Here is a 53901-nt window from a genome sequence, read left to right on the forward strand (position 1 = left end):
CACCGTAGGCGACGCCCACCCCCGACTCAGGTCGCCACCATCCCCCGACCGACGCGGTACGCGAACTCGGCACCACCCGCGCCCACAAGGTCGCCGACAAGGTCGACCACAAGGTCGGCTGAGCCGTGACGGCCGGGTCGAAAGCAGGCCCGCACCGTCCCGAACGCGTGTGTCACCGGTTCGGATCGCTCGCCAGGCGGTGGGGGCGGCCAGGAGGGATGCTGGAATTCGCCCGCGATCAGATCGGACCGGGCACGGATTCCGAGGAGGCACCGGGATGCCGACGCTCCCCTGGACCGCCACAGAGGCGGGCTCCGGCACGGCAGGTCCGCTGCCCGACGAGGTGCTGGTCCTCGGATCCCGCCTCGTTCTGCGCAAGGCCTGGGACATTCCCCGCTTCTTCGCGGCGGCTCAGCCCATTCGGCGGCAGGTCCTGGCGGCCGACGGGTGTCTCGGCATGTCGCTGAGGGTCGATCCGTTTGCCAAGACCTTCTGGACGCTGTCCGCCTGGCGTGACCAGGCCGCGTTGGACGCGTTCGTACGAGCCCAGCCGCACGAGCGGACCATGCGGGACTTCAGCGCACGGCTACGTGACCCGGTCATCATCAGCTGGACCGTGCCCGGCAGCGCCCTGCCGTTCGACTGGTCCGATGCGGTCGACCGGATCACCGGACACGCCTCCCGGTGACTCTCGGAAGACCCACCGAGGGTGACCAGCTGCACCACCGCAAGGGACTTGAGGGCCTTCGGTGATCGACGACGCCCCCGCCGCTTCAGAATGTCGCGCCGGACCTGTCACACCGGTGCGGTGCGCTCCGTCAGGGGAGTAGGCGCGCGGGAAGAGCACCCGCAGCCACCCGAGCCGAGGAGCCTCCGATGTCCACCTCATACATCGTCGTCACCGCCGTCGCCGCGTTCATGGTCGGCTTCTCCGCCGTCTCGGTCTTCGCCAAGGCCGCGTTCGTCGTCGAGCCGCTGGCCGAGTACGGCGTCCCCCGCTCCTGGTGGACCTGGCTCGGAGTGGCCAAGGCGGCCGGCGCGGTGGGCCTCGTGGTCGGCCTGTGGGTCCCGGCGATCGGCCTGACGGCGGGGATCGGTACGGTCCTCTACTTCGCCGGAGCCGTCATCACCGTGATCCGCGCCCGCCGGTACCCGCACGTCGCGGCGCCGCTGATGTACGCCGCCCCGGTGGTCGCCGCCCTGGTCCTCGCCTGAGCGCGGTCGGTCACCGCACCAGCAGGTCGATCACGCCCGTCAGGTCCTCCTCGCCGCTGCCCTCGGCCAGGCGGCGGCGCATCAACTCGAAGTAGGGGCTGAGCAGTTCCGGGCTGACACCCTGCTGCTCGGCGGTGCTCAGGAAGGTCGGCGTGCCGGCCACCTGCATGGCGAGGTTGGAGACGACACCCTTGGTGTAGTCGCCGCTCCGCAGCTGGTCGGCGGTCTGGTGAACCGCCGGGGCCATCGCGACGAGCCAGTCGGCGAGCAGCGGGGCGAGCGACGCGGGGTCGATGTCCTCCTTGCGGATCAGGGCGAAGGCGTGCGCGGCCCCTGCGAACATCCCGTACATGGCACTGAGCAGGGCCACGTCGTGCAGGGCCGCGAAGCCCGCGTCCTCGCCGACGTAGGTGGTGCCGGCCGGGACGCCCAGGGTCCCCTGGTGTCGCTCGAACAGCTTTCGCGAGCCGCTGTAGAAGACGTAGCCGCCGGCTTCCGGTACGCCGATCATGGGAGGGACGGCCATGATCCCGCCGTCCAGGTAGCGCGCGCCGCGCTCGCGGGCCCACTCGGCGCGGACACGGGCCTGGGCAGGGGTGCTGGTGGTCAGGTTGACCAGGTCTCTGCCGGCCAGGTCGGTGCCGGTCAGCACCTCGTCGATCGACGCGTCGTCCAGCAGACAGACGACGATCAGGGTGCTTGCCGCCACCGCGTCAGCGGCGCTGTCCGCGACCTTCGCGCCCTCGGCGGCGAGGGCGGCGGCGCGGGCCGGAGTGCGGTTCCAGACGGTGAGCGGGTGGCCGGCGGCAAGCCAGGTACGGGCCAGCGCGGCGCCCATCGCGCCGAGGCCGAGGAGCGTGACGGGGGTCTTCTCAACAGTGTTCTGTGTCATGCCGATCAGGCTGGTCCCAGGCCCGGAAGTGATCAAGTACGCACTTCGGAGTGGGTGGTTACCCTGAGGTGAGCGAGCACGTCAGAGGGGTGGGGCATGACGACGCTGAACCGGCCGGGCACACCAGACGGACACGTCTGCGGGATCGACACCGCGATGGAGGTGATCGGCGGCAAGTGGAAGGTACTGATCCTCTGGGCGCTCCACGAGCACCCGTGCCGCCGCTTCGGCGAGCTGCGCCGACTGCTTCCGGGGGTCACGGAGAAGGTGCTGGCCTCTCACCTGCGCGAGATGGAAGCGGACGGCGTCGTCCACCGCGTCTCCTACGACGAAGTGCCGCCCCGCGTCGAGTACTCGCTGACCGAGGACGGCACGCGCCTCAACGACGCACTCCAGCCCCTGGCCGCCTGGGGACGCGAACGGCCGATCACCTCGCGGACCAGATGATGATGCCCGATCACCTGTCGGTGATTCCGCCACCGTCCACCCCGCCCTTTCGGAGAGCGAGAACGACAAGCAGCGTGAAGGCGGCGACGGCGCTGATCGTACGGGCGTCGTTGAAGAGCTCCCAACGTTGCAGGAGCTTCGCGGTGTCGGGGTCGGGCCCGTTGACCGCCCACTGCTTGATCCTGCCGTTGATCGGCACGTTGCCGAAGCGGGTGATCAGGAAGGACGCGAAGGTGAGCGCGCTTGCCGTCGCGGCCAGGGCGCGGGTCCGGCCGTGGGTGAGGATGGCAAGGGTGAGTGAGCCGAGGGTGGAGACGACCATCGCGCCCTGCACGGTGATCCCGTTGATCTTCATCAGCTCGGCGTGGAAGTCGAACCGCATGTCCTGCGGTACGGCGTCGAAGGTGGGGACGAGGTTGGCGGCGCCGTAGCCGAAGGCGCCGGCGAGCAGGCCGGTGGCGAGCAGGGCGATCCCGTGGACGAGTCGGACGCGCATGCGTCAGGCCTCCTTGGATGGGCGGGTGGCGGGCGGGCACGGTGCGGGACGGGGTCGGGTCACAGGGCCTCGTCCCCGTCGCCGGGCGCGGGAAGGGCGCGTGTGAGCTGGTGCGCGCGGCGCATGCGGCCGTCGTTCGTGAACTCACCGAAGAGGTGCACGTCGGTGGCGGTGGCGCCGCCCTTGCGGGTTCGGGCGTGGATGGTGAGGCGGGCGGCGACGTGGGTGCCGTGGGCGACGGCTTCGTGCACGTCGAACCGCCAGTCGGTCACGTTCCTGCGGACCGGTCGCAGGTGGGCGAGGAGCCGGCCGTGGTCGAGCCGGATGCCGTCGCTGATCTGGACGATGTCCGGTGTGAAGTGGCGCTCCATCACCTCTTCGGGTGGGTCGCCGCGGACCGTGGACGCGGTGAGGGAATCGAAGAACGCGGCGATGAACGCCACGGGGGCGGTGTCGGCGAAGGGCGGCATGGCTCCCCCAGGGGACTCGGGCCGGATGGCGGCTCGGAAGGGGCCGGACCCGGCTAGGATCTCTTACACACCTGTAAGGTATGCGCGTCCATTAATTCTGACAATGGTGTAAGAGATGATGTCCTCAGGGGAAAGCGGTCGCCGGCGCCGGGCGGATGCCGAGCGCAGCAGGGCACTCGTCCTCGACGCCGCGGTCCGCTTGCTGCGACAGCGTCCCGACGCGGGCATGGAGGCCATTGCGAAGGCCGCAGGGGTGACCCGCCAGACCGTTTACGCCCACTTCGCCTCGCGTGACCGCCTCTTGGCAGCCGCCGTCGACCGGATCACCGCGGATGCCGTCGCCGTCCTGGACGCCGCTGTGCTCGACGAAGGGTCGGCCACAGCCGCATTGCTGAGGTTCCTCGACGCGTCGTGGCGGTCGTTCGAGGACAACGCATCGCTCCTCCAAACCGCCGCCGGCACCCCGCCGCCGCAGGCCCGCGACCGCGACGGCGGGGCCCCGGACCCCCACGGACCCGTCACCGAACGCCTCACCCGGCTCGTCGAACGGGGCTGTCGAACGGGCGAGTTCACCACCGACCTCTCGCCGCACTGGCTGGTGTCCGCGATGGTCGCCCTCGGCCACGCCGCAGGCGAAGAGGCGGCATCCGGCCGCATGACGCTCGCCGACGCAGAGGCCGCCGCCCGCCTCAGCATCCTCCGCCTCCTCGGCGCCCGACCGGACCCGGAAGAAACGCCCTAGCTGAGCCGGCCGCACGTGCCCGTGCCGGGCTGTGTGGTGTGCGGGGAGCTCGCGGTTCAGCGTCCTGTTGCGCCGGCACCGTACCGAGCATCACCCCTCGGTCACTTCCACACCGCCGTGACCTTCTGGGTATCGATGTGCATGCCCAGCGGGACCCGCCAGGAGTCCACGCAGACCGTGTACGTCTTGCTCCGCGCCGTTCTTGCCGCGATGGGGGCGGGCAGAGGCTGGGCCGATTCGATCGTCGCCCAGTCGATGCCGAGCGCGCCGATGATGTGCGTGGCGAAGGTGACCGTTCCCGAAGTGGCCGCCGTGCCCCCGGTGTTCCGGAAGGTCAGGGTCACCTGCTCGCACCATCGTGTGTCCGCGTCCGTGAGTACGGGAGCGGAGAGGGTGAGCGTGGCGGGGCCGGCCGGGGAGGTGGTGGGCGGCGGGGCTGGTGTCGTCGTGCCGGGGGGCGGCGCGGTCGCCGTGTGGGGCGGGTTCGTGCCGGGCGTGGCGGGCGGGGTGGTCGTCGTCCCGGGGTGTGGGGCTACCGGGGCCGTGCTCGTACCCGTACCTGTATCCGTACCCGTTTCCGGATCCGTACCGCCACCGGGCGGTGCCGGGGTCGTACCCGGTGGGCGTGGTGAGGGCGACGACGTGCTGGAGGTCGTGCCGCTCGCGGACGCGCTTGGGCCGTCGAGCGGGACCAGCGTGACCGATCCCGTTGGCGCCACCGCGTCCTTCGGGGAGGAGCCCGCGCCGACCGCCGCGTAACCCTCGCCGTCGTTACCGCTGCCGCACGCGGTCAGCGCTCCGCCCAGGCAGAGCGCGACCACCGTCAGAAGGGACCTCTGTCGTCGCCGCATGGCGTCAGTCTGGCTGACGGACCGTCAGCAGGGAAGCCTCAGTCGGCGATCAGGCCCTGTCGCAGCTGCGCCAGCGTCCGCGTGAGGAGACGCGAGACGTGCATCTGCGAGATGCCGACCTCCTCGCCGATCTGCGACTGCGTCATGTTGGCGAAGAACCGCAGCATGATGATCTGCCGTTCCCGGGGCGCGAGTTTGGCGAGCAGCGGCTTCAGCGACTCGCGGTACTCGACGCCTTCCAGCGCCGTGTCCTCGTACCCGAGCCGGTCCGCGAGGGAGCCCTCGCCGCCGTCGTCCTCCGGGGAGGGGGAGTCGAGCGAGGAGGCGGTGTACGCGTTGCCGACCGCGAGGCCGTCGACGACGTCCTCCTCCGACACCCCCAGCACGGCGGCGAGTTCGGGGACGGTGGGCGAGCGGTCGAGCTTCTGGGCGAGCTCGTCGCTGGCCTTGGTGAGGGCCAGGCGCAGCTCCTGGAGGCGGCGCGGGACGCGCACCGACCAGCTCGTGTCGCGGAAGAAGCGCTTGATCTCGCCGACGACCGTCGGCATCGCGAACGTCGGGAACTCCACGCCGCGTTCGCAGTCGAAACGGTCGATGGCCTTGATCAGACCGATCGTCCCGACCTGGACGATGTCCTCCATCGGCTCGTTCCGGGAGCGGAAGCGGGCCGCCGCGTACCGCACGAGCGGCAGGTTGAGCTCGATGAGGGTGTCACGGACGTAGGTCCGCTCCGGGCTGTCCGCGGCGGCTCCGGCGTCGTCCAGGGCGCGCAGCCGGAGGAAGAGGGAGCGGGAGAGCGTACGGGTGTCGAGCGCTTCCGGCGTGACGACAACCGGCGCGGGGGCCTCGACGGTCTCCGCCGACGGCTGGACCGGCATCGGTGCCTGCATCGGTACCGGCGTCGCCGCGGGCGTGAGCGTGAGCACCTTCGAGCTGCCCTGTTCTGCGGACATGCCACCCCCTTGAGGTCGCGGACGGTCGCGGCGGCCACGACCATCGGAGGAACGCAGCCTCCACCTGAATACCGGAGGCGGGGCTGCGGCAAACGCGGTTCCAGCAGAATGTCACATGTCGGCAACACGCTGTAGTGACTTGTCGACACAGCACGCTGTGATATCCGCAGGAAACAAGGGGTGTACGGCATTTGGGGAGCCCGAAACCCGCTCAGAACTACTCCGAACCGGTCTACCCGTTTCAGCTACGCCTCGATCCTGTTTGCGGATCTCAATCGGGCGAAGCTGCGGGCGAGGAGCCTTGACACATGCATCTGCGAGACGCCCAGCTCCTGGCTGATCTGAGACTGCGTCAGATTGCTGTAGTAACGGAGCATCAGGATCCGCTGCTCGCGCTCGGGCAGCTGGACGAGCAGATGCCGTACGAGATCCCGGTGTTCGACGCCGGCCAGCGCCGGGTCCTCGTAGCCGAGCCGGTCGAGCAGTCCGGGCAGCCCGTCGCCCTCCTGGGCGGCCTCCAGGGAGGTGGCGTGGTACGAGCGTCCCGCCTCGATGCAGGCCAGTACCTCGTCCTCGCCGATCTTCAGGCGCTCGGCGATCTCGGCGGTCGTGGGGGAGCGGCCGTGGGCCGTGGTGAGGTCCTCGGTGGCGCCGTTGACCTGGACCCAGAGCTCGTGGAGCCGACGGGGCACGTGGACGGTGCGGACGTTGTCGCGGAAGTACCGCTTGATCTCGCCGACGACAGTGGGCATCGCGAAGGTCGGGAACTGCACGCCGCGGTCCGGGTCGAAGCGATCGATGGCGTTGATCAGGCCGATGGTGCCGACCTGGACGACGTCCTCCATCGGCTCGTTCCGGGAGCGGAAGCGGGCCGCCGCGTACCGCACGAGGGGGAGGTTGGCCTCGATCAGCGCCCCGCGGACGCGGTCGTGTTCCTTCGTGCCCGGCTCGAGCCCCTTGAGCTGGCCGAAGAGCACCTGGGTCAGCGCGCGGGTGTCGGCGCCCCGGCTGGACTGCGGCCGGGTGGACTGCGGGCGATGGGGCTGGGGCTGGTGGTGGGCGCGCGCGGTGTCCGGGCCGCCGGCCTCGTTCTGGGGCGGGACCTGAGGCGCTGTACTGGCCGGCACGTTCACGCCACCCCTTAGCTGGTCAACTACGGTCAACTCATCCGTCAAAAGCGGTCATAGCATCACAAGACATGTCCACTGTGTGCAAGCACCGCATAGCGTCGTGTTGGCGACAAAAAGCCCCCCGCCGTAACGGCGGGGGGCTCGGAAGGCGGAGGGAAGGCGGAGAGGCTAGAACGCGTAGTCCGCGATCACCCACGTGGCGATCTCGCGCCACAGGGCGACACCCGCCTGGTGGGCGGGGTGGTCCAGATAGCGCTGGAGCGCATCGGCGTCCTCGACGGCCGAGTTGATGGCGAAGTCGTAGGCGATGGGGCGCTCGCTGATGTTCCAGCCGCACTCCCAGAAGCCGAGCTCCGGAATCTCCTTCTCCAGCCCGTCGAACGCCGCGGCGGCGGCCACGGCACGCGGGTCGTCCTTCGCGATGCCGTCGTTGAGCTTGAACAGGACCAGATGGCGGATCACAGCAGGACTCCTCGTCGGTGGTTCTAGTTGACGAGTTCGGTCATGAACTCGCCGACGCCCTGTGCGGCGGACGATATGCCCTCGAACCCTACCTGGACGAGATCGGCGGCCCTGTCCGGGGAATTGATGATCGTGTACAGCACAAAGACAACGAGCGCGTAGAGCGCGACCTTCTTCGCTTGCGCCATCTGCCGCGCCCTCCCCTGTCTGCACCCCTGCGTGGACGCGTGAGTCTAACCGAGGCACTTCGGCCGGCTCACGGGGACTTTATGGGCCAAGGGCCCGGAGAACGGGGCCTTTTGCCGCCCCCCGGAAGGGTGACGGTCCGGTTCTCGTCGCGGATACGCCGAAGGGCCCGGTGCGATGCACCGGGCCCTTCGATCGAAGCGGTAGCGGAGGGATTTGAACCCTCGGTGACTTGCGCCACACTCGCTTTCGAGGCGAGCTCCTTCGGCCGCTCGGACACGCTACCGAGAGAGAGCTTAGCCCAAACATGCCGCTGCGATGAAATCCGTATCGCTTCCCGGGTCAGCGCGTGCGGAAGAAGGCCGTGAGCTGCGCCGAGCACTCCTCTGCGAGGACGCCGTGGATCACCTCGGGGCGGTGGTTGAGCCGCCGGTCCCGTACGAGATCCCAGAGCGAACCGGCCGCGCCCGCCTTCTCGTCGAGCGCGCCGAACACCAGCCGGTCGACCCTGGACTGCACGAGCGCGCCGGCGCACATCACGCAGGGCTCCAGGGTCACGACGAGCGTGCAGCCGGTCAGCCGCCACTCCCCGGTCCTCGCCGCGGCCCGGCGCAGGGCCAGGACCTCGGCGTGCGCGGTCGGGTCGCCGGTCGCCTCGCGCTCGTTGTGCCCGACGGCGAGGACCGTGCCGTCCGGGGACAGCACGACCGCGCCGACCGGTACGTCACCGGCCAGCGCGGCCCGGTCGGCCTCGGCGAGAGCGAGCCGCATGGCCCCACGCCAGGGATCCCGTACGGGATCGGGCTCGGGTACGGGGTCTGCGTCTGGATCGGGTACGGGTACGGGATCTGGATCGGATACGGGATCGGGATCGGGATCAGGGACTGGTACTGCTCCGGTCACTAGCGGACGGTCTCCAGAACCTCCGCGGCGCCCAGCGCGTCCGCGATCTCCGCCAGCGCGTCGCTGTCGAGCTCCTGCAGCCGGCTCTCGGACATGCCGAGGTCCGCGAGGATCAGCCGGTCGCCGACCGGCGCGGCGGGGACGGTGTCGGCGGACACGCCCGCCCTGTCGTCCTCGTCGTCGTCCTCCCGGTCGAGAGGCTCGCCGTCCTCCGTGCCGTCGAGGTTGAGGGCTTCCAGGGTGTCGGCGTCGTCCAGGTCGTCCCCGAGGATCTCCTTGGTGAGGATCTCCCCGTACGAGGAGCGGGCGGCGGCCGCCCCGTCCGACACGTAGATGCGAGGGTCGTCCTCGCCCTCGATCCGGAGGATGCCGAACCAGGCGTCCTCCTGTTCGATGAAGACGATCACCGTGTCGTCGTCGACCGAGGCCTCGCGGGCCAGCTCGGTCAGATCCGACAGGGTCTCCACGTCGTCGAGCTCTGTGTCGCTCGCTTCCCACCCGTCTTCGGTGCGCGCGAGCAGTGCGGCGAAGTACACCGTGACTCTCCCACTGATCAGAGGTGTGACGATCCGGCGGCGCGCTTCTGATGCCCCGCCCAATCGGCATCGTGGCAGAAACAGCGGCTTCAGGAGAGGTCTTCGGCTCTTGCGTCGTGCATCAGTCTGATCGAGACGCCCAACGGGTGGGCGCGCGGACCCGGCGCACGGCCCGCGCACAGGCCTGGCGCGCGGGCGGCGCACGCGCCGTCGGCAGGCGCCGCCGCCGTCACCAGCGGAAGGTCCGCATCCGCATGGCCTGGCGCATCCGGGCCGCCCGCGCGCGCCGGGGCTGCACGCGGTCGCGCAGCGCCTTCGCCTCGTGCAGCTCGCGCAGGAACTGGGCGCGGCGCCTGCGGCGCTCCGCGTCCGTCTCCGGCGGTGTCTCAGCGCGCCGTACGTCGGCCGGGTCTTCCGGGTCGGGCATGGGCCACACCACCCCCAGACTGGGTCCTGTGCCCCCACTTTCCCTCCCCGGCATGGGTTGATGCCAGTGCGGGCTACTGTTGGGGCCATGCGTCTCCACGTCGTCGATCACCCGCTGGTCGCCCACAAGCTCACCACGCTGCGCGACAAGCGCACGGACTCCCCGACCTTCCGCCGGCTCGCCGACGAGCTGGTCACCCTGCTCGCCTACGAGGCCACCAGGGACGTGCGGACCGAGCAGGTCGACATCGAGACCCCCGTCACGCCGACGACCGGTGTGAAGCTCTCGTACCCGCGTCCGCTGGTGGTCCCGATCCTCCGCGCCGGCCTCGGCATGCTCGACGGCATGGTCCGGCTCCTGCCGACCGCCGAGGTGGGCTTCCTCGGCATGATCCGCAACGAGGAGACGCTGGAGGCGTCGACCTACGCGACGCGGATGCCGGAGGACCTCTCGGGCCGCCAGGTGTACGTCCTGGACCCGATGCTGGCGACCGGCGGCACGCTCGTCGCGGCGATCAGGGAGCTGATCAAGCGCGGCGCGGACGACGTCACCGCCGTCGTGCTGCTCGCCGCCCCGGAGGGCATCGAGATCATGGAGCGCGAGCTGGCGGGCACGCCGGTGACCGTCGTGACGGCCTCGGTCGACGAGCGCCTCAACGAGCAGGGCTACATCGTGCCGGGGCTCGGCGACGCGGGCGACCGCATGTACGGCACGGCCGGCTAGTACCGGCTAGTACCGGCTAGTACTGGCTAGTACCGGATCTTCAGCACTTCGCGGCGGGCGCGGGCTTGGGGTTGTTCAGAGCGAACAAGGCCGCGTCCGCCGTCGTTTTCGGGTCCAGGGCCTTGAAGGCCGTACCGATGATCAGGTCCACGTCCGCCGTCGCGCGCGCGTCCGTCTTCGTCGTGGCGCCCTTGAGCTGGGTGCCGAGGACCGGGAACGCGCCCTTGGTGGCCCCGGGGGCGCCGAGCAGTACCCCGGCGCCGGCGACCTTCTTGTCGTACGCGGCGGGGGCGTTGCCGACCTTGCCGATGACGAAGCCGCGCTTCTTGAGCTCGTCGGCGGTGGTCTTCGCCAGGCCGCTGCGCGGGGTCGCGTTGTAGACGTTCACCGTGATCTGCGCGGGCTTGGGCAGCGCGGCGACGGGTGCCGTGGTCGCCTTGGCGACCGGCTTGCAGTCGGTGCTCCGGCCGGCCGTCGTCTTCGTGTCGTCGCCGCTGCCGCCGGAGAACACGTCGACGAGCTGCAGCGTTCCCCACCCGGCCGCGCCGAGCACGACCACGGCGGCGCCGGCCGCCAGGATGATCCTGCGTCGGCGCCGAGGGCGTCGCATACGCGGGTAAGTGTCACCCGTGATGCGGTATTTTCCACCCATTCCGGGGGGAGTGAGCATGCTCATGGACGCAGCGTAATGCCGTCGCCCGGGGATGCCTACTGGATGATCATGTGATCGCGTCCGGATGGGCGGGAAGAGCCCCCGAAAGGATCAGTGGCAGGGGTACTGCCGTCAGTCCATCTCCAGGACGCGGGCGTGCAGCACCTGGCGTTGCTGGAGCGCCGCGCGCACCGCGCGGTGCAGCCCGTCCTCGAGGTAGAGGTCGCCCCGCCACTTCACGACGTGCGCGAAGAGGTCGCCGTAGAAGGTGGAGTCCTCGGCGAGCAGCGTCTCCAGGTCCAGCTGGCCCTTGGTGGTGACCAGCTGATCGAGGCGGACCGGGCGCGGCGCGACGTCCGCCCACTGCCGGGTGCTTTCCCGGCCGTGGTCGGGATACGGCCGGCCGTTTCCGATGCGCTTGAAGATCACACGGAAAGCCTACCGGGCAAGCGGCTCCCGGCGCAGCCACGCGGAGCCGGTGCGATGCCGGGGCAAACCGTCACAATTCAGGAACCAGGGGCCCTGTCATGAGCGTGAGCGAGCGGTCTCCGGCCGGTGAGAGCGCGGCGGGGTACGCCTTCTCCGGACCCGCGCTGGAGCTGGGCGCCCTGCTGTGGGACGGGGAATGTCACCCGGACGCGGGTATCCGCATCCCCCTCCCGATGCTCAACCGGCACGGTCTGGTCGGCGGCGCGACCGGCACCGGCCAGACGAAGATGCGCCGGAAGCGGTAAGGGGCGGGGCGGGGATTTCCCCCACCCCGCCCCTTCCCGAAACCCTGACGAGACCGGGGGCTCCGCCCCCGAAACCCCCGCAGCGCGGCAGCTGCGCGCCGCGGGGGAGGCACGGGCGGCCGGGGGTGTTGCCCCGAGCCCGCCGGCGCGGCAGCTGCGCGCCGCGAAGGAGGCACTGGGGGCCGGGGCCTCAGGCCCCCCGCCCCGCTGGTCTCCTTACTCCGTGACCTCGTGGTCGTGGCCGTCGTGGAGGCCGCCGCCGCTGCCTGCGTCGCCGTCCGTGGGGACGGAGACGACCGGGCGCCTGAGGGAGCTGATGTCGTGGGCGTAGGTGCCCACGGCGTTGGCGATGACGTCGATGTTGACGTCGAACGCCGTCATGTTGATGTTCGACAGGTTGTCACCGACCGCGTGGTAGTTCACGTCGTACGCGACACCCGCCTCGCCGCCGAACTTCTCCGCCTGCGCCGCCGTCTTGATGCCCTCGGCGCCCGTGAAGGTGCCGCCCGAGGGGATGCCGACCTCGATGAACGGGCCGTAGTCCGAGCGCCCCGTGAAGTCGGTGCCCGCGTGCGGGAGGCCGCGCTTGTCCATGAAGTCGGTGATGTCCCGCTCCAGTTGGGCGGAGCCCTCCGGGCCCGCGCCCGCGCCGACGTTGTCCGAGTTGTCGCCGTCGTACACGAACAGGCCGTAGTTCGGCGAGGCGATCATGTCGAAGTTGAGGTAGAGCTTGACTTCCTTCTTGTCCAGCTCGCTCATGTTCGCGACGTAGTGCTCGGAGCCGAGCAGGCCCACCTCCTCCGCCGACCACCACGCGAAGCGGACCTTGTTGCGGACCTTGGCCTTCGACTCGGCGAGCTCCAGGGCGGTCTGGAGCAGACCGGCGGAGCCGGAGCCGTTGTCGTTGATGCCGGGGCCGGCCGTCACCGAGTCGAGGTGCGCGCCGAGCATCACGGTGTTGGCGGCGTTGCCGCCCTTCGTCTCCGCGATGACGTTGTTGGTAGAGCGGGTCTCCTGGAGCTGGCGGATCTCGAAGGAGAGGTTCACCGGGCCCGCGGCCAGGTCGGCGGCGAGCTTCTCGCCCTCGGCCTGGGGGATGCCGCCCGTCGGGATCTTGCCGGCGGCCGGGTCACCGAGGGTGCCGGAGAGGGCCCCCGCGGTGTTGTTGTAGACGATCGCGCCCACGGCACCCGCCGCGGCCGCGTTCTCCTGCTTGGCGGCGAAGGTGCAGCCACCGCGCTTGATCAGGGCGATCTTGCCGGTGAACGCGCCCGCCGCGAAGTCGCCGGGCTGGCAGCCGTTGCTGCCGTCGGCGTCGACCGGGGCGGCCGCGAGGTCGGCCTTGATGCCGCCGACCGGGGTCGACTTGGTGTACGTCATGGCCGCGATCGAGAGGTCGCGGGGCGCGGGGGAGAGAACGGAGGCCTTCTGGGCCAGGGTCTCGGTGTAGACGAAGCTGAACTTCTGGTACGAGACGTTGTAGCCGGCCTTCTTCATCTGCTGGTACACGTACGCCGCCGAGGCGTCGTGACCGAGCGTGCCGGCCGCGCGGTTGCCGCCGGCCGAGTCTGCTATCGCCTGGAGCTTCTCCAGGTGCTTGTAGGCGCCCTGCGCCGAGGTCTCACGGACCAGCTTCTTCGCCAGTTGCGCGGCGTCCCGCGCGGGCTTGGCCGCGGGGTCCGTGGTGGCGGTGGCGGGGGAAGCGGAGGCCAGCAGGAGCGGGGTGGCAAGTGCGGCTGCGGCCAGTGTGGCCGCGGCTCTGCGAGAGGATGCGTTCACAGAGGTCCTTCCCGGGGTGAACGAGGTAGAGGGGAAGTTAGCGATCTCGGGTGCTCCCTGTGAACAGCTCCGGCACAATTCCTGTCACATTTAGCAGGATTGACATCCGGAGTGTTCAATTCCCTGATGATTTGGCCGCTTTTGCGGCGCGCTTGGCCTCCTGCTTGAAGGCCCGCACCTTGGCGAGGGACTCCGGGCCCGTGATGTCGGCCGCCGAACGGTACGAGCCCTGCTCGCCGTACGGCCCCGCCGCCTCCCGCCAGCCCTCGGGCCGTACGCCGTACTGCTTGCCCAGCAGCGCCAGGAAGATCTGCGCCTTCTGCACCCCGAAACCAGGCAGCGCCTTCAGTCGGGCGAGCAGCTCCTTGCCGGTCTCCACGTCCGCCCAGACGGCCTCGGCGTCACCGCCGTACTCGTCGACGAGGAACTGGCACAGCTGCTGGATCCGCTTGGCCATCGAGCCCGGGTAGCGGTGCACGGCCGGCTTGTCGGAGAGCAGCGCGCCGAAGGCCTCGGGGTCGTACGCGGCGATCTGCCCCGCGTCGAGATCGTCCGCGCCGAGCCGCCGCGCGATCGTGTACGGACCGGAGAAGGCCCACTCCATGGGCACCTGCTGGTCGAGCAGCATGCCGACGAGCGCGGCGAGCGGGGAACGGCCGAGCAACTCGTCGGCCTCGGGCTGCTGGGCGAGGTGGATCTTGGTGGTCATGACCTGATGATCGCGTCCACGTGTCCTCAGTGCACGGCCGGTCACCCTTTCGCGAACCGCGCCAGGGCCGAGAGGACCAGTGGACCCCGTTCCTACCGGGGGCCGAGCCTCGTCGCCGGGGCCTCGCACCATTCCAGGACCGACGGCCACTCCCCGTACCCGGAGTCCGGGGTGAGGTGCGCGCCGCCCGGGACGACGTCCATGTCGAGGCCCAGCGGGATCCCGTAGGGGACGTCGGCGCCCTCGGGGCAGTACGGGTCGCCCTCGGCGTACACGAGCCGGGCCGGGGCCTTGAGCCGTACGGCGGCGGGGTCGAGGCCTTCGGCGAACGCGGCGATCTCCGGGATCGAGGCCGTCACGGCGGGGGACGGCGGGGCGACGAGCAGGACCCGGTCGACATCGAGCCCCTCCGGGTCGAGGGCCGCGGCCCGCAGCCAGAGGAGGACGGAGAGGCTGTGGGCGACGACGACGAACTCGCCGTCGGCGGGGGGCTCCACGTGCTCGCGCAGCGCGGCCAGCCATTCCTCCAGGACCGGCGCGTCCGGCTCGGGCAGCTGCGGATAGCGGACCTCGTGGCCGCGCTCGCGCAGCTGTGTGGCGAGCCAGTGGTGCCAGTGGCCGGGCGGTCGGTGGTTCTGGAAGCCGTGGAGGAGGAGGAAGGTCGCCATGGGGGTGATGGTGCGATGTGGGGCCGCGTCCGGTCCAGACGGTTTCAGGGTGTGGACGGGGCCGGGCGCCGCCGCGGGGCCGTCAGGCGCCCATGTACGCGGGCGGATGACGTGCCGTCAGGGTGTCCCCCTTCTCCACCAGGTCGGACGGCGTGCCCTCGAAGTCGATCCGCGGCGCTCATCTCCCCAGGCTCAGCAGCGCGTTGACCCCGGCCTTCAGCTCGTCGGCGGAGAGCTCGCGCTCGACGGTGAGGTGGTGGACCAGGCTCGGCGAGAACGGGGCGAGCAGCAGGTGGGCGAGGAGCGCGCTGTTGGTCTCGGGCCGGCTCTGGGAGAGCAGCACGGTGACGTGCGTGTGCATAGCGAGGTACGCGCCGCTGGTGTAGGCCGCGCTGGGGGCGGCGGCCTGGGCGGCGAGCAGCAGCTCGCGCTGCTCGATGACCCGGTCGATCAGCGCGTCGAGGAAGGCGTGCAGCCGCTCGTCTGCGGGGGCGCCGGGGCCGAGCGGAGGCGGGCCGCTCATGTACGCCTCCTGGAACTGGCGTTCCCGGTCGTCGAGGAGCGCCCACAGGAGCTGGGCGACATCGCCGAAGCGGCGGTAGACCGTGCCGACGCCGATGCCGCTGGCGTGGGCGACCTGGTTCATGGTGACGCCACCGGGCCCCACCTCGGCGACGATCCGGGCGGCGGCGTCGAGGATCTTGCGCCGGTTCCGCGCGGCGTCGGCCCGCTCGGGCACGGCCCGCCCGGCGGTGGGGAGCAGCGGGATCTCGGGCCCGCCGGAGGGCCCGCCGGCGGGCGTGGTGGGGGGCGTGGCAGCGGGCATCGCGGCCAGACCGATGGGCTGGGGGCGATCGGTCGCCCGGGTTTCCTTCGCGCTCATCATCTCCGCCTGCCCCTTCGTTCCTGGCCCCCTCGGTCGGTCCCGGTCGGTCCCTGAGTCGAGCATAGCGGAGCACTATCCGGTTGTTCTTGGGATCCTCTTGCGAAGTGGAAGGCTATCCGTTTACGCTCGGACCCGTTGAACCGGAAGTGAATCCGCTTAAGGGGAGCTCGTCATGTCCGTCAAGGTCGCTGTCGTCTACTACTCGGCCACCGGGAGCGTGCACCAGCTCGCGCGGGCCGTCGCCGAAGGTGCCGAGAAGGCCGGCGCGGAGGTCCGGCTGCGGCGCGTGACCGAGCTCGCCCCCGACGCCGCCATCGACGGCAACCCGGCGTGGCGCGCCCATGTCGACGCCACCGGGGACGTCGAGGTCGCCACGCTCGACGACCTGGAGTGGGCCGACGCCTACGCGCTCGGCTCGCCGACCCGGTACGGCAACATCGCGGCCCAGCTGAAGCAGTACATCGACACGACCGGGGGCCTGTGGCAGCGCGGCGTCTTCGCGGACAAGCCCGCGACCGCCTTCACCAGCGCCCACAACGTGCACGGGGGCAACGAGTCGACGCTGCTCGCGCTCTACAACACCTTCCACCACTGGGGCTCGGTCATCGTCTCCCCCGGCTTCACCGACCCGGCCGTCTACGCGGCGGGCGGCAACCCCTACGGCACGTCCCACCCCGGCGCGAACGGCGCCCCGGAGGAGGCCGTCCTCGAAGCCGCGCGTTACCAGGGCGCGCGGCTCACGAAGATCGCCAAGCGTCTGAAGGGCCTCGCGGTCGACTGACCTCGGCCGACGCGCCGGCTTCAGGGCCGGGACTCCGCACTGCGGAGTCCCGGCCCTTTGCCGTTCCGGCAAGCGGCGTGGATACCCCCCGGGGTAATTCTGTTAGGGTCACGGAGTCGCTCGGATATACCCCTGGGGGTAATGGAGGAAGGAGTGCGGCCGTGTTCTTCGTGGACACCGTCGAGGTGCCGGGTCTCGGCAACCGCGGCTATCTCGCGGGTGGGACCGCCCACGCCGTCGTGATCGACCCGCCGCGTGACATCGACCGGGTGCTCACCGCCGCCGCTCTGCGCGGTGTGCGGATCACCCATGTGGTCGAGACCCATGTGCACAACGACTATGTGAGCGGCGGCCGGGAGCTGGCCCGGATCACCGGGGCCGCCTATGTGGTCCCGGCCGCGGCCTCCGTCGCGTACGGCCGGATCCCGGTCTCCGACGGGGACAGGCTCGCCGTCGACGACGGGCTCGTCCTGCGGGCGATGGCCACCCCTGGGCACACCCCGCACCACACCTCGTACGTCCTGGAGGAGGCCGGCCGCCCGGCCGCCGTCTTCACCGGCGGCTCGCTGCTCATCGGCACCGTCGGCCGCCCCGATCTCGTCGAGCCCCGGCTGACCGAGCGGCTCGCCCGCGACCAGCACGCCTCCGCGCACCGCCTCGCCGCCGAACTCCCCGCGGACACCGCGGTCCTGCCCACCCACGGCTTCGGCAGCTTCTGCTCCTCAGGCTCCTCCGGCCCCGCCTCGCCCGTTGCCGGGCCCACCACCATCGGTGAGCAGGCGGTGGTGAACGAGGCCCTGGTCAAGGACGCCGAGACCTTCGTCGCCGACCTGCTCTCCGGGCTCGACGACATCCCCGCGTACTACGTCCACATGGGGCCGCTCAACACCATGGGTCCGGCCCCCGTGGACCTCACCCCGCCTCCCGTCGCCGACGCCGAGGGGATCGCGGCGCGACTGGCCGCGGGCGAGTGGGTGGTCGATCTGCGCGGCCGGGTGGCGTTCGCCGAGGGGCATGTGGCCGGCTCGTTCAACATCGAGGCGGGCGGGCAGCTCGCGACCTACCTGGCCTGGCTCATCCCGTGGGGCAAGCCGGTGACCCTGCTCGCGGAGTCGCCCGCCCAACTGGCGGAGGCCCAGCGGGAGCTGGTGCGCGTCGGCATCGACCGCCCGGCCGCCGCCGCGACCGGCGGTCCCGAGGAGTGGGTACGGGAGGGGGAGCGGCCGGAGTCGTACCGCCGCGCGGTCTTCGCGGACCTGGGCGCGGCGGATCACGTACTCGACGTCCGGCGGGACTCCGAGCGCTCCTCGGCAGGCCACATCCCGGGGTCACTCCACGTCCCGCTGCATCAACTCCGTGCCCGGATGGGGGAGATACCCGCCGGCGTGACCGTCTGGGTGCACTGCGCGGGCGGACTGCGGGCGGCGATCGCCGCGTCGATGCTGGCGGCGGCGGGCCATGACGTGGTGGCGGTCGACGACTCGTTCGCGAACGCGCCGGTCCCGCACCGATGCTGATCGCCCTCGCCGCCGGGGCCGTCGTCGGGCTCGCGCTCGGGGCGCTCGGTGGCGGCGGCAGCGTGCTCGCCGTACCCGTACTGATCTATCTGCTCGGTTTCGCACCGCCCGCGGCCGCGACCGCGAGCCTGCTCATCGTCCTTGCGACCTCGGCGACCGCGCTGTACGCGCACGCCCGCGACGGCCATGTGCGGTGGGGGACGGGCGCGTTGTTCGCGGCGGCGGGCCTGGTGCCCGCCGCGCTCGGCGGACTGCTGTCGGCCCGGCTGCCGGAGTGGCTGCTGACCACCGGGTTCGCGCTGGTGGCGGGGGTGGCGGCGGTACGGATGGTGCGGCGGGCTCCCGGGGACGGGGCCGGTGATGCGGACTGCGCGGTACGGCGTGGCTTCCCGGCCGTCGCGGGCGCGGGCGCCGGGCTCGGGGCGGTGACCGGTGTTCTCGGCGTGGGCGGCGGGTTCCTGACCGTACCCGCGCTCGTCCAGGTCGTCGGCCTGCGGATGCGGGCGGCGGTCGGGACCAGCCTGCTGGTGGTCTCCGTCAACGCGCTGGCGGCTCTGCTCGTACGAGGCGGCGCTGCCGGGTCCCTCGATTGGGCGGTGATCGCTCCCTTCGCGGGCGCGGCGATCCTCGGCGCGTGGGACGGCCGGCGGCTCGCGTCCCGGGTGCGGGGCGAGGTGCTGCGCCGCGCGTTCGGCGCCGTGCTGTTGGGGGTATCGACGCTGATGCTGCTCGATGTCGCCCTGTTCTGAGCGGCCCGTTCTGGCTCTAGGCGAGGGAGAGGAAGAGCTTCTCCAGGCGGGCCCGCATCTGCTCGCGGTCCTCGCCGTTCTTCTCCCCGTTCTCCCCGTCCCCGATATCCGTCAGACACTGCTGCAGACCGGTCGCGATGATCGCGAAACCGGCCCGGTCCAGGGCCCGGGAAGCGGCGGCGAGCTGGGTCACGACCTCCTCGCAGTCGCGTCCCTCCTCGATCATCCGGATCACGCCGGAGATCTGGCCCTGCGCCCGGCGCAGCCGGTTCAGTACGGCCTTCAGTTCCGCACCCGCGAGATCCAGTTCCACAAGCACTCCTCCAGAGATACCCCAGGGGGTAATTTACTCCCCCGAACGGGGTCCCGTCGAAGACCAAGGATGACACCGCCATGAACACACCTCCCTCCCTCGACGCCGACCAGGCCCGTGCCCGGCTCGACGAGCTGACGGTCGTCGACGTCCGTACGCCCGGCGAGTACGCCTCCGGCCATGTGCCCGGCGCCCTCAACGTCCCCCTCGACCAGCTCGGCCGCGCGATCCCCGCACTGAAGGAGGCCGCAGGCCGGGGCGAGCTGCTCGTGGTGTGCCAGTCGGGCAACCGTTCCGCCGGCGCCTGCGCCCAGCTCTCCGCGCAGGGCGTGCCCGCGCTGAACCTCACCGGCGGCACCGGCGGCTGGGCCGCGCGCGGCCATGAACTCGCCCGCCCCGAGGGGGTCCAGGGACGTGCCACGTGGGCGATGGAGCGCCAGGTCCGGCTTGCCGCCGGGTCGCTGGTCCTGATCGGCCTGGCGCTGGGCCTGCTCCTGCACCCGGCCTGGCAGCTCCTTTCGGCGGGCGTCGCCGGCGGGCTCGTCTTCTCGGCGCTCACGAACACCTGCGGCATGGCGGTGGTGCTCGGGAAACTCCCGTACAACCGGGGCTCGGCCGGCGGGATCGGGCTGGACGCGACGCTGGAGCGGCTGCGTCAGGGCCGTCAGGACCTGGGCGCGTAGCAGCGGAGGAACATGTCCACCCCGCCCGTGACCAGGCGTTCCGTCAGGTCGTCGCTGGGTTCGGTGCCGTACTGGTCGAAGACCATCTGGGGGAAGACCAGGAGCGAGTAGAGCTGGATGACCGCGACCTCCAGGTCGGGGATCTCCAGCCGGCCCCGGTCCGCGAGGGTGCGCAGGGCGTCGGCGACGGCCGGGTGGTGCCCGGCCGGGCCGTGCTCGCGCCAGGCACGGCCGAGTTCGGGGAAGCGGTGGATCTCGGCGGCGACCAGCGCGCGCAGGGCACGGACCTCGTCGTTGGCGCGGACGGCCCGGACCCAGGCGCGCGCGGCCGTGAGGAACGCGGCGCGCAGGTCCTCGGCGTCGGCGAGGCCGGCGAGGTCCGGGGCGGTGTCGTCGGCGCCCGCGCTCAGGGGCTCGTCGAGCGCGCCCGCGACGACGGCGGTGAAGAGGGCTTCCTTGCTGCCGAAGTGGTTGTAGACGGTCACCTTGGAGACGCCCGCCTCGGCGGCGATGGCGTCCATGCCGACCCCGAAGCCCTCACGGAGGAAGAGGCCGCGGGCGGCGCGCACGATGGCCTCCCGCTTGCGGGCGGCGCGAGGCCCGGTGGGGGTGGGCTTCGTGGTCCGGTCGCTCATGATCCGACCCTACCCGGAGAACTGTACTGTTGAGTTCATCTGAACTGAACAGTACAGTTCAGATATGACGCACACCGAGACGCACGACCACCACTACGCCCACGCCCATGCCCACCCACCGGCCGACCCCCGCCGCTGGAAGGCCCTCGCGCTGATCTGCGTGGCCCAGTTCATGCTGGTCCTCGACGTCACTGTCGTGAACGTCGCGCTCCCGAGCATGGCCGCTGATCTGGACCTCGCCCGCACCTCGCTGACCTGGGTGGTCACCGCGTACACCCTCTGCTTCGGCGGGCTGATGCTTCTCGGCGGCCGGCTCGCGGACGCCCTCGGCGCCCGCCGCGTCCTCCTCACCGGCCTCGCCCTCTTCACGGCCGCGTCGCTGGTCTGCGGGCTCGCGACGAACGCGCCCCTGCTGATCGGCGGCCGGCTCGCCCAGGGCGTCGGCGCCGCGCTGCTCTCCCCGGCCGCGCTCGCCCTCGTCACAACGGGCTTCCACGGCGCCGAGCGCGCCAAGGCCCTCGGCGTCTGGGCGGCCATCGGCGGCACGGGCTCCGCCATCGGCGTCCTGCTCGGCGGGGCGCTGACCGACGGGCCGGGCTGGGCGTGGGTCTTCTACGTCAACGTTCCCGTCGGCCTCGCCCTGCTCGCCGCCCTCCCGAGGACCGTCCCGGCCTCCACCCCGGCCCGTACATCGGCCCGGCTCGACGTCCCCGGCGCGCTCCTGGTCACGGCGGCGACCGGCTCCCTCATCTACGGTCTGGTCCAGGCGGGCGACTCCGGCTGGACGTCCGCGGCGACGCTCCTGCCCCTGCTCGGCTCACTCCTCCTGTACGGGATCTTCGTCGCCGTCGAGCGGGCGAGCCGGGCGCCGCTGATGGACCTGCGGATGTTCACCCGGCGTCCGGTGCTCGCGGGCTCGTTCCTGATGCTGGTCGCGACCGCGCTGCTGATCTCGTTCTTCTTCCTCGGCTCGGTCCAGCTCCAGCGGCTGAACGGCTTCGGCGCGTTCCGCACGGGCCTCGTCTTCCTGCCGGTCGCGATCACCACGGCCGTCGGCGCCCACCTGGGCTCCCGCCTCGTCGGCTCGATCGGCCCGCGCGCCTGCGCGACCGGCGGCACCGCGCTCGCCGCCCTCGGCTGCCTCCCCTTGGCCCTGGTCACCCCGGGCGGCAACGCCTGGACCACCGTCATGCCGGCCCTCTCCGTCGCCGCCCTCGGCCTCGGCGCGGTCTTCGTGACCGCCACCACCACGGCCCTCGGCATGATCGACCACCACGAGGCCGGGCTCGCCTCCGGCATCGTCAACACCTTCCACGAGGTGGGTGGTTCGATCGGCGTCGCCCTGGTCTCCACGCTCGCCGCGAGCAGCATCCAGGGCCAGGGGACGAGCGGCTTCACGTCCGCCTTCGTCCTCTGCACCGCCCTGGCCACGGCGACAGCCCTGGCCGCCCCCGCCCTCGTACCGCGCGGGAAGCCGCAGATGACGGGCGGCCCGCACGTTCACTGAGCGGGCTCAGCGAGCCAGTCGGGCGGCCTTCATCCGCAGGTAGTGGCGTTCCGGGAGGCTGAGGGTGCGGCGGGCCGCCTCGTAGTAGGCCTCGCGGGCCGCGTCGCGGTCGCCGGTGCGTTCGAGGAGGTGGGCGCGGACGGCGGAGAGGCGGTGGTGGTCCTTCAGGCGGGGCTCCAGGGTGGCGAGTTCGGCGAGGCCCGCCGCCGGGCCGTGGACCATCGCGAGGGCGACCACGCGGCTCAGTTCGGCCATCGGGTCGGGCCAGTCGGCGATCAGGACGTCGTACAGGGCGAGGATCTGCGGCCAGTCCGTGTCCTCGGGCCTGCCGGCCTCGTCGTGGAGCGCGGCGATCGCCGCCTGGAGCGCGTACTTGCCCGGCGGGCCCTCGGTCAGGGCCTCCTCCACCAGGGCCGTTCCCTCGTCGATCGCGGCCCGGTCCCAGAGCGTCCGGTCCTGTTCGTCGAGCGGGATCAGCTCGCCGTGCGGACCCGTGCGGGCGGCGGCGCGGGCCTCCGTGAGCAGCATCAGGGCGAGGAGGCCGGTCACCGTGGCCTCGCGCGGCAGCAGTCTGCGCACGGCCCGGGTCAGGCGGATCGCCTCGCGGGCCAGGTCGGCGCGGTGGAGGGCGGGGCCGGAGGTGGCGGTGTAGCCCTCGTTGAAGATCAGGTACAGCACCTGGAGGACGGCGGGCAGCCGGGCGTCCCGGTCGGCAGGGCTCGGCGGCCGGAAGTGGTGGTGCCGCAGCTTCGCCTTCGCCCGGCTGATCCGCTGGGCGATCGTCGCCTCCGGTACGAGATGGGCCCGGGCGATCTCCGCCGTGGTGAGGCCGCCGACCGCGCGCAGCGTCAGTGCGACCCGGGCGGCGGGCGCGAGCTCCGGGTCGCAGCAGAGGAAGAGCAGCGTCAGGGTGTCGTCGTCCGACGGTGCGGCTCGGGTCTCGCGCGGTTCGAGGCGCGCGGCCGTCTCCTCGCGCCGGGCCCTCGCCTCGTCCGCCCGCAGCTGGTCCGTGAGCCTCCGCGAGGCCACCCGGATGAGCCAGCCGCGCGGATTGGCGGGCGTCCCGGTCCCGGGCCACTGCCGGGCGGCGGCCAGCAGGGCCTCCTGTACGGCGTCCTCGGCGGCGTCGAAGTGTCCGTACCGGCGTACGAGCGCGCCGAGGACCTGCGGCGCGTGGCGGCGCAGCAGGTCCTCGACGGTCTCGACGGTCTCCTCTCCGGCCATGTGCGGGCTCAGGCGAAGAGCTCGGACTCGGGGCGCTCGTCGATCTGCCGGATCACGACCGGGTACTCCGGTGCCCCGGCGGGCTGCGGGCAGCGGGCGACGCGCGCCGCGATCTCGGTGACCCGTTCCAGGCTCACGCAGTCGAGCACCCAGTAGCCGGCGAGCAGCTCCTTCGTCTCGCTGTACGGCCCGTCGGTGACCACCGGAAAGCCGTCCTTGTCGACGGACACGAACCGGGTCCGCGCCGGCTCGACGAGCCCCTGCGCGTCGACCAGCTCGCCCGACTCGGCGAGGTCGTTGTTGATCGCCCCCATGTGCTCGAACATCGCCTTCAGGTCCTGCTCGCTCCAGGCGGGGCTCTGCGCGGAACCCTTGCCGCCCATGGCGTCGTAGTCGGCCTGGGATCCCTGCACCATGACGAGGTACTTCATGAGCTGCTCCTCTTCGTTTCCTTGGCGTCTGCCTTTCACAGGGGACGTCGGAGCCGGGTACCGATTCTCGACACCTCGCCGGGAGCCAGCCCGGATTTCTCGTGGATTCCACCCGGGGGAAGCAGGAACGGGCCCGCCCTGGGCCACGTGCGTACGGTGTCAGCCGCCGGACAGCTCCCGCTCCAGAGGGGTACGGAAACGGGGCGTCACCCGGACGTCCCCGACCCAGCCGCGCAGCCGCGCCGCCTCCGCCTCGACGGCCGCCTTCGCCTCGGCGCCCAGGCCCTCCTCGCTCAGGTACCGGATCGCGATCTCGCCGTCGGGGCGCTGGGCCCAGCCGCCGACGACGCGGCCGTTCCACCACACCGTCGGGCCGATGTTGCCGCTGCGGTCGAAGAGCGCGGCCTTGTGCGCGGGGTCGGTGTACCAGTCGCGGTACTGCCAGCCCATCGCCGTCGGGTCCAGGCCGGGGAGCAGCGCCGCGAACGGCTCGGGGGCGGCCCCTACGGGTTCGAGGTCGTCCGGCAGGACATGGCCGGTGCCCTCCGCCAGGTCCACGGGCTCGGCGCCGATCGCCGCGAGCGCCTTGCGGACGTCGGTGACCTTCCATCCGGTCCACCACTTCAGGTCCGCCTCGGTCGCGGGACCACAGGCCGCCAGCCACTGCCGTACGAGGTCGGCGTGGGCGTCCTCGTCGGTCGGGTCGGGCCGCTGAGGGATGATCGCCCAGCGAAAGCGGCTGGAGGTCCACGCCCCCTGCGGGCGGCCGCGCGCGATCCGGCCCTCCATGCCGAGGACCCGCAGCAGCCGGCTGGAGAGCGCCTGCGGCCCCTCCTGGCGGGTGCCGACCCCGTACACGTACTGCGCGCGCAGCCGCGGGACCGCCTCGCCCAGCTCGGCCCCGGTGGCCTCGCCCCGTACCGTCAGCTCGGCCAGGACCTGCCGCTCGGTCTCGACGAGCCAGGCCTCGTCGTACGCGCTGCCCTTGCGCAGGTCCTTGAGCAGCATGGCGCGTTCGCGGGCGGCGACGTCCCGGGTGGTGGAGGCGTGGACGGCGGGGACGAGGGTGGTCGGGAAGACGAAGAGCGTGTGCCGCATGCCGTGCATCCGGGTCAGGGTCCGGTCCTCGTACATGGCCCGCTCAAGGCCGGCCACCGGGCCCTGGCCCCCGGCCAGCCGCGCCCCCACGGCGAGGAACACGCTCGCCGGGTCGGTCGCGTGCAGGGCCACCAGGGACCCGGCCACCTCTTCCGCGCTCGCTGCCCGCGCGGCCCCGGCCAGCCGGTGACGTACGGCCAGCCGGGCCCTGCGTTCGTCCGCCTCGATACGGCGCCGTGTGCTCTTCCCCATACGAGCAAGCATGGCGCAGGCGGGGGTAGGCGGCCCGGCGCCTCCGCCCGCACCCTGGCCGCGCGCGCGGCCGCCCGTCAGCCCGCCGCGCGGTCCCCGACCGGACGGCGGCGCAGCGACGGGTCCGTCATGACCGGCGGGCGCCAGGCCCCGTCCGCCTGGTAGAGGTTCGTCCCCGGCGGGATGATCTCGTCGATCCGGTCGAGGACCTCGTCGTCGAGGACGAGCGGCGCGCCCTTCAGGAGCCCCTCCAACTGCTCCCCGGTCCGCGGCCCGATGATCACGGACGTCACCGCCGGGTGCGCCGCCACGAAGGCGATCGCGAGCTCGGGCAACGAGCAGCCGATCTCCTCGGCCAGGGCGACGAGTTGCTCGACGGCGTCGAGCTTGGCGGCGTTGCCCGGGAGCGCCGGGTCGAAGCGGTGCGGGGTGATGGCCGGGCGCCCGCTGGTCAGATCGACCGGCCGGCCCTTGCGGTACTTCCCGTTGAGGAACCCGGACGCCAGCGGACTCCAGGTCAGCACCCCCATCCCGTACCGCTGCGCCACCGGCAGCACCGCGTTCTCCACGCCGCGCGCGAGCAGCGAGTACGGCGGCTGCTCGGTCCGGAAGCGGCGCAGCCCGCGCCGTTCCGCGACGGCGTGCGCCTCGACGATCTCCTCGGCAGGGAAGGTGGAGCAGCCGAACGCCCGGATCTTGCCCTGGGCCTGGAGGTCGCCGAGGACGGAGAGCGTCTCCTCGATGTCCGTACGGTGGTCGGGCCGATGGACCTGGTAGAGGTCGATCCAGTCGGTGCCGAGGCGCGTCAGGCTGTCCTCGACGGCCCGGGTGAGCCAGCGCCGCGAGAGCCCGCCGCGGGCCGGCCCGTCGCCCATGGGGAAGTACCCCTTGGTGGCGAGGACGGTCTCGGCGCGGCGCTTCGGGTCGCGCAGCGCCTTGCCGACGATCTCCTCGGACTCGCCCATGGAGTACATGTCGGCCGTGTCGACGAAGTTGACACCCTGGTCGAGGGCGGCATGGATGATCCGTACGGAGTCCGTGTGGTCGGGGTTGCCGACGGCGCCGAACATCATCGTGCCGAGGCAGTACGTGCTGACTTCTATCCCGGTCCCGCCGAGTACGCGATATCGCATGCGGCGCACTCTAGGAGTTGGAGCCGACTCCAGCGCAAGACCCCGAAACGAAGCCCAGGATCAGGCGATGGAGGACCTCGGGCCGCTCCCGATGCCGCGCGGCCTCGCCGACAGGGTTGCGCGCATGCGCCCTGCCTCTTCTCTCCGTCGTCGTGCCCTGGGCGGACCAGCTCTACGCCGAGTACGGCTCCTGGCAGCGGGTCATCGACGCGTCGATGCGCACCAGTTACGCCGTCGACCGCGAACTTCCGTTCCGTAGGCGAGCGTCTGGGAGCCGTACCAGTTCGCGGTGACCGACGCGGGCCGGGTCACCGTTTCCTCGGCGGGCCGCGTCCGGATCACACTGGACGTCTCCCCGACCGTCCTCGGGACGTTCCCGCAGTACAAGGTCGAGGCGGTGGAGTGCCTGCCCGGCTCCGCCGGGGGCGAGGGTCTCCTGGGCACGGACGACGAGAACCTCGGCGGATACGTACGAACGGTCTCGATCTGCTGATAAGGCCCGGCGGGATGTCAGCGGCATGGGGTTGAGTGGTGTCCGTGGATCACTCCCGCCTCCTGGCCACCGTGTGGAAGATGCTCGACGAGAGAGCGCCCGGCGACGCGGCGACCGTCCTCGATGTGCCCGACGGCACCACTCTCGCGGAGCTCGCCGCCGCGATCGGCGGGCGGGCGGGCCGGTCCCGGAACATGGTCTCCGGCGGTTTCACCGACCCCTCGCTCACCGAGCGCACCGGGCTGCCCCTCGTCGAGCCCTTCGGGGAGGAGCTGCTGGATCTGCGGGGGTGGGCCTACTGGTCCCACTGGATCGGCTGCGGCGAGGTCGTCGCCCCCGAGGGAGCCCGCCTGGTCGTCGTGGTCGCGTCCCGCGAGGACGCTGCGGTCTACGGGCTCCCGAAGGACGCGTCGTGGGCCGAAAAGCTGTGCATCGTCACCGGATGGGAGCCGATACCCCGGCCGGCCGTCGACTGGACGGCCGCCGAAGCCGCCTTGGGCACGGCGCTGCCGAGCGACTACAAGGAGGTCGTCGACCTGTTCGGCGTGGGCAGCTTCGACTGGTACCTGGACCTCCTCGTCCCCGGCGTCGTGGGCATGGACCTCGTGAAGTGGGCCGAGAACGACGCGAAGCTCGCCGTCGACCTGTCCCCCACGCCGCCCACCCGGCCCCCCACGGACTGCTGCGCTTCGGCACGTCGGAGCAGGAGACCGACTTCGTCTGGCAGACGGGCGCCGCCGACCCCGACGACTGGCCGGTGCTCGTACGGCACGACTTCGAGAGCTGGGAACGGTTCGACTGCGGCTTCGGCGAGTTCGTCCTGCGCATGCTCACGGACGTAGGGCTCGGCTTCCCTCCGAGCCGCCTCGCCGCCCACACGTTCCTGAGCTTCGACATGTCCTGAGGAAGGGCCCCACCGCGAACGGTGAGACCCTTCGAACACCTCGTCATCCGGACGCGACGTCGCCCGCCGGACGGCGGCCGCCGAGCCGGACCCGTGGTCGGCGAGCTCGCGGGTCTCGCCGTTGGTCAGTGAGACGGCCGGGACAGGCGTGGCGGCTCTACTTGTCGGTGGGTGCGTTGCTGACCGCGAACATGCTGCGTCCGGCGCACGGGTGGTCTGCGAACCGGGAGGATGAGCCCCCGCCCAAGCTCACCTCGTCGCCCTCTCTCGCGAAGACCTTTCCGCGCGCGTCGTAGACGACGGCCTTACCGTCCTCGACCCGGGCCGTCCATCCGTGCCCCCAGTTGAGGGCAACGGTTCCTCCGTCGGTTTCCGACTTCACGGCTATGCAGTTCTTGTCCGTGACCACCAGCGTTCCCGGAAGGAGCGCCAGCAGACCGGCCGTGGGGTCGTCCTTTCCGCGCAGGATCATCCGAGGCGGCGTCTCGGAGTTCTTGGCCATGCCGGTCGTCTCCCCCTTGGCGGGGACCGTCCTCGGTGTCTGGTCCGCCGGGGGTTCGTCGGCGAGCGACCCGCAGCCGGTGACCCCCGCCAGCAGCAGGACTCCCGCCACGGCCGCTACGCCACGGCGCACGGTCTTTCTCGTCCGCATGTCGAGCTGGGCTGTCATCGCATCCCGTCCGTTCGCCAGGCACACGACTGGTGTGCGCTCCACGATGGGACGGCGGTGCCGCGGCACGGGTTCCGTACGGCGGCACGGCCGCATATCAGCCGACTTCCAGCGACACGCCCCACGTGTTCAGGACGGTGCTGATCGGCAAGTAGTTGACCCACCGTGAGCACAGGATGCCCGAGGCGTCGGGGGCCACCGAACCGCACGAGTAGGTCATGGGGCCCGCCGTGGTGTCCGCGCTGATGAGGATTCCCCTGGCCTGCACGCCGCCGGACACTGTCTTGAACATCGGGCCGCCGCTGTCGCCCTGGCCGCCCATGATCTGACCGGCCGGGGCCGCGACCTGGATGACGCCGACCCTCACCCCGTTCTCGTCCACGTAGACGTCGGAGTCGTCGTAGACGGTGCCGCAGTGCTCGCCCGTGCTGGCACCCGAGGAGCACACCGGGTCGCCCGGCCAGTTGGAATACCAGCTCTTCACCAGCGATGTGGAGGTGGAGGAGTGGCCGCCACGGAAGATGCGCGGCGTGGTGGCGGGCGAGTCGGACGGGTCGATCAGCATCGAGTCGATGCTGTCGATCGTCGTGACGGACGCCCCGCCGGGGGCGATGGTCTGCCCGACCCCGTCCCGCACGGCCAGGTTTCCGGAGCGGTCGCAGTGGCTCGCGCTGAGGAGTTTGCCCGTGGACCCGGCCAGCACGGCGAAACCGGTGGAACACAGGCCGCTGTTGTTGGCGGTGCGGATGCCGCCCTTCCACGGCGGGGCGTCGTTGCCCCGGGAGAACAGGGCGTCGCCGGCGACCCTCTCGACGCCGAGTTTCAGCGCGACGTGCAGCCGGGTGCGGGCGGCTTCGGCTTCGGCGCGGGAGTACTTCGCCCCGGTGCGGATCGTGACCGTGACGCCGTAGGGGCGGGTGCCGGCGTAGGCGGTGACGTCGGCCGGGGGCGTGCCCTTCCACAGGACGGTGATCGCCCGGCCTGGGTAGTCGGTTTCCTGGCGGGCGAATCCGCGGGCCGCCCCCAGCTCGTGGAGGCGTTCCGCGACGACGGGTATGACGTCGTCGGCCGGGGCGGTGGCATCGAGCCCGGCGGGAAGCGGTCCGGGCTTCACGGTCCAGGCGGAGCGGTCGGGGGCCGTGTAGCGGTGGGCCGTCTTCTGCCCGGGCTGCGAGGGCGTGGGGCCGTCGGGCTGAGGCGCAGCAGCGCCAGGGGTGATCCCCAGCGCGAGCGTCAGCGCGGCCGCGCCGAGCGTTACGGGTAGGAGTCTGCGTTTCACGTGTCCTCCGTGTCAGCACGGACCGAGGAGAACGACGCCCCCCGGTGTGATCTTCGGCACCCCGCGTCGCCTGTTTTCGCGCCAACACGGCCGGCCGGTTACATCCCGGCTGACCGTCAGCGCGCACAGGGTCCATGGCTGTCCGCTCCGCGTAACTGAGACGGAGAACGTCGAAGGGCCCCACCGCAAGCGGTGGGGCCCTTCGACATCGTGCCCGGTGAGGCACTGGCGGAGGATACGAGATTCGAACTCGTGAGGGGTTGCCCCCAACACGCTTTCCAAGCGTGCGCCCTAGGCCACTAGGCGAATCCTCCGCCGCAAACAATACAAGACGCTGAGGGGTGCTCGCGAACGTGATCCAGAAGAGCCTCCCGCGACCGAGACCGGGGGCTCGAGCGGGTCCCGGGATCGGGTACCCTTGGCGGAGCCCCTCACGTGGCGCTATCTGACTGAACTCCCCCAGGGCCGGAAGGCAGCAAGGGTAGGTCGGCTCTGGCGGGTGCGTGGGGGGCGCTTGCGTTCCCGGGGGATTTCGCGGAGTGCCCGGGTTGTCGGTGGGCGCCTATAACCTCGTATACGTGTCGTCTCTCGCGCTGTACCGCCGCTACCGCCCCGAGTCCTTCGCCGAGGTCATCGGGCAGGAGCATGTCACCGACCCGTTGCAGCAGGCCCTGCGGAACAACCGGGTCAATCACGCGTACCTGTTCAGCGGGCCCCGCGGCTGCGGCAAGACGACCAGTGCGCGCATCCTTGCGCGCTGTCTGAACTGTGAGCAGGGGCCTACCCCGACGCCCTGTGGTGAGTGTCAGTCCTGTCGGGACCTTGCTCGTAACGGGCCCGGATCCATCGACGTCATCGAGATCGACGCCGCGTCCCACGGTGGCGTGGACGACGCCCGTGACCTGCGGGAGAAGGCCTTCTTCGGGCCCGCCGCCAGCCGGTACAAGATCTACATCATCGACGAAGCGCACATGGTCACCTCGGCGGGCTTCAATGCCCTGCTGAAGGTCGTCGAGGAGCCGCCGGAGCATCTGAAGTTCATCTTCGCCACGACCGAGCCCGAGAAGGTCATCGGGACCATTCGGTCGCGGACCCATCACTATCCGTTCCGGCTCGTGCCCCCGGGCACCCTGCGGGACTACCTGGGCGAGGTCTGCGGGCGCGAGGGCATTCCCGTCGAGGACGGCGTGCTGCCGCTCGTCGTGCGCGCCGGTGCCGGGTCCGTGCGTGACTCGATGTCCGTGATGGACCAGCTGCTCGCCGGGGCTGCTGATGATGGTGTGACATATGCCATGGCGACCTCTCTTCTCGGCTATACGGACGGCTCCCTGCTCGATTCTGTTGTCGACGCCTTCGTCGCCGGTGACGGCGCTGCCGCGTTCGAGGTCGTCGACCGGGTCGTCGAGGGCGGAAACGATCCTCGGCGGTTCGTCGCCGACCTCCTTGAGCGGCTGCGCGACCTCGTGATCCTCGCCGCTGTGCCGGACGCCGCCGAGAAGGGGCTCATCGACGCCCCGGTGGACGTCATCGAGCGCATGCAGGCGCAGGCGTCCGTGTTCGGTGCGGCCGAGCTCAGCCGGGCGGCCGACCTCGTCAACACCGGGCTGACCGAGATGCGCGGCGCCACCTCGCCGCGGCTCCAGCTGGAGCTGATCTGCGCGCGCGTGCTGCTGCCCGCCGCCTTCGACGACGAGCGGTCGCTCCAGGCCCGGATCGACCGGCTCGAGCGCGGCGCCGCCTCCGCGCCCGTACCCGCGCCCGTCTTCACGACCGGTTCGCCCGCGCCCGCCATGGGGTACGTCCCCGGGCCCGACGCCCATACGCCGATGGCCCCGCCCCCGCCCCCGGCCCCGCAGCCTCCCGTCCAGCAGGCCCCGGCCCCGCAGGCGCCTGCCGCGGAAGGCCCTCGGCCCGGCGCCTGGCCCGGTGCCGCGGCCCCCGGCGCTCCCGCCCCCGGCGCCTGGCCGGATGCCTCGACGCCGGCCCCCGCCCCCGCGCCCACCCCGGCCGCGCCCGCACCCACCCCCACTCCCGCCGCCCCCGTCGGCGACATGGCCCAGGGCGCCGCCCAAGTGCGGAACATGTGGCCGTCGATCCTCGACGCCGTCAAGAACCGGCGCCGCTTCACGTGGATCCTGCTCAGTCAGAACGCCCAGGTCGCCGGGTTCGACGGCACCACCCTCCAGCTCGGCTTCCTCAACGCCGGCGCCCGCGACAACTTCGCGAGCAGCGGCAGCGAGGACGTCCTGCGCCAGGTCCTGGCCGACCAGTTCAACGTGCAGTGGAAGATCGAGGCGATCATCGACCCCTCGGGCGGTGCCAACCCGCCGCCCGCCGCGACCGGCTTCGGCGGCGGACGCCCGCCCCAGGCCCCCGCTCCGGCCGCGCCCCAGCAGCAGTGGGCACCCTCGCAGCAGCAGGCACCGCAGACTCCGCAAGGCCACCAGGCACCGCCCGCCCCACCCGTCCAGCAGGCGCCCGCACCCGCCCCCGTACAGCAGACGCAGCACCACACCCCCGCGCCCGTCGCGCCCGAGGACGACGTGCCCGAGGAGGACGACCCGGACCTCGTCGACTCCGCGCTCTCCGGCCACGAGCTGATCGTGCGCGAGCTCGGAGCCACCGTTGTGGAGGAATACACGAACGAGTAGGGCGGTCTCGCTCAGCGGCCCGCACAAAGATCACGGCCGGTCGCGGGCTACCCTGGCTGGCGTGAAGGTCCTCGTCATCGGCGGCGGCGCCCGCGAACACGCCCTGTGCCGCTCTCTCTCCCTCGATCCCGACGTCACCGCTCTGCACTGCGCGCCCGGCAACGCCGGAATCGCGGAGGTCGCCGAGCTGCACCCCGTCGACCAGCTGGACGGCGACGCCGTCGCCCGCCTGGCCACCGGCCTGGAGGCCGATCTGGTCGTCGTCGGCCCGGAGGCCCCGCTCGTCGCGGGCGTCGCCGACGCCGTCCGCGCGGTCGGCATCCCCTGCTTCGGCCCGTCCGAGCAGGCGGCGCAGCTGGAGGGCTCCAAGGCGTTCGCCAAGGACGTCATGGCCGGGGCCGGCGTCCCGACCGCCCGCAGCTACGTCTGCACCACCCCGGAGGAGATCGACGAGGCGCTCGACGCCTTCGGCGCTCCGTACGTCGTCAAGGACGACGGTCTCGCGGCCGGCAAGGGCGTCGTCGTCACCTCCGACCTGGAGGAGGCGAAGGCCCACGCCCTCGCCTGCGACCGCGTGGTCATCGAGGAGTACCTGGACGGCCCCGAGGTCTCCCTCTTCGCGATCACCGACGGCGTGACCGTCCTCCCCCTCCAGCCCGCGCAGGACTTCAAGCGCGCGCTCGACGGCGACGAGGGCCCGAACACCGGTGGCATGGGCGCCTACTCCCCGCTGCCCTGGGCCGACCCCAAGCTGGTCGACGAGGTCATGGACACCGTCCTCCAGCCGACGGTCGACGAGCTGCGCCGCCGCGGCACCCCGTTCCAGGGCCTGCTGTACGCGGGTCTGGCGATCACCAGCCGTGGCGTACGGGTCATCGAGTTCAACGCCCGCTTCGGCGACCCGGAGACCCAGGTCGTCCTGGCCCGGCTCCGCACCCCGTTGGCGAGCGTCCTGCTGAACGCCGCCAACGGCACCCTCGACACCGAGCCGCCGCTGAACTGGCACGAGGACGCCGCCGTGACCGTGGTCGTCGCCTCGCACAACTACCCGGGGACCCCGCGCACGGGTGACCCGATCGAGGGCCTGGACGAGGTCGCGGCGCACGATGCCCCGCACGCGTACGTCCTGCACGCCGGGACCAAGCGGGAGGGCGACGCGATCGTGAGCGCCGGCGGGCGTGTCCTGTCGGTCACCGCGACCGGAAAGGACCTGGCGCAGGCCCGCGAGCGGGCGTACAAGGCGGTCGGCCGCATCCGTCTGGACGGCTCGCAGCACCGTACGGACATCGCGCGCAAGGCCGCGGGGGAGTGAACCTCTAACCGCCCCGAACCGTCATCACCTTTACCCAAAGCCATTCCATCGAGTGACGGCTGGGCCATCCGGATGACGCCCGCCCACGCCCCAACTAGGGTGCGGCGGAGGCGTTCCGGCACTTGGCCCACCGGCATTGCGATGTCAGTGGCGGGTGCCACAGTGGGGGAGTGAGCAACACCGCCACGGGCAGTCCCGACCAGGGCAGGAGGGGGTGATGTACCGCGTGTCCGGTACCGGTTCCGTTGCCGGCGAGGAGATGGGTGCGCGCGCCGCGCGCACCCGGGCCGTCGGCGTCCTCCGCGTCCGCGGCAGGGCGCTGGGCGTCGCGCTGCTCCCCGCCGCCGCGGCCGTGATCCTGTACGCGGGAGGGGTCACCGGTCACATGACCGGGCCCGGCTGGGACACCGCCCGCTGGGTCACCACCGTGCTCGCGCTCGTCGTCCTGCTCGCCGCCGGGGCCGTCGCCCTGGTGATCGCGCGCTCCCGGCCCGCCGTCACCCCCACCGTCGAGCTCTCCGAGACGGCCGCCCCCGATCTGTACCGCATGGTGCGGGACCTGGCCGACCGGCTCGGAGTCCCCGCGCCCTCGGCGATAGCCCTGACGCCGGACTGCGACAGCTGGCTCGAGGACCGTACGCATCCGGCGCACGGCTCGTACGGCTCGCACGGCTCCGGTCGTACGGCGGGACTCCGGCGCTCCACCGACGCTCCGGTCCTGGTCATAGGCTCGCCCTTCCTGTGGTGGATGCGCGTCGGCGAGCTGCGCGCGGTCCTCGCCCCCGTCGTCGCCGGTACGGCTCCGGCCGCGCACCCCGACATAGCGGCGGCCCGCCGCTTCGTGCAGGGCCTGGACGCCGCCGTCGCCGCTCCCCGCCGCCCCGGGCTCGACCCGGTGAGCAGGCTCGGCGCGCACGTGGTCGCGCGGGTCGCCCGCGTGCTGCTGCGGCTCAGCCGCGGACACGCCGCCGAGATGGAGCGGGGCGTCGCCGTGGCGGGCTCCGAGCGTGCACAGGCTGTGGACTACGGAATCCGGATCGTCGCCCAGGAGCAGGTCGGCCTCGCCTACGCGGGCTGGGACCGGCTGCTCACCCGCGTCGCGCTGCCCGCCTGGCGGATGGGCCGCTGGCCGTCGAGCCTCGACGTGGGCGTGGTCTCGGCCCTCACCGAGCTCTCCCGCCGCGACCGCCTCGCCGAGGGCTTCGCCTCCCGGCTCGGCGAGCGCCCGGCCTGCGACCTGCTCGAAGAGCCCGGCGCGGTCGACGAGGCCGCCTCGCTGCTGGCCGCCCGGCTCTTCCACGGCGGCCCGGCGGAGGCCGGCCCGGACTGGTCCCCGGTGGACTGGAGCCAGTACCCGGAGGAGGTCGTGGACCGCAAGTGGCGCAGCGACGCGGCCCGCCTCCACCAGGTCCTCGACGAACTGGGCGTCCTCCCGGCCGGCTCCGGCGCCCGGTCGGGTACCGGGGGCGTGACGGCCGACGGCCCGACGCTGACCCGCGTCATGACCCACCTGTCGGCCCCGACCGCCACGGTCGCGGCGCCCACCCCGGAGGCCACGGAGGCGGCGCCCACCCCAGAGCCCACGGACAAGCCCCCCGCCCCCGACACCCCGGACCCGTCCGCCCTGGTCCCGTCCGCCCCGGACCCGTCCGACCTCCCCCGCCCCAACCCCACCGCCGACACGCTCGCCGCCGCCCTCACCGCCCGCGTCGCGCGCGAGGAGGCCGCAGCGCCCGCAGCGCCCACCCCCGCGCCGCACAGCGCCGCCCTCGGCGGCGGCGACACGCTGCCGCTCTTCCCGCTGCAGCCGCCGCGGACCGGGCGTGATCTGCTCGCCGACCACGTGACGGCGATGGTCTGCTGCGCCGCCGTCGACACCGCAGGCGCCGCCCCCGGCCTCGACTGGCTCGACGGCCCCGCGCTCCTCGTCGGCGGCGTGCGGAACACCGATCTGACCGCCCGCGTCCTCGCTCTCGTCGAGGACGGCGACCCCGGGCCCCTGAGTACCTGGCTCACCGAGACCGGCGTCCGCCCCGAGAAGCCCGTCCGCCTCGTGTAGCTCTCCCGGCCCCCGGAAGCCCACCGTCCGTTCACGTCAATTCGCGACGAACGGTGACGGAGTGCGTGCGTTATGTGATGTGCTGGAGACCGGCACTGACAGCAGCACATGACAGCGCATGTGCGTACGACGGCAGACGGCACGCGGGGGAGTCGAGGGAGGGGCGCGGTATGGGGGCGGAGCAGATCAGGCGGTGGGAATCGGGCGCGTTCGCCCACGCCGTCACGGACCCCTTCGGCCAGGGCCCCCTGCCCTGGCTGCGCGGATCGGAGAACTACTTCGACGACACGGGCCAGGTCGTCCCTTGGTACGCCGACGAGACACTGGCCCGCGGCGGCAGCGGCGGCCCGCGCACCGCCGACGACGTACGGAGCCAGATCAAGGGGTTCGCGTCCAACGGGGCCGTCGCCCCCGGCGAGGCGATCGATTTCCACATCACCGTGGACCCGCCCCAGCAGTTCTCGGTCGACATCTACCGGATCGGTCACTACGCCGGCGAGGGCGCCACCAAGATCACCACCAGCCCCCGGCTCTCCGGCATCGTCCAGCCCGCCCCGCTCACCGCCGACCGCACCGTCTCCTGTCACCACTGGTGGCAGTCCTGGCGCCTGCAGATCCCGTCCCACTGGTCGATCGGCGCGTACGTCGCCGTGCTCACCACCGCCGACGGCTACCGCTCCCACATCCCCTTCACCGTCCGCGACAACCACCCCGCCGACCTCCTCCTCGTCCTCCCGGACATCACCTGGCAGGCGTACAACCTCTACCCCGAGGACGGCCGGACGGGCGCCAGCCTCTACCACGCGTGGGACGAGCAGGGCCGGCTCCTCGGCGAGGTGGACGCGGCGACCACCGTCTCCTTCGACCGCCCCTACGCGGGCGCGGGCCTCCCCCTCCACGTCGGCCACGCCTACGACTTCATCCGCTGGGCCGAGCGGTACGGCTACGACCTCGCCTACGCCGAAACCCGCGATCTGCACGCCGGCCGCGTCGACCCCGCCCGCTACCGCGGCCTGGTCTTCCCCGGCCACGACGAGTACTGGTCCGTCCCCATGCGCCGGACCGTCGAACTCGCCCGCGACCAGGGCACCTCCCTCGTCTTCCTCTCCGCCAACACCATGTACTGGCAGGTGGAGCTGGGCCCCTCCCCGTCCGGCGTCCCCGACCGGCTCCTCACCTGCCGCAAGCGCCGCGGCCCCGGCCGTCCCGCGCTCTGGCGCGAGGTCGACCGCCCGGAGCAGCAGCTGCTCGGCATCCAGTACGCGGGACGGGTGCCGGAGCCGCACCCCCTGGTCGTACGGAACGCGGACCACTGGCTCTGGGAGGCCACCGGCGCCGGGGACGGGGACGAGATCCCCGGCCTGGTCGCGGGCGAGGCGGACCGCTACTTCCCGCGCACCGCGCTCCCCGAGCACCAGGGCCGCATCCTGCTCGCCCACTCGCCCTACCGGGACAGCGAGGGGGCGCTCCGCCACCAGGAGACGAGCCTCTACCGGGCCCCGTCCGGAGCGTGGGTCTTCGCCTCCGGCACCTTCGCCTGGTCGCCCGCCCTGGACCGGCCGGGCCATGTCGACCAGCGGATCCAGCGCGCCACCGCGAATCTCCTCGACCGCATCTGTAAGAGGGACTGACCAGGACGAGCGACCGGACCAGGAAGAGCGATGGGACCAGGGCGTTCGAGGGGCCGCTCGCCGAGTGCCCCGCGCGGTGCGAGAGAATCGAACTGTTCCTGGATCAACCTACGCGGAGGAACCGTGTCCGGATTCGTAGAAAAGCCCGAGCCTGTCCAGGTCCCGGGCCTGACCCACCTCCACACGGGCAAGGTGCGTGACCTCTACCAGAACGAGGCGGGCGACCTCGTGATGGTGGCCAGTGACCGCATGTCCGCGTACGACTGGGTGCTGCCGACCGAGATCCCCGACAAGGGCCGGGTGCTCACCAAGCTCTCCCTGTGGTGGTTCGACCGGCTCGCCGACCTGGTCCCCAACCACGTCCTGTCCACCGAGATCCCGGCCGGCGCCCCCGCCGACTGGGAGGGCCGCACCCTCATCTGCAAGTCGCTGACCATGGTGCCGGTCGAGTGCGTGGCCCGCGGCTATCTGACAGGCTCCGGCCTGGTCGAGTACAACGAGTCCCGTACGGTCTGCGGCCTCGCGCTCCCCGAGGGCCTGTCCGACGGCTCCGAGCTGCCCGCGCCGATCTTCACCCCGGCCACCAAGGCCGCGGTCGGCGACCACGACGAGAACGTGCCGTACGAGGAGGTCGCCCGCCAGGTCGGTGCCGAGACCGCCGCCCTGCTGCGCCAGACGACCCTCGCCGTCTACGGCCGGGCCCGGGACATCGCCCGCGACCGGGGCATCATCCTCGCCGACACCAAGTTCGAGTTCGGCTTCGAGTCCGCCGAGGGCGGCGAGACGCTGATCCTCGCCGACGAGGTCCTCACCCCGGACTCGTCCCGCTTCTGGCCGGCCGACCAGTGGCAGCCGGGCCGCGCCCAGCCCTCGTACGACAAGCAGTTCGTCCGCGACTGGCTGACCTCCCCGGCCTCCGGCTGGGACCGCAGGAGCGAGCAGCCGCCGCCCGCGCTCCCGCAGGAGATCGTGGACGCGACGCGCGCCAAGTACATCGAGGCGTACGAGCTGCTGACCGGCCACACCTGGCAGTAGAACGACACGAAGAAACCCCCGGTCGGATCGACCGGGGGTTTCTCTCTGTGGAGCGGACGACGAGATTCGAACTCGCGACCCTCACCTTGGCAAGGTGATGCTCTACCAACTGAGCCACGTCCGCATGCGCCGTAGCGCGGAGCCAACTATACCCAACCTTTCTCCCGCGCGAGACACACCGCCGTGTGACGGTTCTCGGCGCCGAGCGTCGCGGCGGCGGAGGAAAGGTGGTTCCGGACCGTCCCCGGGGAGAGCGAGGCCCCCTCGGCGATCTCCGCGACCGGGGCGCCGTCGGCCGCGAGTTCGAGCACCTCGGCCTCCCGCGCGGTCAACGGGGAGTCCCCGGCGGCGATCGCGTCGGCCGCCAACTCCGGGTCCACATAACGGTGTCCGGCATGCACGGTACGGATGAGCTCGGCCGGCCGCTGGGCGCTGACGGTCTTCGGGACGAAGCCCCGCACCCCCGCCGCGAGCGCCCGCTCGAGGTGCCCGGGGCGGCCGTGACCGGTCACGATCACGCTGCGGCAGCCGGTCAGCGCGTCCCGCAGGGATGTGGCGACCCTCACACCGTGGGTCAGGCCCCCGGAACACCAGCAGACACGACGAAGGCCCGGTTCCTGAGAACCGGGCCTTCGATCAACGAGCGGACGACGAGATTCGAACTCGCGACCCTCACCTTGGCAAGGTGATGCTCTACCAACTGAGCCACGTCCGCATTGCTGCCGCTCAGCTCTCACTGGGCGGTGCGAGCACCACTGTACCTGATCCACCGGAGTGGCCGGTAATGCGATGCAGAGCGGGTGACAGGAATTGCACACTGCGCCTTCCCCCTGGAAGGGGGGTGTTCTGCTACTGAACTACACCCGCACGCTGCGTGAGGTCCGGCCCTGCGGCCTCGCCCCTCGGCGTGATCCAGACTCTAGCCGATCAGCAGGGGTGCAATGCAACTCCGTTGCCGACGCGCAGTCAGGCCGGTGGCTCAACTGGCCTCGCGGAACGCCTCGTAGACCCGCTTCGGGATGCGACCGCGGGCCGGCACGTCCATCTTGTTGGACTGGGCCCAGGCGCGGACCGCCGCCGGGTCGGGTGCCAGGGCGGTGTGCTTGTACGAAGCCACGGAGCCGCCCGCCTTGGCGGAGGCGGCCTTGCCCGTCAGCTTCCGGCCGGCCTCGAGGTAGGGCGCGAGCGCCTTGCGCAGTTTCTCTGCATTGGCGGGATTCAGGTCGATCTCGTACATCTTCCCGTCCAGGCCGAACGCAACCGTTTCCGCCGCTTCTCCGCCATCGATGTCGTCGAAGAGAGTGACCACTACTCGCTGAGCCACGGATATCGGTCCTTTCCTGCGGTCCGCCGTGTCCTGTCGGTGTACGGAACACCTCTGACGTGCGGCGACACCGACTGTGCGGCTGGTCCGGGGCAATGCTGCTTTCCTCTGTATTCCTTTGTACAGCGGTTCGCGTCACATTGTGAAGCCAAGCCAATTGCATCAGCGTGTCCCACCGCAATGGGCCGCGCAATATTTCAGTTGAATTTTCCGTGGGGATCTTCGGAGATCTTCGGGAGGCTTTGTAGGGTCCTCCAGTCCTCTACCCGCGTAGAATTTGGAGGCAGGTACGCTGAGGGAACCGCCCACGCAACACACCACCGGGAGTGCCAGTGGCACGCGTCGTAGTCGACGTCATGCTCAAGCCGGAGATCCTCGACCCTCAGGGGCAGGCGGTGCAGCGTGCACTGCCCCGCCTCGGATTCGAAGGAATCGCCGACGTCCGCCAGGGAAAGCGCTTCGAGCTGGAGGTGGAAGGACCGGTCGACGAGGCCGCCCTCGCCCGCATCCATGAGATGGCCGAAACCTTCCTCGCCAACACCGTGATCGAGGACTTCACCGTCAAGGTCGAGTCCACGGAGACCGCCGGGGCCTCGTCGTGACCGCACGCATCGGCGTCGTCACGTTCCCCGGAACGCTCGACGACCAGGACGCGCTCCGCGCAGTCCGCGTGGCGGGCGCCGAGCCCGTCTCGCTCTGGCACCGCGACAAGGACCTCAAGCAGGTCGACGCCGTGGTCCTGGCCGGCGGCTTCTCCTACGGCGACTACCTGCGGGCCGGAGCCATCTCCCGCTTCTCGCCGGTCATGGAGACGATCATCGAGCAGGCGAAGGCGGGCATGCCCGTCCTCGGTATCTGCAACGGCTTCCAGATCCTCACCGAGGCCCATCTGCTGCCGGGAGCGATGCTCCGCAACAACCACCTGCACTTCATCTGCCGCGACCAGAAGCTGCGGGTGGAGAACGCGGACACCGCCTGGACCGCCGACTACGAGCAGGGCCAGGAGATCCAGGTCCCGCTCAAGAACATGGACGGCCGGTACGTCGCCGACGAGCGCGTGCTCGACGAGCTGGAGGCCGAGGGGCGGGTCGCCTTCCGCTACCTGGGCCTGAACCCCAACGGCTCGCTCCGTGACATCGCGGGCATCACCAACGCCGCGGGCAACGTGGTCGGCCTGATGCCGCACCCCGAGCACGCCGTCGAGCCGCTGATCGGTACGGGCCGTACCGACGGCCTCGGTTTCTTCACCTCGATCCTCAAGAAGCTGGTCAACGCCTGATGACTCTGGACACGGTCAAGCACGCGACCGAGACGCCGGACAGCGAGCAGCCCTGGAAGGAGCTCGGCCTCAAGGAGGACGAGTACGCGCGCATCCGCGAGATCCTCGGCCGCCGTCCCACCGGTGCCGAGCTCGCCATGTACTCCGTCATGTGGTCCGAGCACTGCTCGTACAAGAGCAGCAAGGTCCACCTGAAGCAGTTCGGCGAGAAGGTCCCGCAGAACGACGCCATGCTCGTCGGCATCGGCGAGAACGCGGGCGTCGTGGACGTCGGCCAGGGTTACGCGGTCACCTTCAAGGTCGAGTCGCACAACCACCCGTCGTACATCGAGCCCTACCAGGGCGCGGCCACCGGCGTCGGCGGCATCGTCCGCGACATCCTCGCCATGGGCGCCCGCCCGGTCGCGGTCGTGGACCCGCTGCGCTTCGGCGCGGCCGACCACCCCGACACCAAGCGTGTCCTCCCCGGAGTCGTCGCGGGCATCGGCGGCTACGGCAACTGCCTGGGCCTGCCGAACATCGGCGGCGAGGTCGTCTTCGACGAGTGCTACCAGGGCAACCCGCTCGTCAACGCCGGCTGCATCGGCGTGATGAAGCACGAGGACATCCACCTGGCCAAGGCCTCCGGCCCCGGCAACAAGGTGATCCTCTACGGCGCCCGGACCGGCGGCGACGGCATCGGCGGTGTGTCCGTCCTCGCGTCCGAGACCTTCGACGACACGAAGCCCACCAAGCGCCCCGCGGTCCAGGTCGGCGACCCCTTCCAGGAGAAGCTCCTCATCGAGTGCACCCTGGAGATCTTCAAGGAGAAGCTGGTCGCGGGTATCCAGGACCTGGGTGGCGCCGGCCTCTCCTGCGCCACGTCCGAGCTGGCCTCCGCCGGCTCCGGCGGCATGCGCGTCGAGCTCGACCGGGTCCACCTGCGCGATGCGACGCTCTCGCCTGAGGAGATCCTCATGAGCGAGTCGCAGGAGCGCATGTGCGCGATCGTGGAGCCCGCGCACGTCGACCGCTTCCTGGAGATCTGCGAGAAGTGGGACGTCATCGCCACCGTCATCGGTGAGGTGACCGAGGGCGAGCGCCTGGAGATCTTCTGGCACGGCGAGCAGATCGTGGACGTGCCGCCGCGGTCCGTGGCCCACGAGGGTCCGACCTACCACCGGCCGTACGCGCGCCCGGAGTGGCAGGACGCGCTCCAGGCCGACGACGCGAACAAGCTGCCCCGGCCGCAGACCGGTGAGGAGCTGAAGGACCAGGTCCTGAAGCTGGTCTCCTCCCCGAACCAGGCGTCGAAGTCCTGGATCACGGACCAGTACGACCGGTTCGTGCAGGGCAACACCGTCCTCGCCCAGCCCGAGGACGCGGGCATGGTCCGTATCGACGAGGAGACCAACCTCGGCGTGGCCATGGCGACCGACGGCAACGGCCGGTACGCGAAGCTCGACCCGTACACCGGTGCGCAGCTCGCGCTCGCGGAGGCGTACCGCAACGTCGCCGCCTCCGGCGCCAAGCCGCTCGCCATCTCGGACTGCCTGAACTTCGGTTCGCCCGAGGACCCGGCCGTGATGTGGCAGTTCGCCGAGGCCACCCGTGGTCTCGCGGACGGCTGCCTCCAGCTCGGCACCCCGGTGACCGGCGGCAACGTCTCGCTGTACAACCAGACCGGCGAGGTCGCCATCCACCCGACGCCGGTCGTGGCCGTGCTCGGTGTGATCGACGACGTCAACCGCCGTACGCCGATCGCCTTCGCGGAAGAGGGCCAGCTCCTCTACCTGCTCGGCGATACGCGTGAGGAGTTCGGCGGCTCGGCCTGGTCCGAGGTGATCCACCAGCACCTCGGCGGTCTGCCGCCGGCCGTGGACCTCGACCGGGAGAAGCTGCTCGGCGAGATCCTGATCTCCGCCTCCCGCGACGGCATGATCGACGCGGCGCACGACCTGTCCGACGGCGGTCTGGTCCAGGCGGTCGTCGAGTCCTGCCTGCGCGGCGGCACGGGCGCGCGCCTGATCGTGCCAGAGGGCCTGGACGCGTTCACGTACCTCTTCAGCGAGTCGGCCGGCCGTGCGGTCGTCGCCGTCCCGCGCAGCGAGGAGCTCCGCTTCACCGACATGTGCGGTGCACGCGGTCTTCCCGCGACCCGGATCGGTGTCGTGGACGGCGAAGAGGTCGACGTGCAGGGCCAGTTCAGCATCTCCCTGGAGGAGCTGCGCGCGGCCCACGAGGCGACGATCCCGGGCCTGCTGGCCTGACGTACGTACCGCTGTACGGCAGCCCCCGCCTTCGGGCGGGGGCTGTTCGCGTCTAGCTGTTCGCGTCTACGTGATGTTCACTCCGCTTCACTCCGCCTTGCCCCAGAAGGCGTCCCCCTCGTCGATGTCCTCGACGCACTCGTCGACGTCGGTGATCTTGCCTCCGACGATCGTGAAGAAGAGCCCGCCTCGCATCTCGATGCCACGGTCCCCGCGCTCGGCGTACCACTTGTGCGTGGAGATGACGTGTCCGCGGCCGTCCGGGTAGATGCCCGCCGGCTCCACGCGCAGGGAGCCGCCGGACAGGTCGAGCACCTGGCGGAAGTGGGCCAGAACGTTCTCCCGGCCCTTGAAGTGCCCGGACGCCTGGCTCTCGCCCGGTGAGTGGTACGTACAGTCGGCCGTCATCATGTCGGCGAGGGTCACCATGTCTCCCTTGCCGAACGCCTCGTAGCACTGGCGCACCACGGCGCTGTCAGGGTGCATACCCATGGTCGTTCCGCCCTTCTCGTGCGCGGCCGATCGGTGCTGGTCGTCTCTTCCAGTCTCCGACTACCCTCGCCCCCATGCCACCGGCCAAGAAGCGCACCCGCAGTTACGACTCCGTCAAGATCCGCGCCGCCGTGCTCGCCCAGTTCGGGAACGTACGGGAGGCGGTGGCCACGCTCACTCCCGAGCAGCTCGACGGGCCGACGCGGCTGGGGGAGTGGACCGTACGGGAGCTGGCGGCGCACATCGCCTCGATGCTCGACTCCGTGCCGCGCTGCCTGGCTGCGCAGGAGCCCGCGAAGCAGGAACTCGTCCTGCTCGACTGGCCCTTCGTGACCGCGTCCGCGGCGGCGCGTATCGACGAGCAGACCCGGGGGATCGAGGCGTCCGACCTGGCCGGGCATTATGAGCGGACCCTGGAGGCGTACGAGAAGAGCGTCGCGGGCACTTCCGACGACCGGCTCCTGCCGATCAGCTTCGGGGCGATGCGCCTCGCCGACTTCCTGGTCACCCGTACCGTCGAACTCGTCGTCCACACCGACGACCTGAACGCGGCGACCGGTCTGGACATCCCGTACGACCGCCAGGCCCTGGCCGCATGTACGCGTGTGCTCGCGGACGCGCTGGCGGTGAAGGCCCCGGGAGGCGCGGTCGAGGTGCGGATCCCGCCGTTCGCCGTGGTCCAGTGCGTGGAGGGTCCCCGGCACACCCGGGGCACCCCGCCCAACGTCGTCGAGACGGACCCGCTGACCTGGATCCGGCTGGCGACCGGCCGCGCGCGCTGGGCCGAGGAGCTGGACGCGGCGCGGATCAGCGCGAGCGGCGAGCGGGCGGACCTCGCCGCGCTGCTGCCGATCATGGGCTGACTGCCCGCTGACTGCCCGCTGACTGCCCGCTGACTGCCCGGAGTCGTACGGAACCGTCCGGCCCGGAGCCGTAAGGAACCGTCCGGCGCGCCCGCCCGTCCCACCGGCATGCAGAAGCCGCGCATCACCACAGCTGCCGCCGCTCTGGCCTCGCTCCTGGCCCTCGCCGCCTGCGGCACCGAGAAGGCCGGATCGGACCCCGGTGCGGGCACGGTCGCCCCGGACGTGCCCGTCGTCGGTGCGGACTGGTCCGTCGAGAGCGTCACCGTCGCCGGGAAGACAACCCGCGCCCCCGCCGGCACGCACGTCGACATCGACAGCGGCGGCAAGGTCAAGGGCAACAGCGGCTGCAACCACTTCGGCGCCACCGTCGACGTCAAGGGCGACAGCGTCACCGTGACGATGGCCGAGACGACCGAGATGGCGTGCGAGGGCGACGTCCAGGCCTTTGAGGACACCTTCCACAAGGTCTTCTCCGGCACCCTCAAGGCGAAGGTGGCGAACGACCGGCTGACTCTCACCGCCCCCGACGGCAGGGCGACCCTCACCCTGTCGAACATTCCGCCCGCGCCGCTGCACGGCACCACCTGGACCGTCGACTCCCTGCTCTCCGGCGACACGGCCGCCTCCCTGCCGAAGGGCAGCGAGGGCAAGGCGCACTTCGTCATCGACAAGGACGGCCGGGTCCGCGGCAACCTGGGCTGCAACCGGTTCACGGCCACCGCGAAGGTCACCGCCGAGACCCTCACCGTCACGGGACCGGTCGTGACCACCAGGATGATCTGCTCCGAGCCGCAGATGGACCTGGAGACGAAGCTGTACGAGCTCCTCGACGGCCCTCTGTCGTACGAGCTGAGCGACCGCGCCCTCACCCTCACGGGCGCCGACGGCGAGGGCTTCGCCGCGACCGCCACCGCACCGGCCGCCAAGGGCTAGGGACGGGTGGCGGTGCGAAGTGCGTCACACCGAGCGGCGCCCGCCCATGCCGTACGAGCGTGCGCTTGCCACCGCCCGGTCGCCCGGGACCCTGTTCCCGCCTAGGGAGAAGGGCATCTACGCACGTCAGTGGATCAGTTCGTGTGATCACACCACTCGGATGCCCTCTGGATTTCCCCAATTCGGACCAGTGGTCGACCTCCCCTACACTCGGAGACGTGCCACGTGGTGACGGTCGACTCAATCATGATCTGCTCCCCGGCGAGAAAGGCCCCCAGGACGCGTGTGGCGTCTTCGGTGTCTGGGCTCCGGGTGAAGAGGTCGCCAAGCTCACTTACTTCGGGCTTTACGCCCTCCAGCATCGGGGCCAGGAATCCGCGGGTATCGCGGTCAGCAACGGCTCCCAGATCCTCGTCTTCAAGGACATGGGCCTCGTGTCCCAGGTCTTCGACGAGACCTCTCTCGGTTCCCTCCAGGGTCATATCGCGGTCGGTCACGCCCGCTACTCGACCACCGGTGCCTCGACGTGGGAGAACGCGCAGCCGACGTTCCGGGCGACCGCCCACGGCTCCATCGCGCTCGGCCACAACGGCAACCTGGTGAACACGGCCCAGCTCGCCGAGATGGTCGCCGACCTGCCGAAGCAGGAGGGCCGCTCCACCCGTGTGGCGGCCACCAACGACACCGACCTGCTCACGGCGCTCCTCGCCGCCCAGGTCGACGAGGACGGCAAGCCGCTCACGATCGAGGACGGCGCCGCGAAGGTCCTCCCGCAGGTGAAGGGCGCGTTCTCCCTCGTCTTCATGGACGAGCACACCCTCTACGCGGCCCGTGACCCGCAGGGCATCCGCCCACTGGTCCTCGGCCGTCTCGAGCGCGGCTGGGTCGTCGCCTCGGAGTCCGCCGCCCTCGACATCTGCGGCGCCAGCTACGTCCGCGAGGTCGAGCCCGGCGAGATGATCGCGATCGACGAGAACGGCATCCGCACCTCGCGATTCGCGGAAGCGAAGCCCAAGGGCTGTGTCTTCGAGTACGTGTACCTGGCCCGCCCGGACACGGACATCGCCGGCCGCAACGTCTACCTCTCCCGCGTGGAGATGGGCCGCCGCCTCGCCAAGGAGGCCCCGGTCGAGGCGGACCTGGTCATAGCGACGCCGGAGTCCGGCACTCCGGCCGCGATCGGCTACGCCGAGGCCTCCGGCATCCCCTTCGGCGCCGGCCTGGTGAAGAACGCCTACGTCGGCCGCACCTTCATCCAGCCGTCCCAGACCATCCGCCAGCTGGGCATCCGGCTGAAGCTGAACCCCCTGAAGGAAGTCATCAAGGGGAAGAAGCTCGTGGTCGTCGACGACTCGATCGTCCGCGGCAACACCCAGCGCGCCCTCGTCCGGATGCTCCGCGAGGCCGGCGCCGCCGAGGTCCACATCCGGATCTCCTCCCCGCCCGTGAAGTGGCCGTGCTTCTTCGGCATCGACTTCGCGACCCGCGCGGAGCTGATCGCCAACGGCATGACGGTCGACGAGATCGGCAAGTCGCTCGGCGCGGACTCGCTCTCGTACATCTCCCTCGACGGGATGATCGAGGCGACCACCATCCAGAAGCCGAACCTCTGCCGTGCGTGCTTCGACGGCGAGTACCCGATGGAGCTCCCGGACCCCGAGCTGCTCGGCAAGCAGCTCCTGGAGACCGAGCTGGCCGCCGGTCCGGCCGCCACCGCGGCCGCCGACGCGCTGCGCCGCCCGTAAGACCCGCTGCACACACGCAGTACGACACGAAAGTTCTTCAGCATGTCTACTGAGTCCTTTGAGCGTGCTCCGCACGCGGGCACTGGTGCCAGCTACGCGTCCGCGGGCGTCGACATCGAGGCGGGTGACCGCGCCGTCGAGCTCATGAAGCAGTGGGTGAAGAAGACGCAGCGCCCCGAGGTCCTCGGTGGCCTGGGCGGCTTCGCCGGCCTCTTCGACGCCTCCGCCCTCAAGCGCTACGAGCGTCCGCTGCTCGCCTCCGCCACCGACGGTGTCGGCACGAAGGTCGACATCGCCCGGCAGATGGGCGTGTACGACACGATCGGCCACGACCTGGTCGCGATGGTCATGGACGACATCGTCGTCTGCGGCGCCGAGCCGCTCTTCATGACCGACTACATCTGTGTCGGCAAGGTCCACCCCGAGCGGGTCGCCGCGATCGTCAAGGGCATCGCCGAGGGCTGCGTCCTGGCCGGTACCGCCCTGGTCGGCGGCGAGACCGCCGAGCACCCCGGTCTCCTCGGCCCGGACGACTTCGATGTCGCCGGCGCCGGTACGGGCGTGGTGGAGGCCGACCGGCTCCTCGGCCCCGATCGCATCCGTACGGGTGACGCCGTCATCGCGATGGAGTCCTCCGGGCTTCACTCCAACGGGTACTCGCTCGTCCGGCACGTGGTCTTCGACCGCGCCGGCATGACCCTCGACCAGCACGTCGAGGAGCTCGGCCGGACCCTGGGCGAGGAGCTCCTGGAGCCTACGAAGATCTACTCGCTGGACTGCCTGGCGCTCACCAGGACCGCCGAGATCCACGCCTTCAGCCACATCACCGGTGGTGGCCTGGCCGCCAACCTGGCGCGGGTGATCCCGGACGGGCTGCACGCCACGGTCGACCGTTCGACCTGGGCCCCGGGCGCGATCTTCGACCTGGTCGGCAAGGCCGGGCAGGTCGAGCGGCTCGAGCTGGAGAAGACCCTGAACATGGGTGTCGGCATGATGGCCGTCGTCCCGGCCGAGTCCGTCGAGGTCGCCCTGGCGACCCTGGAGGACCGGGGCGTCGAGGCCTGGGTCGCGGGCGAGATCACCGAGCGCGGCGACCGCACCACCGGCGCGGAGCTGGTCGGCGACTACGCGGTCTGATGCTTCGAGGGTGCTTCGAGGGGTGGGTGGGCGATGCCCGCCCACCCCTCAGCACGTGGGAACGCACAGAAACCCGGTCCGGGTAGCCCCGGACCGGGTTCGCTATTGAGCAGCGCTCTTCAAGAGGTCAAGCGCGACGCTGGGACGACGCGTCGGGACCGGACTCGTCGTCCTCGTCCTCGTCGTCCGTGTTGTAGAGATCCGCGTACTGCGCGTACGGGTCGTCTTCCTCGTCGTCGTCCTCGAACGGCTCGCCATTCGGCGGCTGGCTCGAAGTCGAAGCGCCCAGCTCGTTGGCCAGACGCGACAGGTCAGTCCCGCCGCTGCTGTACTTCAGCTGGCGGGCGACCTTGGTCTGCTTGGCCTTTGCCCGGCCGCGCCCCATGGCTCGACCCCCTCGGTGACGGGGCTCGGCGGCCCCAGAGTCTTGACACGCGTTCATGATTCGGAACGGGCTCTCGGTGGAGAGACCGGTCCGTAGGGCTTCAACGGTACCTGCTTCCGTGGCCATACGGTACGCCGCACGCATCACATGACCCGGTACAGAACCATCGAGGTGCCCTGTCCTCGCTGGTCAATCGCGATTTTAACCTCTTCTTGAGGGCCGACCCGCCGACCGGGGTGAGTCATCTCTCGATTGGGGTGAACCTACAAAGTTCACCCCTGGGAGCGCCCCAGCCGGTCCGGCCCTGGGCCGGCCCAGGACCGGACCTCAAGATTCGGCCACGGCTCAGCCGCGGCGGGCGTCCGCCATCCGCTGCTCGGCGATCCGGTCGGCGGCCGCGGCCGGCGGAATGCCGTCCGCCTTCGCACGCGCGAAGATTTCGAGGGTGGTGTCGAAGATCTTCGTGGCCTTCGCCTTGCACCGGTCGAAGTCGAAGCCGTGCAGCTCGTCGGCGACCTGGATGACGCCGCCGGCGTTGACGACGTAGTCGGGCGCGTAGAGGATCCCGCGGTCCGCGAGGTCCTTCTCGACACCGGGGTGCGCGAGCTGGTTGTTGGCCGCGCCGCAGACGATCTTCGCGGTGAGGACCGGCACGGTCGCGTCGTTCAGGGCGCCGCCGAGCGCGCACGGGGCGTAGATGTCCAGGCCCTCGACGCGGATCAGGGCGTCGGTGTCCGCGACGACCGTGACCTGCGGGAACTTATCGGTGATCCGGCGTACGGACTCCTCGCGCACATCGGTGATGTACACCTGGGCGCCGTCCTCGAGCAGGTGCTCGACGAGGTAGTGGCCGACCTTGCCGACGCCCGCGACGCCGACCTTGCGGTCGCGCAGCGTGGGGTCGCCCCAGAGGGTCTGCGCGGAGGCGCGCATGCCCTGGAAGACGCCGAAGGCGGTGAGGACCGAGGAGTCGCCGGCGCCGCCGTTCTCGGGGGAGCGGCCGGTGGTCCACTGGTTGGTGCGGGCCACGACGTCCATGTCGGCGACGTAGGTGCCGACGTCGCACGCCGTCACGTAGCGGCCGCCGAGGGAGGCGACCATGCGCCCGTAGGCGAGCAGCAGCTCCTCCGTCTTGATCTTCTCGGGGTCCCCGATGATCACGGCCTTGCCGCCGCCGTGGTCCAGGCCGGCCATGGCGTTCTTGTACGACATGCCCCGGGAGAGGTTCAGCGCGTCGGCGACGGCCTCGGCCTCGGAGGCGTACGGGTAGAACCGGGTGCCGCCGAGGGCGGGGCCCAGGGCGGTGGAGTGGAGGGCGATGACGGCCTTGAGGCCGGAGGCGCGGTCCTGGCAGAGCACGACTTGCTCGTGGCCACCCTGCTCCGAGTGGAACAGAGTGTGCAGTACGTCAGCAGGAACGCCGGTCACATCGGTCACGGTGGTGACTCCCAAGTACGAAGCGGCGGTTGGTTCCGGGCCTGCCTGCGGGTGGTGGCGGGACCGGTTCGGCAAGAGAGTAAGTCCTACGCGGGCGTAGATCCGCCTCAGTGCTGAGGATCACCCCCTGGCGGAGTATCGCCGTGGAAGGATCGCGACATGTCGGTCGCCTCTTCGGTCATTGTCCCGTACGCCTCCTATCTGCGGGTCTATGAGCCCCTGGGGGCCTTCCCGGAGCCGGAGCGGGGGCACTGGGCGCAGTACGCGCGGCGGGCGGAGAAGCCGACCGCGCAGGACGAACTGCGGCGCTCGCTCGCGGACTTGCTGCCGACCCCGCCGATTCCGGTGCCGGTGCACGAGAGTGGGGACGCGTTCGTCGCGTACGTGGACGGGGTGGTCGTGGTCTGTCCCTGGCGGACCCGGCTGCGGGGCTGGCTGGCCCTGGAGGAGCTGGGGCAGGCGCGGGAGGCCGAGCCGGGGCGTTCGCTGCCCGGGCCGGTGCTCGACGCGATGCTGCCGCCGGTGGTGCGCGCCCAGGTGGCGGCGGACCACGAGCGCTGGCGGGAGCGGAACCCGGACGCCCGCCCGTGGATCCGTACGGCGGTCTGGCAGGTCCCCGTGCGCTGGTTCACGCTCTTCGCGGACGAGGAGCGGGAGTACGTGCCGGGGGAGCCGGAGCGGGGCGAGGCGCCGGTGTTCCGGTACCGGACGCCGATGGTGCAGGCGCGGCGGCGGCTCGCACGGGCGCTGCGGACGCTGCGGGAGTCGATCGACGAGGGTCCGATGACGGAAGGCCTGGTCGAGGTCGGCCGGTGGCTGGAGGAGTTCCATCCGCGGGCGCTCGTGGAGCTGGACTACGGCGGTCTGGTGCACGCGGTGCCGGCGGAACGGCTGGCGGAGGACCGGTCGGCGGCCGACATGGCGGAGGGGATCGCGGCGCTGCGGGACGGCGACGGGGAGGGTGCGAGCGCGGCGTACGGCCGGCTGGCGGAGCGGTGGCGGCGGATCCGCAACCTGCAGTTTGCCAATTGACCATCGACAGGACACGTCCGCCTGATGTAAATGATCATTGAGCGTCGCAGGGCTTCGGTGTGCCTGGTGAGGACGTCGGTGAGTTCGTAGCGGGACGTAGGTCCCGATCCGGGCCTTTGGCTCAAGCGTGACGGATAGCACTTACTGCGCCCTTGCGCCCATCGCCCACCCTCGTGCCAAAATAGGACAAGGAGTCCGGGGAGGGTTCCTTCCGTCCAACTATGGGCGGAACGCTCAGCATTGCACTCTATGGGGGGTCTGACGACTCCTGATCGCTCTGTGACTGATCGTCACAGTGGCGTGACTGTCCGTTATGGCATGGTCTCGTGACTTCCGCCGTGGATGAACACCTGCGAGGGCAATTCCATCGGTTTGGCCGACGTGGCTGGACGGATGGTGTAGTTGTAGTGCCGAGGACAAGCCGTTCGTCCTATAACCGACTCGGCTCGCGTCCGCCATTTCGGGCAACGCGGGTCAAGGTGCAGAATTTAGAGGAAAGAACCGAGAAGGTTCGGTTCTCCCGAGGAGGCCGCTCATGACCGCTCGCACCCCTGATGCCGAGCCGCTGCTGACCCCCGCCGAGGTTGCCACGATGTTCCGCGTGGACCCGAAGACGGTGACCCGTTGGGCCAAGGCAGGGAAGCTCACGTCCATCCGCACCCTGGGTGGACACCGCCGGTACCGCGAGGCTGAGGTCCGCGCCCTGCTGGCGGGTATTCCGCAGCAGCGCAGCGAGGCCTGAGGTACGCGCAACACCCCGCTTTACCCTGCATGACCGGGCATTTCCGGGTCCCCCAACCTGGTTCGCCCACACCCCAAGCTCTGCCGACGGGCGCCTGCCCCAACAGGCTCTTCGTCATCGATCGCGCTGGACTCCGCCGGGTCCAGCGCGATCTTTTTTGTGCCGGCTCATGCGCCCCGGAGGGCGGTGCAATTGCACATATTAAATGGGGCCGGTGTAGGAAGGGCATAAGCGGAGGAGTTCGTAAAACTCGTTCGGTGACTCCCGTCACACTGGCGAAGCCTTGCCAAGGAACAGCCTGCCCCTCTCCGGGCGGCCCCCAACCCGCCGTTGGTCATGGGCTGGTGGGACTTTCGTCCTCGGTCCGCTCGACCTCCAGAGTGAGCTTCAGGAGGCGGTGACAGACCGGGCAGTGGCGGGTGATGTGCCTCTGGCGGGACGCGGCCGCCAGATGGGCGCGCAGCAGCGCGCGTATCTCGTGTCTCGACTGTCGTTCCGGTCGAGCCGGTCGTGCTTCGGACGCCGCGGCCATGCGCGACCACCTCCGGTGTGGGCCCCCGTTTCCCTGATGTCTGGGGTACCGGGGTCCGCCCGACGCCGTCAATACACCGGGAGGCAACGAAGAAGGCCCACGTCTTTCGACGTGGGCCTTCTTGAAAGCGATCCTGACGGGACTTGAACCCGCGACCTCCACCTTGACAGGGTGGCGAGCTAACCAACTGCTCCACAGGACCATGTTTCGCGGCCCTCAGCGGGGCTGCGAAGAAGACTGTACAGCAGGTCAGAGGCTCTGGTCGAACCGGCGCAAGGCGACACCCCACACCGGCCCGGACTCCTACGGTGCCAGCGCGTCGATCGCCTTCACGATCCGCTTGTCCGAGACCGGATAGGCCGTGCCCAGCGCGTGCGCGAAGTAGCTGACCCGGAGCTCCTCGATCATCCAGCGGATGTCGGTGACCTCCTTCGGGACCGGCCGCCCCTTGGGGAGCTGCTCGAGCAGCCAGGCGTACTCGTCCAGCATCTCGCGGACCTTCTCCATCCGGGTGGTGTCCCGCTGCACGCCGGTCGGCATCTGCTGGAGCCGGCGGTCCACGGCCACCAGGTAGCGCATCAGGTCCGGGAGGCGCCCTAGCCCCGTCCGGGTGACGAAGCCCGCCGGCATCAGCCAGGCCAGCTGCTCGCGCACGTCCGTCAGGTTGTCGATGAGCGCGAGGCTGTTCGTGGCCTTCAGGCGGCGCTCGCAGGCCTGCCAGGCGGCCAGGATCTGCTCGACCTGGCCCACCGTCCGGACGGTCGTGTCGACGAGGTCGGCGCGGACCTTGTCGTACAGCTTCCGGAACGACTCCTCGTCCCAGACCGGCCCGCCGTGGTCGGCGATCAGCTTGTCCGCGGCGGCGGTCGCGCAGTCGTCGAAGAGCGCCTGGATCGAGCCGTGCGGGTTACGGGACAGGGCGAGCTTCTGCTGGTTGGTGAGCTTGTCCGAGGCGAACTTCGCCGGGTTCACCGGGATGTTCAGCAGGATCAGCTTCCGCGTGCCCTGCCACATCGCCCGCTCCTGCTCGGCCTCCGTGTCGAAGAGCCGTACGGAGACGGTGTCGCCCGCGTCCACCAGCGCCGGGTACGCCTTGACCGGCTGGCCGGCCCGCCGGGTCTCGAAGACCTTCGTCAGCGTGCCGATGGTCCACTCCGTGAGCCCCGTGCGCTCCAGGGACTGCCCGGAGCCGTCCGGGCCCGCCGTGGCGGCCGCGGCGGCCTTGGAGAGGGCCTGGCGGGCCTTGGGGCGCAGCTTGAGCTTCAGCGCCTCCAGGTCCTTGTCCTCGGCCAGCTTGCGGCGCCGCTCGTCGACGATCCGGAAGGTGATCTTCAGGTGGTCGGGGATGCGGGAGAGGTCGAAGTCGTCTGGGGAGACCGGGACGCCGACCATCCGGTGCAGTTCGCGAGCCAGGGCCGTCGTCAGCGGCTCCTGCACCGGCACGACGGCGTCCAGGAAGCGGGTCGCGAAGTTCGGCGCGGGCACGTAGTTGCGGCGGATCGGCTTGGGGAGGGAGCGGATCAGCTCGGT

59 protein-coding genes, 6 tRNA genes, 1 other RNA gene and 1 pseudogene (1 of these 67 only partly in view) are annotated in these 53901 nt (G+C 71.1%); 29 read left to right on the forward strand and 38 right to left on the reverse strand.

Translation table 11 applies throughout. The features are described from left to right. Nucleotides 1-277 precede the first annotated feature (277 nt). Together ACZ4VI_RS16390 and ACZ4VI_RS16395 are read left to right on the forward strand one after the other, a co-directional pair. Nucleotides 278-688, forward strand: coding sequence for a putative quinol monooxygenase (locus tag ACZ4VI_RS16390; RefSeq protein WP_467999876.1), 411 nt, complete (start codon nt 278-280; stop codon nt 686-688). A 188-nt stretch (nt 689-876) separates the two neighbouring features. Continuing rightward, the gene (locus ACZ4VI_RS16395; protein ID WP_467999877.1) at nt 877-1215 is read left to right on the forward strand and encodes a DoxX family protein; all 339 of its coding nucleotides are present in this window, start codon (nt 877-879) and stop codon (nt 1213-1215) included. A 10-nt stretch (nt 1216-1225) separates the two neighbouring features. Here the strand turns inward: ACZ4VI_RS16395 and ACZ4VI_RS16400 are convergent, their stop codons facing one another. Further along, nucleotides 1226-2107, reverse strand: a complete 882-nt coding sequence (locus ACZ4VI_RS16400) for an NAD(P)-dependent oxidoreductase (protein ID WP_467999878.1) — start codon at nt 2105-2107, stop codon at nt 1226-1228. 96 nt (nt 2108-2203) lie between these two features. On the opposite strand from ACZ4VI_RS16400, the gene ACZ4VI_RS16405 reads away from it, so the two are divergent. Further along, nucleotides 2204-2554, forward strand: coding sequence for a winged helix-turn-helix transcriptional regulator (locus ACZ4VI_RS16405; protein WP_467999879.1), 351 nt, complete (start codon nt 2204-2206; stop codon nt 2552-2554). A 10-nt stretch (nt 2555-2564) separates the two neighbouring features. On the opposite strand, the gene ACZ4VI_RS16410 is transcribed toward ACZ4VI_RS16405, so the two are convergent. Beyond that, nucleotides 2565-3050: an anthrone oxygenase family protein gene (locus tag ACZ4VI_RS16410; protein ID WP_467999880.1), complete on the reverse strand. Its 486-nt coding sequence runs from the start codon at nt 3048-3050 to the stop codon at nt 2565-2567. A gap of 59 nt (nt 3051-3109) precedes the next feature. Continuing rightward, nucleotides 3110-3520: a nuclear transport factor 2 family protein gene (locus ACZ4VI_RS16415; protein ID WP_467999881.1), complete on the reverse strand. Its 411-nt coding sequence runs from the start codon at nt 3518-3520 to the stop codon at nt 3110-3112. 118 nt (nt 3521-3638) lie between these two features. On the opposite strand from ACZ4VI_RS16415, the gene ACZ4VI_RS16420 reads away from it, so the two are divergent. Continuing rightward, complete coding sequence (locus ACZ4VI_RS16420) at nt 3639-4262, forward strand: TetR/AcrR family transcriptional regulator (RefSeq protein WP_467999882.1); 624 nt, start codon at nt 3639-3641, stop codon at nt 4260-4262. 101 nt (nt 4263-4363) lie between these two features. On the opposite strand, the gene ACZ4VI_RS16425 is transcribed toward ACZ4VI_RS16420, so the two are convergent. The 9 genes from ACZ4VI_RS16425 to ACZ4VI_RS16465 all read right to left on the reverse strand — a co-directional run bounded on the left by ACZ4VI_RS16425 (nt 4364) and on the right by ACZ4VI_RS16465 (nt 9710). Further along, nucleotides 4364-5113, reverse strand: coding sequence for a hypothetical protein (locus ACZ4VI_RS16425; protein WP_467999883.1), 750 nt, complete (start codon nt 5111-5113; stop codon nt 4364-4366). 38 nt (nt 5114-5151) lie between these two features. Continuing rightward, nucleotides 5152-6066, reverse strand: coding sequence for an RNA polymerase sigma factor SigF (locus tag ACZ4VI_RS16430; protein WP_467999884.1), 915 nt, complete (start codon nt 6064-6066; stop codon nt 5152-5154). A 245-nt stretch (nt 6067-6311) separates the two neighbouring features. Beyond that, complete coding sequence (locus tag ACZ4VI_RS16435) at nt 6312-7193, reverse strand: RNA polymerase sigma factor SigF (protein WP_467999885.1); 882 nt, start codon at nt 7191-7193, stop codon at nt 6312-6314. Between the two features lie 171 nt (nt 7194-7364). Next, complete coding sequence (locus tag ACZ4VI_RS16440) at nt 7365-7658, reverse strand: Dabb family protein (RefSeq protein ID WP_467999886.1); 294 nt, start codon at nt 7656-7658, stop codon at nt 7365-7367. A 23-nt stretch (nt 7659-7681) separates the two neighbouring features. Beyond that, a complete protein-coding gene (locus tag ACZ4VI_RS16445; protein ID WP_175439350.1) occupies nt 7682-7846 on the reverse strand; it encodes a hypothetical protein in 165 nt (54 codons plus the stop codon). 199 nt (nt 7847-8045) lie between these two features. Continuing rightward, nucleotides 8046-8130 (reverse strand) — tRNA-Ser (locus ACZ4VI_RS16450). A gap of 56 nt (nt 8131-8186) precedes the next feature. Further along, complete coding sequence (gene tadA, locus ACZ4VI_RS16455) at nt 8187-8615, reverse strand: tRNA adenosine(34) deaminase TadA (protein WP_467999887.1); 429 nt, start codon at nt 8613-8615, stop codon at nt 8187-8189. 131 nt (nt 8616-8746) lie between these two features. Next, nucleotides 8747-9283: a tRNA adenosine deaminase-associated protein gene (locus ACZ4VI_RS16460; protein ID WP_467999888.1), complete on the reverse strand. Its 537-nt coding sequence runs from the start codon at nt 9281-9283 to the stop codon at nt 8747-8749. 229 nt (nt 9284-9512) lie between these two features. Continuing rightward, nucleotides 9513-9710 carry a hypothetical protein gene (locus ACZ4VI_RS16465; RefSeq protein ID WP_467999889.1) on the reverse strand — a complete coding sequence of 66 codons (198 nt, stop codon included), beginning with the start codon at nt 9708-9710 and terminating at the stop codon, nt 9513-9515. An 87-nt stretch (nt 9711-9797) separates the two neighbouring features. On the opposite strand from ACZ4VI_RS16465, the gene upp reads away from it, so the two are divergent. Next, complete coding sequence (gene upp, locus ACZ4VI_RS16470) at nt 9798-10433, forward strand: uracil phosphoribosyltransferase (RefSeq protein ID WP_467999890.1); 636 nt, start codon at nt 9798-9800, stop codon at nt 10431-10433. A gap of 40 nt (nt 10434-10473) precedes the next feature. Here the strand turns inward: upp and ACZ4VI_RS16475 are convergent, their stop codons facing one another. Both ACZ4VI_RS16475 and ACZ4VI_RS16480 read right to left on the reverse strand, forming a co-directional pair. Continuing rightward, entirely contained in the window at nt 10474-11109 is a 636-nt protein-coding gene (locus tag ACZ4VI_RS16475; protein ID WP_467999891.1) for a LytR C-terminal domain-containing protein, read from the reverse strand. Nucleotides 11110-11217: 108 nt separating this feature from the next. Continuing rightward, nucleotides 11218-11514, reverse strand: a complete 297-nt coding sequence (locus ACZ4VI_RS16480; protein ID WP_009067182.1) for a type II toxin-antitoxin system VapB family antitoxin — start codon at nt 11512-11514, stop codon at nt 11218-11220. Nucleotides 11515-11612: 98 nt separating this feature from the next. Here ACZ4VI_RS16480 and ACZ4VI_RS16485 point away from each other — a divergent pair. Next, nucleotides 11613-11801: pseudogene (locus tag ACZ4VI_RS16485) on the forward strand (helicase HerA-like domain-containing protein); the annotation flags it as partial. 234 nt (nt 11802-12035) lie between these two features. On the opposite strand, the gene ACZ4VI_RS16490 reads toward ACZ4VI_RS16485, so the two are convergent. The 4 genes from ACZ4VI_RS16490 to ACZ4VI_RS16505 form a co-directional block, all read right to left on the reverse strand. Beyond that, complete coding sequence (locus ACZ4VI_RS16490; RefSeq protein WP_467999892.1) at nt 12036-13598, reverse strand: M28 family metallopeptidase; 1563 nt, start codon at nt 13596-13598, stop codon at nt 12036-12038. 115 nt (nt 13599-13713) lie between these two features. Beyond that, a complete protein-coding gene (locus tag ACZ4VI_RS16495; protein ID WP_467999893.1) occupies nt 13714-14307 on the reverse strand; it encodes an HhH-GPD-type base excision DNA repair protein in 594 nt (197 codons plus the stop codon). Nucleotides 14308-14399: 92 nt separating this feature from the next. Next, nucleotides 14400-14975, reverse strand: a complete 576-nt coding sequence (locus tag ACZ4VI_RS16500; RefSeq protein ID WP_467999894.1) for an RBBP9/YdeN family alpha/beta hydrolase — start codon at nt 14973-14975, stop codon at nt 14400-14402. A gap of 178 nt (nt 14976-15153) precedes the next feature. Beyond that, nucleotides 15154-15858: a TetR/AcrR family transcriptional regulator gene (locus ACZ4VI_RS16505; RefSeq protein WP_467999895.1), complete on the reverse strand. Its 705-nt coding sequence runs from the start codon at nt 15856-15858 to the stop codon at nt 15154-15156. Between the two features lie 175 nt (nt 15859-16033). On the opposite strand from ACZ4VI_RS16505, the gene wrbA reads away from it, so the two are divergent. The 3 genes from wrbA (at nt 16034) to ACZ4VI_RS16520 (ending at nt 18908) form a co-directional block, all read left to right on the forward strand. Then, nucleotides 16034-16642, forward strand: coding sequence for an NAD(P)H:quinone oxidoreductase (gene wrbA, locus ACZ4VI_RS16510; protein ID WP_467999896.1), 609 nt, complete (start codon nt 16034-16036; stop codon nt 16640-16642). Between the two features lie 161 nt (nt 16643-16803). Then, nucleotides 16804-18159 (forward strand): MBL fold metallo-hydrolase, encoded by a 1356-nt coding sequence (locus tag ACZ4VI_RS16515; protein WP_467999897.1) that lies wholly within the window; start codon nt 16804-16806, stop codon nt 18157-18159. Next, nucleotides 18153-18908 carry a sulfite exporter TauE/SafE family protein gene (locus tag ACZ4VI_RS16520; protein ID WP_467999898.1) on the forward strand — a complete coding sequence of 252 codons (756 nt, stop codon included), beginning with the start codon at nt 18153-18155 and terminating at the stop codon, nt 18906-18908. The genes ACZ4VI_RS16515 and ACZ4VI_RS16520 overlap by 7 nt, the downstream gene beginning before the upstream one ends. 16 nt (nt 18909-18924) lie before the next feature. Here ACZ4VI_RS16520 and ACZ4VI_RS16525 read toward each other — a convergent pair whose 3' ends face one another. After that, nucleotides 18925-19221, reverse strand: a complete 297-nt coding sequence (locus tag ACZ4VI_RS16525) for a metal-sensitive transcriptional regulator (protein ID WP_467999899.1) — start codon at nt 19219-19221, stop codon at nt 18925-18927. A gap of 80 nt (nt 19222-19301) precedes the next feature. Here ACZ4VI_RS16525 and ACZ4VI_RS16530 point away from each other — a divergent pair, with 80 nt between their 5' ends. Further along, entirely contained in the window at nt 19302-19904 is a 603-nt protein-coding gene (locus tag ACZ4VI_RS16530) for a rhodanese-like domain-containing protein (RefSeq protein WP_467999900.1), read from the forward strand. On the opposite strand, the gene ACZ4VI_RS16535 is transcribed toward ACZ4VI_RS16530, so the two are convergent. Then, entirely contained in the window at nt 19886-20539 is a 654-nt protein-coding gene (locus ACZ4VI_RS16535; protein ID WP_467999901.1) for a TetR/AcrR family transcriptional regulator, read from the reverse strand. The genes ACZ4VI_RS16530 and ACZ4VI_RS16535 overlap by 19 nt on opposite strands. Nucleotides 20540-20603: 64 nt before the next feature. On the opposite strand from ACZ4VI_RS16535, the gene ACZ4VI_RS16540 reads away from it, so the two are divergent. Further along, complete coding sequence (locus tag ACZ4VI_RS16540; protein ID WP_467999902.1) at nt 20604-22046, forward strand: DHA2 family efflux MFS transporter permease subunit; 1443 nt, start codon at nt 20604-20606, stop codon at nt 22044-22046. A gap of 6 nt (nt 22047-22052) precedes the next feature. Here ACZ4VI_RS16540 and ACZ4VI_RS16545 read toward each other — a convergent pair whose 3' ends face one another. From ACZ4VI_RS16545 to ACZ4VI_RS16560, 4 genes are all read right to left on the reverse strand, one after another. Next, complete coding sequence (locus tag ACZ4VI_RS16545) at nt 22053-23270, reverse strand: RNA polymerase sigma factor (RefSeq protein WP_467999903.1); 1218 nt, start codon at nt 23268-23270, stop codon at nt 22053-22055. 8 nt (nt 23271-23278) lie between these two features. Further along, nucleotides 23279-23701: a YciI family protein gene (locus ACZ4VI_RS16550; protein ID WP_467999904.1), complete on the reverse strand. Its 423-nt coding sequence runs from the start codon at nt 23699-23701 to the stop codon at nt 23279-23281. A gap of 159 nt (nt 23702-23860) precedes the next feature. Continuing rightward, nucleotides 23861-25051 (reverse strand): winged helix DNA-binding domain-containing protein, encoded by a 1191-nt coding sequence (locus tag ACZ4VI_RS16555; RefSeq protein WP_467999905.1) that lies wholly within the window; start codon nt 25049-25051, stop codon nt 23861-23863. A 77-nt stretch (nt 25052-25128) separates the two neighbouring features. Further along, nucleotides 25129-26184, reverse strand: coding sequence for an aldo/keto reductase (locus tag ACZ4VI_RS16560; RefSeq protein WP_467999906.1), 1056 nt, complete (start codon nt 26182-26184; stop codon nt 25129-25131). Between the two features lie 152 nt (nt 26185-26336). On the opposite strand from ACZ4VI_RS16560, the gene ACZ4VI_RS16565 reads away from it, so the two are divergent. Genes ACZ4VI_RS16565 through ACZ4VI_RS16575 form a run of 3 tightly spaced genes read left to right on the forward strand, consistent with a single transcriptional unit; the run spans nt 26337 to nt 27519 of the window. Next, entirely contained in the window at nt 26337-26477 is a 141-nt protein-coding gene (locus ACZ4VI_RS16565; RefSeq protein ID WP_467999907.1) for a hypothetical protein, read from the forward strand. Next, a complete protein-coding gene (locus ACZ4VI_RS16570) occupies nt 26474-26677 on the forward strand; it encodes a hypothetical protein (RefSeq protein WP_467999908.1) in 204 nt (67 codons plus the stop codon). The genes ACZ4VI_RS16565 and ACZ4VI_RS16570 overlap by 4 nt, the downstream gene beginning before the upstream one ends. Nucleotides 26678-26721: 44 nt before the next feature. Next, entirely contained in the window at nt 26722-27519 is a 798-nt protein-coding gene (locus ACZ4VI_RS16575; protein WP_467999909.1) for a hypothetical protein, read from the forward strand. A 219-nt stretch (nt 27520-27738) separates the two neighbouring features. Here the strand turns inward: ACZ4VI_RS16575 and ACZ4VI_RS16580 are convergent, their stop codons facing one another. The 3 genes from ACZ4VI_RS16580 to ACZ4VI_RS16590 all read right to left on the reverse strand — a co-directional run bounded on the left by ACZ4VI_RS16580 (nt 27739) and on the right by ACZ4VI_RS16590 (nt 29844). Continuing rightward, complete coding sequence (locus tag ACZ4VI_RS16580) at nt 27739-28251, reverse strand: hypothetical protein (RefSeq protein WP_467999910.1); 513 nt, start codon at nt 28249-28251, stop codon at nt 27739-27741. Nucleotides 28252-28348: 97 nt separating this feature from the next. After that, complete coding sequence (locus tag ACZ4VI_RS16585) at nt 28349-29530, reverse strand: chymotrypsin family serine protease (RefSeq protein ID WP_467999911.1); 1182 nt, start codon at nt 29528-29530, stop codon at nt 28349-28351. Between the two features lie 226 nt (nt 29531-29756). After that, nucleotides 29757-29844: transfer RNA gene (locus tag ACZ4VI_RS16590), tRNA-Ser, on the reverse strand. 108 nt (nt 29845-29952) lie between these two features. Between ACZ4VI_RS16590 and ffs the strand changes: the two genes are divergently transcribed. The 6 genes from ffs to ACZ4VI_RS16620 all read left to right on the forward strand — a co-directional run bounded on the left by ffs (nt 29953) and on the right by ACZ4VI_RS16620 (nt 38218). Continuing rightward, nucleotides 29953-30051, forward strand: an RNA gene (gene ffs / locus ACZ4VI_RS16595) — signal recognition particle sRNA small type. 57 nt (nt 30052-30108) lie between these two features. Further along, nucleotides 30109-32181 carry a DNA polymerase III subunit gamma and tau gene (locus ACZ4VI_RS16600; RefSeq protein ID WP_467999912.1) on the forward strand — a complete coding sequence of 691 codons (2073 nt, stop codon included), beginning with the start codon at nt 30109-30111 and terminating at the stop codon, nt 32179-32181. A gap of 61 nt (nt 32182-32242) precedes the next feature. After that, nucleotides 32243-33493: a phosphoribosylamine--glycine ligase gene (purD, locus tag ACZ4VI_RS16605; RefSeq protein WP_467999913.1), complete on the forward strand. Its 1251-nt coding sequence runs from the start codon at nt 32243-32245 to the stop codon at nt 33491-33493. A 217-nt stretch (nt 33494-33710) separates the two neighbouring features. Further along, nucleotides 33711-35552: a M48 family metalloprotease gene (locus ACZ4VI_RS16610; RefSeq protein WP_467999914.1), complete on the forward strand. Its 1842-nt coding sequence runs from the start codon at nt 33711-33713 to the stop codon at nt 35550-35552. A 170-nt stretch (nt 35553-35722) separates the two neighbouring features. Continuing rightward, nucleotides 35723-37183, forward strand: coding sequence for a N,N-dimethylformamidase beta subunit family domain-containing protein (locus ACZ4VI_RS16615; protein WP_467999915.1), 1461 nt, complete (start codon nt 35723-35725; stop codon nt 37181-37183). 123 nt (nt 37184-37306) lie between these two features. Further along, the gene (locus ACZ4VI_RS16620; RefSeq protein ID WP_467999916.1) at nt 37307-38218 is read left to right on the forward strand and encodes a phosphoribosylaminoimidazolesuccinocarboxamide synthase; all 912 of its coding nucleotides are present in this window, start codon (nt 37307-37309) and stop codon (nt 38216-38218) included. Nucleotides 38219-38266: 48 nt separating this feature from the next. On the opposite strand, the gene ACZ4VI_RS16625 is transcribed toward ACZ4VI_RS16620, so the two are convergent. The 5 genes from ACZ4VI_RS16625 to ACZ4VI_RS16645 form a co-directional block, all read right to left on the reverse strand. After that, a tRNA-Gly gene (locus ACZ4VI_RS16625) sits at nt 38267-38342 on the reverse strand. Between the two features lie 22 nt (nt 38343-38364). Beyond that, on the reverse strand, nt 38365-38784 hold the full coding sequence (locus ACZ4VI_RS16630) for a LuxR C-terminal-related transcriptional regulator (protein ID WP_467999917.1): 420 nt from the start codon (nt 38782-38784) through the stop codon (nt 38365-38367). A gap of 76 nt (nt 38785-38860) precedes the next feature. Beyond that, nucleotides 38861-38933: transfer RNA gene (locus ACZ4VI_RS16635), tRNA-Gly, on the reverse strand. An 80-nt stretch (nt 38934-39013) separates the two neighbouring features. Then, nucleotides 39014-39085: transfer RNA gene (locus ACZ4VI_RS16640), tRNA-Gly, on the reverse strand. Nucleotides 39086-39197: 112 nt separating this feature from the next. Then, nucleotides 39198-39542 carry a histone-like nucleoid-structuring protein Lsr2 gene (locus ACZ4VI_RS16645; protein WP_467999918.1) on the reverse strand — a complete coding sequence of 115 codons (345 nt, stop codon included), beginning with the start codon at nt 39540-39542 and terminating at the stop codon, nt 39198-39200. Nucleotides 39543-39874: 332 nt separating this feature from the next. On the opposite strand from ACZ4VI_RS16645, the gene purS reads away from it, so the two are divergent. From purS to purL, 3 genes are read left to right on the forward strand one after another with little or no spacing between them, the layout of a single operon-like run. Continuing rightward, complete coding sequence (gene purS / locus ACZ4VI_RS16650) at nt 39875-40144, forward strand: phosphoribosylformylglycinamidine synthase subunit PurS (RefSeq protein ID WP_260230829.1); 270 nt, start codon at nt 39875-39877, stop codon at nt 40142-40144. Continuing rightward, a complete protein-coding gene (gene purQ / locus ACZ4VI_RS16655; RefSeq protein ID WP_467999919.1) occupies nt 40141-40821 on the forward strand; it encodes a phosphoribosylformylglycinamidine synthase subunit PurQ in 681 nt (226 codons plus the stop codon). The genes purS and purQ overlap by 4 nt, the downstream gene beginning before the upstream one ends. Next, nucleotides 40821-43070: a phosphoribosylformylglycinamidine synthase subunit PurL gene (gene purL, locus ACZ4VI_RS16660; protein WP_467999920.1), complete on the forward strand. Its 2250-nt coding sequence runs from the start codon at nt 40821-40823 to the stop codon at nt 43068-43070. Before purQ ends, purL begins: the two co-directional genes overlap by 1 nt. 87 nt (nt 43071-43157) lie before the next feature. Here purL and ACZ4VI_RS16665 read toward each other — a convergent pair whose 3' ends face one another. Next, entirely contained in the window at nt 43158-43562 is a 405-nt protein-coding gene (locus ACZ4VI_RS16665) for a nuclear transport factor 2 family protein (RefSeq protein ID WP_467999921.1), read from the reverse strand. 74 nt (nt 43563-43636) lie between these two features. Here ACZ4VI_RS16665 and ACZ4VI_RS16670 point away from each other — a divergent pair, with 74 nt between their 5' ends. The 4 genes from ACZ4VI_RS16670 (at nt 43637) to purM (ending at nt 48243) form a co-directional block, all read left to right on the forward strand. Continuing rightward, complete coding sequence (locus ACZ4VI_RS16670; protein WP_467999922.1) at nt 43637-44425, forward strand: maleylpyruvate isomerase family mycothiol-dependent enzyme; 789 nt, start codon at nt 43637-43639, stop codon at nt 44423-44425. 108 nt (nt 44426-44533) lie between these two features. Continuing rightward, on the forward strand, nt 44534-45361 hold the full coding sequence (locus tag ACZ4VI_RS16675; protein ID WP_467999923.1) for an META domain-containing protein: 828 nt from the start codon (nt 44534-44536) through the stop codon (nt 45359-45361). A gap of 218 nt (nt 45362-45579) precedes the next feature. Further along, nucleotides 45580-47106 (forward strand): amidophosphoribosyltransferase, encoded by a 1527-nt coding sequence (purF, locus tag ACZ4VI_RS16680; protein ID WP_467999924.1) that lies wholly within the window; start codon nt 45580-45582, stop codon nt 47104-47106. A gap of 42 nt (nt 47107-47148) precedes the next feature. Then, nucleotides 47149-48243: a phosphoribosylformylglycinamidine cyclo-ligase gene (gene purM, locus ACZ4VI_RS16685; RefSeq protein ID WP_467999925.1), complete on the forward strand. Its 1095-nt coding sequence runs from the start codon at nt 47149-47151 to the stop codon at nt 48241-48243. Nucleotides 48244-48370: 127 nt separating this feature from the next. Here purM and ACZ4VI_RS16690 read toward each other — a convergent pair whose 3' ends face one another. Both ACZ4VI_RS16690 and ACZ4VI_RS16695 read right to left on the reverse strand, forming a co-directional pair. Next, entirely contained in the window at nt 48371-48628 is a 258-nt protein-coding gene (locus tag ACZ4VI_RS16690; RefSeq protein WP_352189724.1) for a DUF3073 domain-containing protein, read from the reverse strand. Nucleotides 48629-48973: 345 nt separating this feature from the next. Next, nucleotides 48974-50065, reverse strand: coding sequence for a Leu/Phe/Val dehydrogenase (locus tag ACZ4VI_RS16695; RefSeq protein WP_467999926.1), 1092 nt, complete (start codon nt 50063-50065; stop codon nt 48974-48976). Between the two features lie 159 nt (nt 50066-50224). On the opposite strand from ACZ4VI_RS16695, the gene ACZ4VI_RS16700 reads away from it, so the two are divergent. Then, nucleotides 50225-51097 (forward strand): DUF8083 family protein, encoded by an 873-nt coding sequence (locus tag ACZ4VI_RS16700; RefSeq protein WP_467999927.1) that lies wholly within the window; start codon nt 50225-50227, stop codon nt 51095-51097. A 535-nt stretch (nt 51098-51632) separates the two neighbouring features. Next, complete coding sequence (bldC, locus tag ACZ4VI_RS16705; protein ID WP_003949541.1) at nt 51633-51839, forward strand: developmental transcriptional regulator BldC; 207 nt, start codon at nt 51633-51635, stop codon at nt 51837-51839. A gap of 334 nt (nt 51840-52173) precedes the next feature. On the opposite strand, the gene ACZ4VI_RS16710 is transcribed toward bldC, so the two are convergent. The 3 genes from ACZ4VI_RS16710 to hrpA all read right to left on the reverse strand — a co-directional run. Further along, the gene (locus ACZ4VI_RS16710) at nt 52174-52371 is read right to left on the reverse strand and encodes a DUF6274 family protein (protein WP_467999928.1); all 198 of its coding nucleotides are present in this window, start codon (nt 52369-52371) and stop codon (nt 52174-52176) included. A gap of 128 nt (nt 52372-52499) precedes the next feature. Next, nucleotides 52500-52573 (reverse strand) — tRNA-Asp (locus ACZ4VI_RS16715). A 101-nt stretch (nt 52574-52674) separates the two neighbouring features. Continuing rightward, nucleotides 52675-53901: the final stretch of an ATP-dependent RNA helicase HrpA gene (gene hrpA, locus ACZ4VI_RS16720; protein ID WP_467999929.1), read on the reverse strand. It continues 2712 nt past the right edge of the window; the window shows 1227 of its 3939 coding nt (coding positions 2713-3939); the start codon falls outside the window, past its right edge; its stop codon occupies nt 52675-52677.

This window comes from Streptomyces sp. NPDC029169, assembly GCF_055563935.1.

Bases quoted from the DNA above. Each gene is read 5' to 3' on its own strand.
- ACZ4VI_RS16390 (WP_467999876.1), top strand. From the start codon at position 278: ATGCCGACGCTCCCCTGGACCGCCACAGAGGCGGGCTCCGGCACGGCA.
- ACZ4VI_RS16395 (WP_467999877.1), top strand. From the start codon at position 877: ATGTCCACCTCATACATCGTCGTCACCGCCGTCGCCGCGTTCATGGTC.
- ACZ4VI_RS16400 (WP_467999878.1), bottom strand. From the start codon at position 2,107: ATGACACAGAACACTGTTGAGAAGACCCCCGTCACGCTCCTCGGCCTC.
- ACZ4VI_RS16405 (WP_467999879.1), top strand. From the start codon at position 2,204: ATGACGACGCTGAACCGGCCGGGCACACCAGACGGACACGTCTGCGGG.
- ACZ4VI_RS16410 (WP_467999880.1), bottom strand. From the start codon at position 3,050: ATGCGCGTCCGACTCGTCCACGGGATCGCCCTGCTCGCCACCGGCCTG.
- ACZ4VI_RS16415 (WP_467999881.1), bottom strand. From the start codon at position 3,520: ATGCCGCCCTTCGCCGACACCGCCCCCGTGGCGTTCATCGCCGCGTTC.
- ACZ4VI_RS16420 (WP_467999882.1), top strand. From the start codon at position 3,639: ATGTCCTCAGGGGAAAGCGGTCGCCGGCGCCGGGCGGATGCCGAGCGC.
- ACZ4VI_RS16425 (WP_467999883.1), bottom strand. From the start codon at position 5,113: ATGCGGCGACGACAGAGGTCCCTTCTGACGGTGGTCGCGCTCTGCCTG.
- ACZ4VI_RS16430 (WP_467999884.1), bottom strand. From the start codon at position 6,066: ATGTCCGCAGAACAGGGCAGCTCGAAGGTGCTCACGCTCACGCCCGCG.
- ACZ4VI_RS16445 (WP_175439350.1), bottom strand. From the start codon at position 7,846: ATGGCGCAAGCGAAGAAGGTCGCGCTCTACGCGCTCGTTGTCTTTGTG.
- tadA (WP_467999887.1), bottom strand. From the start codon at position 8,615: ATGCGGCTCGCTCTCGCCGAGGCCGACCGGGCCGCGCTGGCCGGTGAC.
- ACZ4VI_RS16465 (WP_467999889.1), bottom strand. From the start codon at position 9,710: ATGCCCGACCCGGAAGACCCGGCCGACGTACGGCGCGCTGAGACACCG.
- upp (WP_467999890.1), top strand. From the start codon at position 9,798: ATGCGTCTCCACGTCGTCGATCACCCGCTGGTCGCCCACAAGCTCACC.
- ACZ4VI_RS16475 (WP_467999891.1), bottom strand. From the start codon at position 11,109: ATGAGCATGCTCACTCCCCCCGGAATGGGTGGAAAATACCGCATCACG.
- ACZ4VI_RS16495 (WP_467999893.1), bottom strand. From the start codon at position 14,307: ATGACCACCAAGATCCACCTCGCCCAGCAGCCCGAGGCCGACGAGTTG.
- ACZ4VI_RS16500 (WP_467999894.1), bottom strand. From the start codon at position 14,975: ATGGCGACCTTCCTCCTCCTCCACGGCTTCCAGAACCACCGACCGCCC.
- ACZ4VI_RS16505 (WP_467999895.1), bottom strand. From the start codon at position 15,858: ATGAGCGCGAAGGAAACCCGGGCGACCGATCGCCCCCAGCCCATCGGT.
- wrbA (WP_467999896.1), top strand. From the start codon at position 16,034: ATGTCCGTCAAGGTCGCTGTCGTCTACTACTCGGCCACCGGGAGCGTG.
- ACZ4VI_RS16520 (WP_467999898.1), top strand. From the start codon at position 18,153: ATGCTGATCGCCCTCGCCGCCGGGGCCGTCGTCGGGCTCGCGCTCGGG.
- ACZ4VI_RS16530 (WP_467999900.1), top strand. From the start codon at position 19,302: ATGAACACACCTCCCTCCCTCGACGCCGACCAGGCCCGTGCCCGGCTC.
- ACZ4VI_RS16535 (WP_467999901.1), bottom strand. From the start codon at position 20,539: ATGAGCGACCGGACCACGAAGCCCACCCCCACCGGGCCTCGCGCCGCC.
- ACZ4VI_RS16540 (WP_467999902.1), top strand. From the start codon at position 20,604: ATGACGCACACCGAGACGCACGACCACCACTACGCCCACGCCCATGCC.
- ACZ4VI_RS16545 (WP_467999903.1), bottom strand. From the start codon at position 23,270: ATGGCCGGAGAGGAGACCGTCGAGACCGTCGAGGACCTGCTGCGCCGC.
- ACZ4VI_RS16550 (WP_467999904.1), bottom strand. From the start codon at position 23,701: ATGAAGTACCTCGTCATGGTGCAGGGATCCCAGGCCGACTACGACGCC.
- ACZ4VI_RS16555 (WP_467999905.1), bottom strand. From the start codon at position 25,051: ATGGGGAAGAGCACACGGCGCCGTATCGAGGCGGACGAACGCAGGGCC.
- ACZ4VI_RS16560 (WP_467999906.1), bottom strand. From the start codon at position 26,184: ATGCGATATCGCGTACTCGGCGGGACCGGGATAGAAGTCAGCACGTAC.
- ACZ4VI_RS16580 (WP_467999910.1), bottom strand. From the start codon at position 28,251: ATGACAGCCCAGCTCGACATGCGGACGAGAAAGACCGTGCGCCGTGGC.
- ACZ4VI_RS16610 (WP_467999914.1), top strand. From the start codon at position 33,711: ATGTACCGCGTGTCCGGTACCGGTTCCGTTGCCGGCGAGGAGATGGGT.
- ACZ4VI_RS16615 (WP_467999915.1), top strand. From the start codon at position 35,723: ATGGGGGCGGAGCAGATCAGGCGGTGGGAATCGGGCGCGTTCGCCCAC.
- purL (WP_467999920.1), top strand. From the start codon at position 40,821: ATGACTCTGGACACGGTCAAGCACGCGACCGAGACGCCGGACAGCGAG.
- ACZ4VI_RS16665 (WP_467999921.1), bottom strand. From the start codon at position 43,562: ATGGGTATGCACCCTGACAGCGCCGTGGTGCGCCAGTGCTACGAGGCG.
- ACZ4VI_RS16670 (WP_467999922.1), top strand. From the start codon at position 43,637: ATGCCACCGGCCAAGAAGCGCACCCGCAGTTACGACTCCGTCAAGATC.
- ACZ4VI_RS16675 (WP_467999923.1), top strand. From the start codon at position 44,534: ATGCAGAAGCCGCGCATCACCACAGCTGCCGCCGCTCTGGCCTCGCTC.
- purM (WP_467999925.1), top strand. From the start codon at position 47,149: ATGTCTACTGAGTCCTTTGAGCGTGCTCCGCACGCGGGCACTGGTGCC.
- ACZ4VI_RS16690 (WP_352189724.1), bottom strand. From the start codon at position 48,628: ATGGGGCGCGGCCGGGCAAAGGCCAAGCAGACCAAGGTCGCCCGCCAG.
- ACZ4VI_RS16700 (WP_467999927.1), top strand. From the start codon at position 50,225: ATGTCGGTCGCCTCTTCGGTCATTGTCCCGTACGCCTCCTATCTGCGG.
- bldC (WP_003949541.1), top strand. From the start codon at position 51,633: ATGACCGCTCGCACCCCTGATGCCGAGCCGCTGCTGACCCCCGCCGAG.
- ACZ4VI_RS16710 (WP_467999928.1), bottom strand. From the start codon at position 52,371: ATGGCCGCGGCGTCCGAAGCACGACCGGCTCGACCGGAACGACAGTCG.